The sequence below is a fragment of the Bradyrhizobium sp. USDA 336 genome (assembly GCF_044908355.1).
GTDB classification, from domain to species: domain Bacteria; phylum Pseudomonadota; class Alphaproteobacteria; order Rhizobiales; family Xanthobacteraceae; genus Bradyrhizobium; species Bradyrhizobium yuanmingense.
The window spans coordinates 6,320,803-6,376,265 of record NZ_JBIYDC010000002.1 but is presented as its reverse complement, the minus strand read 5'-3'; the positions used below and the strand labels follow the sequence as shown (position 1 = coordinate 6,376,265).

Below are 55,463 nucleotides of genomic sequence, written 5' to 3'. Positions count from 1 at the left end.
CGTGGCGGGGCTTGAAGGAAGAAGCGTGTCCGGCGAAGCCTCTTCTCTTGGCGAAGACCGACTGGTTCAGCAAACTCGAACTACGACCCGAGCGTTGCTGCGAGCACATCGGCCAGGCCACGCCCGGCGCTGCCGTCTTCATCCAGGCCCGGATTGTAGATAGTGATCTCCAGGCCGACCGCCTTGCCACTCGCCAAGCCAACCCGGAGCACGGTCGATAGCTCGTCCCACGACAACCCACCCGGCACGCGAAAATCGACAGCCGGCATGATGGCATCGTCGAGACAATCGGCGTCGAGATGGATGAAGAAGCCGTCCAGCTCGGCTCGCGTCAGGTGATCGACGGCTTCGCGCGCAGCGGCCTCGATGCCTCGCGCCCGCACAGCAGGAAGGTCAAGCACCTTGAGCTCTTCGGGAAGCGGCTGGCTTCCATATTCCGCCTGATCCTGGTGATCGCGATACCCAAACGCCACAATGTCTTCAGGGCGGACCAGAGGACCGCGACCTTCGATGTCGGCCAGGAGGGACGGGCCGTGGCCGGAAACGAAGGCGAGATCCATCGAGGCGCCCTCACCCTTGGGCTCCGCCTCGGGCTGGAAGAAATCGGCGTGGCCGTCGATGAACAACAGGCCGTAGCGGCCGCGCCGTCGAAACGCGAGCATCGAGCCCAGCAAGATCGTGCAATCGCCGCCCAGCACCACCGGAAACTCGCCCGCGACGAGCACCGCTTCCACCGCGTCGGCGAGTTTGGGCGACCACGCCGCAATTGCGCCGGCATTCAAGACGCCGGTCTCGGGATCCGGCGTCGGATCTTTCGAAGGCACCATCAGCCGCCCGGCGCGGCGCGCGCCGATGCGCTCCGCAAGACCAAGCTTCAGCAGCTGTTCGGGCAAGCGCTCCACGCCGTCAGTCGCAAGGCCGAGCGTCGAAGGAGCTTCGATAATTGCATAGGGCATGGTCGGCATGGCGCCTTCCCGCTCGCTGGCGACTATTGTGCCGAGTAGGTCACGGCCTCGATCTTGTGACCGTCTGGATCGCGGACAAACGCCCCATAATAGTTGAGGTCGTAACTCGGCCGCAGCCCGGGAGCGCCAGCGTCGCTGCCACCATGCTTCAATGCGGCAGCGTAGAAGCGATCGACCATCGCGCGGTTCTCGACGGCAAAGGCGATGTGGCTGCCGTTACCCACGGTCGCGGGCTTTCCGTCGATCGGAACTTGAACGCTGAAGTGAAACGTCCCGCTTCCGTAGCCCAATCCACCCTCGTCCTCGGCCATCGGCGTGATCCCGACGACCGGCAAGACCGCATCGTAGAAGCGCTTCGCACGCTGAACATCATTCGTTCCTACCGAGACATGGTGGATCACAACGACCTCCCGTTCCGATGTTGCTTCGTAACGGTAAGCTTCCGGTGGTTGTTCCGTCAGAGCCGCCTTCGGTTCTACCCACCACGACGCAGATGCCGGGAACCCCGCCCCGGAAGTTGCTTTATCTACAAAGGAAGCAAGACATGGACACACGCGTCAGACATTGCAGGGTCCGGATCGGATCCGTGGATACCTTCTACCGAGAAGCCGGTCCTGAACGCGCGCCCGTCGTTCTGCTGCCGCACGGCTATCCCTGCTCATCCTACGAATTCCGCAATCTGATGCCGCGACTGGCCGATAAATGGCGGCTGATTGCTCCCGATTATCCCGGGTTCGGCTATAGCGGGACACCTGATGACTTCGATTACAGCTTCGACGGCTATGCCGCGTGGCTCGACCAGTTCGTGAAGCAGCTGAAGATCGAACGCTTCGTGATCTACCTTCATGATTTCGGCTCACCGATCGGGGCCAGGCTGGCGATCATGCGGCCTGAGAGGGTGGTGGCCCAGATCATTCAAAACGGCGACATACCTTACGAAGATGCGCTTGGCCCGGCATACGCCGACATCGAGAAGTCCTGGTCACTGCCCGATCAGGAGATGCGTGCGGCGATGCGGGAAGCTGTCACTGAAGAGAATTTCCGCGACGAGTTCCTGAATGATGTGCGTGCGGACATGGCTGGACTTATCGCACCGGACCTTTGGCGATTGCACTGGTCGCTGATGACCGAGCGGCGGAAAGACGCCGCCGCAGACGTTCTGTTTGGCCTCAAGGCGAACCGCCAATGGTTTCCCGAGCACCGCCGATATCTTCAGCAGCACAAGCCCCCAACATTGATCCTGTGGGGGCCGCAGGACCATTACATGCCTGAGGAGTCAGGGCGGGGCCTATCTCCGCGACCTGCCGGATGCCGAACTGCATCTCCTGGATGGCGGCCATTGGCTGCTCGAAACCAACCTCGACGAGATTGTTTCGCTTACGCGATCATTTCTCGAACGGATCGAACCTTAACGGGCAACGACAGTGCTTTTGTCGCCAACCGGCACCGGCGCGGGCGGCAAGCTTCCCCGATCGCCCCGGGCGTTCGACTTCCCCCAGATATTCCTTATATCGTGCGGCAACGATCTTGACGCAGCGGACCGCTTCGATGGCCAGGAGACGCACGACGGACACGGACGACCTTCCCCGCTATTTCGTCTGGGTCCGGGGGCTCGAAGGGCCCGAGCCGCAGAAATGGACGGCGATGGATTTCGGCGTCGGCGATTGGAAGCGGCCGCTCGTGCTTGCCTATCTGGAGCTGCCGGAAGACGAACGGCCGCTGTCGCTATCGGTCCTGGCGCGGCGATATCCGCCGCCGCGGGTTGATCTTTCGTAAGCTGGATTGGCGGCGGCACTCCGTCGCGCGGCAACGTTGGGTCGGCACATGGCAGTCCCGTGACTGCCCCCATGATTATGGGTGTCACGGCCTTCGGGCTGCGGTTAGACTTGCCTCGCGCCGCGGGGGACACGCGGATCGCGGGACCATGATCATGACCGAACAAGGCGAGACGGGTGAAGCCATCACCATCCTCCTGGTCGAGGACGATGCGCCGACCTGCTGGCGCCTCCAGGATGCGCTGGTCAAGGCCGGTTACGAGGTGCGCAGCGCCGGTACGCTCGCAGAGGCGCGGCAGGCCCTCGCCGCCGGCGCGCCGCGCGTGCTGCTGACCGATCTGCGGCTGCCCGACGGCCACGGCGTCGAGCTGATCCGCGAGATGCGGCAGCGCTTCCCCGACACCGAAATCATGGTGATTTCCGCGCTCGGCGACGAGGAGAGCGTGATCTCCGCGATCACGGTCGGCGCCACCGGCTACCTGCTCAAGGACGCCTTCCCCACCGACATCGCCACCACCGTGCGCGATCTGGTCGCGGGACATTCGCCGATCTCGGCCTCGATCGCCCGCTTCATCGTGCGCAGGACGCAAGGTGCCGCGCAGAATTCGGCGGAGCCGCCGCCCGGCCCCGCGCTCAACACGGCAAGGCTCACCCCGCGCGAGATCGACATCCTGTGGGGCATCGCCAAAGGCTTCAGCTATGCCGAGATCGCGAGCCATCTCGGCCTGTCCAAGCAGACCGTCCCCGGCCATATCAAAAACATCTATCGCAAGCTCGAGGTGCATACGCGCAGCGAGGCAGTGTTCGAGGCGGTGCAGCAGGGCCTGATCAAGCTGTGAGCGAGATTGCGGCCAAAGCACCTACGAAGGCACCGACACGCCCGCGGCGCCGGCTGATCGCCTCGCGCCTCGTGCCCTATCTGCTGCTTCAGGCGCTGATCGTGATCGTCACGATCCTGGGGATTCGGCTGCTGCAGCCGAGCGATCCCGACGACTACGCGGTGGACGATTTCTCGGCGCGGGAGGACGGTCTGACGCGCCCGGTGACGCTGCCGCATTTCACCTCGTCACGCTATTCGCTGGCCGACCCGCCGATCTACGCCGGCACCTTCACATTCCGGGGCGGCGATGCGGCCGCGGGCTGGTCGGTGTTCCTGCCGCGCTTCAGCAACGCGGTGGAGGTCGCCGTCAACGGCGTCGTCGTGCTCGACTCCCGACGCGACACCAACGCCAACCGGCCCGACCGCAACACGCCGCAGATCGCCGTCATCCCCGCGTCGCTGCTGCACGAGGGCGGAAACGAGATCACGGTGCGGCTCTTCGTATGGGGCCCGCTCAAGGGCTTCCTCGACACCGTCTATGTCGGGCCTGATATCGCCTTGCGCCCGGCCTATGAGACACGCACGCTGCTGTTCGTCACCCTGCCGGTGGTGTTTTCCGCCTGGCAGGCGATCCTGGCCGTCATCCTCGCGATCATGTGGCTGATGCGGCGTCACGAGCCGGTCTATGGCGTACTGGCGACGGCGATGGTGCTCGGCGTGGTGCAGGCATTCGCGCCGCCGCCGGTGCCGCCGGCCACGGTATCGCACCTGGCCGCGGTGCTGCTGGCCTCCGCACCGATCGAGAGCGCGCTGATCGTCGTGTTCGGCGTGCTGTTCTTCGGCTGGCGCTGGCCGCGCTACGGCACGTTGCTGTTCGTGCCAGGCGTCCTCATATTCGTGGTCGGGCTGATCGGGGGCCCGCCGCTGCCGCGCATCCTGTTCCTGGTGCTCGGCATTCCCACCGTCGGGCTCTGCCTGTTCCTGATGGCCTGCGTCACCGCAACCGCGGTGGTGCGACGGCAGGACGCGGCGAGCTTCACGATCGGCTGCGCGGTGACCATCGTGCTGGTCTGCTGGGTTCAGGACATGCTCACGGTGCTCGATATCGTGAGCAACGATCGCATCTTCGTCTCGCGCCTGTCCTATTCGGCGATGCTGGTCGCGATCGGCGCCGGGCTGACCTGGCGCTTCGCCCGCGCCTTGAACCAGGTCGACAGCTTTGCCGGCCAGTTGGTGACGCGGGTGCGGGAGGCCGAGGAGCGGCTGAAGGCGAGCTTTGCCCGCGAGGAGAAGCGCGCCCGCGCGGCGGCGCTCGCCAACGAGCGCACGCGCCTGATGCGAGACCTGCACGACGGACTCGGCGGCCAGCTCGTGAGCATCGTCGCGCTGTCCGAACGCGGCAGCGCGGGCGCGAGCATCACGGACGCCGCACGCGCGGCGCTGAAGGATCTCCGTCTCGTCATCGATTCCATGGACGACATCGGCGGCGACCTGATGCTGGCGCTCGGCTCCTGGCGCGAGCGCGCCACGGCCCAATTGCGGCCGCACGACATCACGCTCGACTGGCGCGTGGCGACGCCGCAGGGCCTGCCGCTGCATCCCGAGCTCAGGCCATGGCACGTCGTCCAGATCGTGCGCATCCTCGACGAGGCCGTGACCAATGCGGTCAAGCACGCGCAGGCCCGCCGCATCGCGGTGACCATCGACACGTTCGACGCAGGCCAGGGACCCTACGGCGTGATAACCGTGACGGACGACGGAAACGGTTTTGCGCTGGCCGGCAATGGCGAGGCCGCGGGGGCCGGCCAGACCGCGCGCGGCCTGCGCAATATGAAAAGCCGCGCCGCGCGCTGCGGCGCGGTGCTCGACCTGACGTCTGATTCCTCCGGCACGCGCTTGCGGCTGAAATTGCCGCAACGTTTTCCCGACAGCGACATGGCCGCGGGTTGAAAGGGCCCCCTCCCCGAACGTGTGGGGCGCACGGAGAGAGGGGACGGGCCGGGTTAAAATTGCCCGCGGAGGACGGGGGGTCTTCGTCCGCGGGCCCCTTGGCCCGAAGCGATGCATCAATTCAATGGAGCGGAAATATCAGCGCACGCCGACGCGATTGACCGGGCCGCCCCGATTCATCGGCGTGCCGGCACGCACACCGACACCGGGTGCGCCGACACCGGGGGTCGCGACGGCAGCCCGCGCGACCGGCGCTCCCACCACCACGGCGCCGGTCGGCCGCACCACGCAGCCCTTGGGCACGCCGACGGTCTTGCAATAGACCACGGCCTGCGCCGGGCTCGTGCCCAGCGACACCATCGCCGCGCCCGCCAGCGCCATGACCGTCAGCCCTGCGCCCAGCGCTCCAGCTCTCTTCGACATCTTGCTCTCCTGGTTCCGTTCGGCGTCCCGACGCAATCACCGGGTCTCGCAGCCGAGGTGCAGCCTGAATGACAAAAGTCGGCGCGCGGATACATGCCATGAAGATGGGGGTACCGCGGGCGGGAGGACTGGCCGCTGCCATGAACATGGCATGGACCGGCGCCCGGCCTTTGCGGAATGGTCCGGCCCGATTGATCCCGGTCGGGACCAACGAGAATTCCAAAGAGGTGCTCTATGAAGATTTCGGTTCTTGCCGCGCTGCTGCTCGCAGCTGCCGCCCTGCCTGCTGCCGCGCAGTCCGGTCCATCTGTCCAGGAGCAAATGGCCTGCCGCGGCGACGCCAGCAAATTCTGCGCCGAGCATATCGGCAAGCCGCCGCAAATGAACGCCTGCCTGCGGGAGAACAAGTCGAAGCTGTCCGATTCCTGCCGCAAGGTGGTCGAATCGCGCGGAGGCTAAAGTGCGATGAAATGACGCTTGATCGCTGCAACGACGGAGGTGCGCTCCCTCTCCCGCTTGCGGGAGAGGGTTGGGGAGAGGGTGCTTCCGCAATGGGACAATCCCCAAGAGGAGAAAGCCCTCACCCGCGCCTTCGGCGCGACCTCTCCCGCAAGCGGGAGAGGTGAACAGACCGCGGCAGTCGAATCGACCGAGGATGGCAGCAGGGAACAGCCTTCAACTGAAGGCGCGCCGCTATTCCTGCATCATTTCGCCGCTTCCGCCGAACTCGGCGGGAAAATCCTTCAGCTTGGGCAGGCCATCGCGCATCGGCAGCACGGTCTCGGCATAGTTGACATGGACGCCGGGCGTGAACGCGAGGGTGGGGATGGTTGCGGTGAAGACGTCGACCAGACCGAGCGGCGGATGGTTGGTCATGAGATGGCCACCGCACTTCTTGCAGTATTTGCGCTGGCTGAGCGGCGTCTTGACGAAGGTCTCGACATTCTGAGCGCCTTCGGTGATGCGCACGGCTTCCGGCTTCCACAGGCTGAAGGCGTTGACCGGACCGCCCGACCACGAGCGGCAGGAGCGGCAATGGCAATAGCCCATCGCCTCCGGCGCGCCCGTGACCTCGACCGTGACCGCGCCGCAGAAGCAGTTTCCGACATGTTTCATTTGGACGTCTCCCTTTTTCTGATGGATCATTATCGCGCGTCGGCGCCCCGCGCGCCCTTGTTTCGATTGGATGCGCGGGGCTTGGCCTAGACTATACCGACCGGCGCCAGGGAATAAGCATGGAGACGCGTTGCTTGTATTGCCGGTACTCGTCGCCGAAGAGATCGACGAGATCGCTCTCCTCCAGCGCGATGCCGACGAAGATGTAGAGCGTGGTCACGACCGCGAACAGCAGATGACCCGCGGTCATGACCGGCGCCGCCCAGAACGCGATGATGAAACCGAGATAGATCGGATGGCGGACGAACTTGTAGAGCAGCGGCGTCTTGAAACGCGGCGGCTGCATCTCCTTGCCGACGAGATGATTCGTCACCTGATGCAGGCCGAACAGTTCGAAATGGTTGATGATGAAGGTCGAAGTGAACACCAGCACCCAGCCGGCGAAGGACAACGTGACCAGTGTCACGGCAAGATCGGGGTTCTCGACCTCCCATATGACCGCGGGTAGCGGACGCCACTGCCAGAACAGGAGGAGCAATGACAGGCTCGCGAACAACACGTAGGTCGAGCGCTCGACCGGCTTGGGGACGAACTGCGTCCACCAATCCTTGAATTGTTGGCGTGCCATCACGCTGTGTTGAACCGCGAACAGCGACATCAGCAGCAGATTGATGACGACCGCGCGAACGACGGGCGCTTCGGCACCGGTATCGATGGTCTTGGGCACCATCACCCCCATGACGAAGCCGATCGCATAGAGAATGGTGACGAAAAACACGAGATACGCCGCAATTCCGTACAGAAAGGCGATGAACCTGAAAATACGAGAGCCCGTAACCTCCGGGCCGAGAGAATGAACCTGGTGATCAATTTGGGTCATAAAACACTCCGTTGTGCCGAGGCATCGATACGGTTTGGTCTTCGCACCATGCCGGATCGGACGTCCCGCGGCTTTCGCGGACGATTGATTTTCGCCTTAGACGACTTTGATTTTTGCTTGAGACGACGAGAACGTGCGATTTCGCTTTGAAAACAACGTGCTGGACGGTGACCTTCGGGAGCTCACTTGCGACGGGGAAACCGTTCCGTTGCAGCCGCAAGTGTTCGATCTGCTGCTTTATCTGGTCACGCAACGGGCGCGTGTGGTCAGTAAGGATGACCTGATCAGCCAGATCTGGAACGACCGCATCGTTTCGGATTCCGGCCCTGAACAGCCGGATCAACGCCGCGCGCAAGGCGCTCGGCGACGATGGCGCGACCCAGCGCCTGATCAAGACCATTCCGCGCAAGGGGTTTCGCTTCATCGGCGAGGTCCGGGAAGAGGTGGCAGTATCGCTCGCGCGGACGGAAGCCAGGCCCGCTCCCCCGCGCGTTGCGGACCGCCCGGCGATCGCGGTGCTCGCCTTCGAGAACAAGAGCGGGGATCCCGAGCAGGACTATTTCGGCGACGGGATCAGCGAGGACATCCTCACCGCGCTATCGAAGCAGCGCTGGTTCATGGTGATCGCCCGCAACTCCTCCTTCACCTACAAGGGACGCGCGGTCCACATCAGGCAGATCGCCGAGGAGCTCGGCGTCCGCTACATCGTCGAAGGCAGCGTGCGCAAGGCGGACAAAAGGGTGCGCATCACCGCGCAGCTCAACGACGCCGTGTCGGGCGGTCATCTCTGGGCCGAGCGCTATGACCGCGAGCTCGTCGACGTCTTCGCCGTGCAGGACGAGATCACCAATGCGATCGCCGCCGCGATCGAGCCGCAGATCCACGCCGCCGAGAATTTCCGCAGCCGTCGTAAGCCGCCGGCGAGCCTCGACGCCTGGGACCTGTTGATGCGCGCGCTGTCGCATTATTGGCGCGTGACCCGGCAGGACCACGCGGCCGCGAAGGCGCTGCTCGCGCGCGCGATCGCGATCGATCCGGATTACGGCCAGGCGTTGTCGGTGCTGGCCGTGAATGACATGTTCGGCGTGCATCTCGGCTGGACCGAGCTGGCCGCGGTTGCGCCGTCCGCGGAAGCCGCCGCGCTCAAAGCGGTGCGCTGCGACCATGAGGATGCCTGGGCACATGCCGCGCTCGGCAGCGTCTGCTTCTCGACCCGCAGGCTCACCGACGCGCTGTCCGAGTTCGAGCAGGCGCTCGCGCTCAATCCGAACTTCTCGCTGGCGCAGGGCTATTACGCGCTGGCACTGTCCTATGCCGGACGGTCGAAGGACTCGTTCGAGGCTGCGCAAAAGGCGATCCGGCTGTCGCCGCGCGATCCGTCATTGGCGATCTATCACGGTATCGCCGCCTATGCGCGCTTCACCGAACGGCACTATGGCGAGGCCATCGCGCTGGCGCGCGAGGCGATCCGCCACCGCGGCGATCTTACCGGCGCATACCGCGTGCTCGCCGTCTCCGCCGGCATGACCGGCGATGGCGCGCTTGCGGAAATGGCACTCGGAGAGCTCCGCCGCACCCAGCCGGGCATCTCGCTGCACTGGATCGCGACGCAGCTGCCGTGGGCGAATGAGCGAGATCGCGAACACTATCTGGAGGGATTCCGCCGCGCCGGGTTGCGGTAAGGCGCAACGCTGCTCTTACCCTTCCCTGGAGGGGGCCGGGCCGAGCGAAGCTCGCCCGTGGTCGATCGCGCGCAGCGCGAGCGGGGTGGGGTGATCTCTCCACTCGGGCAGTGTCGGATGTGGAGACACCGTCACCCCACCCCGTCTCACATTTTCGCTGCGCTCAATGTGAGCCGACCCTCGCCCTCCAGGGGAGGAAGAGCGCACGGCTGCGCTAGGTTCGCTTCCGGCGTAAATGGACGACGACGTCGAGACGCGCGATCTCGTGGCCGGGAAGGGCCTCGGGTATCTTGGTGAAGGCGAGGCCATCGGCAACGTCGACCAGCACGTCCTCGCCTTCGAGATAGAAGTGCGGATGCAGGGACGTATCGGTGTCGAAGAACGACTTGATGCCGTCGGCCGCGATCCGGCGCAAGAGGCCCGCTTCGGTGAACTGGTTCAGCGTATTGTAGACGGTGGCGAGCGACAGGTATGCGTTCGCAGCCAGCGCTTCTGCGTAGAGACTTTCTGCGGTGACGTGACGATGGCCGCCCAGGAACAGCAGTCGGCCGAGCGCCAGGCGCTGGCGTGTCGGGCGCAGGCCGGCATTGCCGAGCAAAAGCAGGCAGTGCTGCACGCCCACGTCCGGCGCCGGCTCGAGACCGGCGACATCAGGCCCGCTGTCGTCATCCGCAGGGATAGTCGTGGCCTGAATGTCCATCCATCGTCTCACGGCTCATGCAAACGGGATGCGCAGGCGCGTCCCGCTACTTGCCATTCGATCGCAGAAGCGCCGGGCCGGCTTTGATCCGGATCAAATTTGGCGCCGACCGCCTCTGACCTGGCGCAAGGCGGTCCAGCTCGTTCTCGGCCAGAATGCGCGGGCATCGATGAGGTTCGTCCCGCTTCGAGGCGAAGCTCGACGGCAGCGGCATTGCGCTGGTGCTGCAACATCCTCGCGCGGCCGATGAACGCAAATCGGTGCATCTGCACATCAACTTCGGCCGGCTGGCCGGAATCCTGCGGGAGCTCGCCGGCAGCGTCGCCGCGCTTCCCAAGGACGACATCGCGCATCGCGAGCAACTCGCGGACGCGCTCGACGAATTGCGACGTGCGCTTGGCGGAAAATGACGCCCTGATGCTTTTGGTCGCAGGCGCGGACTTGTGCACCGCGCCGGCATGCTCTCATCACGGCTGAAGGCCGCCCGATCGCTCGAACCGGGCCGATCCATAGTGCCGTCGCGCGGTGGGAAAAACAGGACGAGCTGTACATTTTTTGTGCGAGCACTGTCGCGACTTTCATCTTGCCGCGCCGAACGGGACTGTGTGAGCCTCGATGGCGGATGGGGACTGGGATGGACCGACCGTCGCTTTGCGCGCGAGGGCGCGTGCGAAGCGTTTCCGGCTGGTCTCGCTTGAGAAAGATTACGACATGCCAAAACGAGTGTTGCTTGGTCTCCTCCTGGCTTGCGGCCTTGTGGCCCCTGCGCTGGCGCAAGAGCCGAAGACGGGGGGTGTGATCAATGCCGTGATCCAGCCTGAGCCGCCCGGCCTGATGCTTGCGCAGGTCCAGAACGGCCCGACCCAGATGGTCTCGGGCAACATCTTCGAAGGCCTCTTGCGTTACAGCCCCAAGCTCGATCCCCTGCCGGAGCTCGCCGAGAGCTGGAGCGTCAGCGAGGACGCGAAGACCTACACCTTCAAGCTGAAGAAGGGCGTGACCTGGCACGACGGCAAGCCCTTCACCGCCGCCGACGTGCTGTTCTCGATCGAGATGCTGAAGCAGACCCATGCGCGCGCCCGCACCAATTTGGCGCAGGTCGACAAGGTCGAGACGCCGGACGATCATACTGTGGTCTTCACGCTGAAGCAGCCGTTCGGCCCGTTCCTCGGCATCTTCGAGGTCGGCTCGATGCCGATGGTGCCGAAGCATCTCTATGCAGGCACCGACTGGAAGACCAACCCCTACAACAACGCACCCATCGGCACCGGCCCATTCATGTTCAAGGAATGGCAGAAGGGCTCGTTCATCCGCCTGGTCAAGAATCCGAACTACCACGAGAAGGGCAAGCCCTATCTCGACGAGATCTACTGGCAGATCATCCCGGACGCCGCCGCGCGCTCGGTGGCTTACGAGACCGGCAAGGTCGACGTGCTGCCCCGGCGGCTCGGTCGAGAATTTCGACGTGCCGCGGCTGTCCAAGCTGAAGGACACCTGCGTCACCGGCGCCGGCTGGGAATTCTTCTCGCCGCTGGCCTGGCTGTGGCTGAACAACCGCCAGGGTCCGCTCGCCGACAAGCGGGTGCGGCAGGCGATCATGTATGCGGTCGACCGCGACTTCGCCAAGGACGTGATCTGGAACGGGCTCGGCAAGGTTGCCACCGGCCCGTCGGCCTCGACCATCAAGTTCTATACCGATGACGTGAGGAAATACCCCTACGATCCGGCCAAGGCCAAGGCACTGCTGAAGGAAGCCGGCTACAAGGGCGAGAAGATCCGCCTGCTGCCGCTGGCCTATGGCGAGACCTGGCAGCGCTGGGGCGAAGCCGTCAAGCAGAACCTCCAGGATGTCGGCATGACCATCGAGACGATCGCCACCGACGTCGCCGGCGGCAACCAGAAGATCGCCGAGTGGGATTACGATATCGCCTTCACCTATCTCTACCAGTACGGCGACCCCGCGCTCGGAGTGGGGCGCAACTACGTCTCCAGCAACATCGCCAAGGGCCAGGTGTTCAACAACGTCGAGGGCTATTCCAACCCGGAGATCGACAAGCTGTTCGCCGAGGGCGCGGTTGCAACGCCGGATTCCAAGCGCAAGGAGATCTACGAGAAGGCGCAGAAGATCCTGGTCGAGGACGTGCCGGTGGCCTGGATGCTCGAGCTGCAATTTCCGACCATCATGCGCTGCAAGGTCAAGAACCTGATCACCACGGGGATCGGGGTCAATGACGGCTTCAAGGACGCATGGCTCGACAAGTGAGCGCATGCCTTTCTTCACCTCTCCCCGCTCGCGGGCAGAGGTCGAATGTGCGCGAAGCGCATACTCGGGTGAGGGGGTACAGGTCCGTCGGCGTTTCTCACACGCCGAGAGAGGCCCCTCACCCCAACCCTCTCCCCGCAAGAGCGGGGCGAGGGAGCGTACCGCCCCAGTGGCTAAAGCCTACGTCACCCTCTATGAACCTCCAGTAAGATGCTCTCCTTCGTTGCTCATCGTGTCCTGAAGGGCGTGATCGTCCTGCTCGCGATCGTGGTCCTCAACTTCTTCCTGATCCGCCTGGCGCCCGGCGATCCCGCGATCGTGATGGCGGGCGAGGCCGGGGCCAGCGATCAGGTCTTCGTCAAGCAGCTCCGGGAGAAGTTCGGGCTCGACAAGCCGCTGCCCGAGCAGCTCTTCATCTACGTCAAGGGCGTCGTCAGCCTCGACCTCGGCTTTTCCTTCCGCCAGCAGGCTCCGGTCGCAAAACTAATCGGCGAGCGGCTGCCGGCGACGCTGTTGTTGACACTGACCGCCTTCGCGATCTCGCTCACGCTCGGCATCCTGTTCGGCACCTTCGCCGCGCGCTTTGCCGGAACGTTTTTCGACACCGCCATCACCGTGTTCGCGCTGATCTTCTATGCCATGCCGATCTTCTGGGTGGCGCTGATGGGCATCCTCCTGTTCTCGGTCACGATGGATTGGCTGCCGAGCTTCGGTTACGAGACGGTCGGGGCCAACCTCACCGGCCTTGCCCATGCGGTCGACGTCGCAAAGCACCTGATCATGCCGGCGATGACGCTCGGCCTGTTCTTCATGGCGACCTACACCCGCATGACGCGCGCCTCGATGCTGGAGGTGAAACGCCTCGACTTCGTCAAGACGGCGCGCGCCAAGGGGCTCTCCGACGCCGTGATCCAGCGCCGCCACGTGCTGCGCAACGCGCTGCTGCCGGTGGTGACGCTCGCCGGCGTACATTCCGGCACGCTGATCGGCGGCGCGGTCATCACCGAGACCGTGTTCGCCTGGCCCGGCATCGGGCGGCTGATGTACGACGCGCTGCTGCAGCGGGACTACAATCTGCTGCTCGGCGTGTTCGTGATCTGCTCCGCCATGGTCCTCACCTTCAACCTCATCACCGACCTCGTCTATCGCCTGGTCGATCCGCGGATCGAATACGCCGCATGAAACAGTTCTGGAAATCGATGCTGAAGAGCCCGAGCGGCGTCATCGGGCTCGTCATCCTCCTGGTTGCAATCTCTGTCGCGGTGTTCGGACCGATGCTGTTCCCGAACTCGCCCTGGCGCATGGTGCAGCGGCCGTTCCTGCCGCCGTTCACGCTCGGGGCCGTGCCGCTCGGCACCGACGCGCTCGGCCGCGACATCTTCGCCGGCATGATCTTCGGCGCCCGCGTCTCGCTTCTGGTCGGTCTCGTCTCCACGCTGGCGGCGCTGATCGTGGGCGTGCCGATCGGTGCCATGGCCGGTTATTTCGGCGGCAAGGTCGACGACGCCCTGATGCGCTTCACCGAGTTCTTCCAGACCATTCCGAGCTTCGCGCTCGCGATCGTGCTGGTCGCCATCCTGCAGCCCTCGATCTATTCGATCGTCGCCTCGATCGCGGTGGTGAGCTGGCCGCCGGTCGCTCGCCTCGTGCGCGGCGAGGTGCTGTCGCTGCGTACTCGCGAATATGTCCAGGCCGCCGTGGTCACCGGCCAAAGCAACAGCTGGATCATCCTGCGCGAGATCCTGCCCAACGCGTTGTCGCCCGTGATCGTGCTGGCCTCGTTGATGGTGGCGACCGCGATCCTGCTTGAATCCTCGCTGTCCTTCCTCGGCCTCGGCGATCCCAATCTGATCTCCTGGGGCTACATGGTCGGCGCCGGCCGCACCGTGATCCGGCAGGCCTGGTGGATCACCGTGTTTCCCGGCATCGCCATCCTGATCTCGGTGCTCGGGCTGAACCTGATCGGCGAAGGCCTCAACGATGCGCTCAATCCGCGCCTGTCGCGCGAGGGCCGCTGACGATGACCGCCCCGCCCGCCGTCTCCATCAGGAACTTGCGGATCGCGCTGCCCAAGGGCGCCGAGCGCCCCTTCGCGGTCGACGGCGTCTCGCTCGATCTGCAGCCCGGCAAGATCGTCTGCGTCGTCGGCGAGTCCGGCTCCGGCAAGTCGATGTGCGCGCATGCGCTGATGGGCCTTTTGCCGGATACCGTGTCGGTCACCTCCGGTGAAATCCAGTTCGAGGGCCGGGACCTGCTCAAGCTCGCTGACGACGGCTGGCGCGATCTGCGCGGCCGTCGGCTGGCGATGATCTTCCAGGAGCCGATGACCGCGCTCAATCCGTTGATGCGGATCGGCGACCAGATGGCGGAGATGTTCGAGGCGCACGGCCTGCTCACGCCGAAGGAGCGGCGGGCCAAGGCGCTGGCGCTGGCAAGCGAGGTCGGCCTGCCCGACCCTGAGCGTATCGTGCGCGCCTATCCGCACCAGCTCTCCGGCGGCCAACGCCAGCGCGCCATGATCGCGATGGCGCTCGCGCTCGAGCCCGCGGTGCTGGTCGCGGACGAGCCGACCACCGCGCTCGACGTCACCACGCAGGCCCAGATTCTGAAGCTGATCCGGAACCTCCAGCAGAGCCGCAACATGGCGGTGATGTTCATCACGCATGATTTCGGCGTGGTCGCCGACATCGCCGACCAGGTCGTGGTGCTCCGCCACGGCAAGGTCGTGGAGGAAGGTCCGGCCACGGCCATCTTCAACGAGCCGCAGCACGACTACACCAAGGCATTGCTTGCCGCCGTGCCCTCGATGGATCCGCCGCCGCGAGAGCCATTGGACGATCGGGCCAAGGCCGTCGAGGTGATCGGGCTGGACAAGACCTACGTCACGTCGGGCGGCTGGTTCCGCCAGGCCCGCCGCGTCGATGCGGCGCGCGCGGTCAACTTCAACATCCTCAAGGGCGAGACGCTCGGCCTCGTCGGTGAATCCGGCTCGGGCAAGTCGTCGGTAGCGCGCCTGGTGATGCGGCTGATCGAAGCCGACCGCGGCACGGTGCGGATCGGCGAGACCGACCTGACCTCGCTTTCCGGCAAGGCGCTGCGCGGCGAGCGCCATCGCATCCAGATGATCTTCCAGGATCCGTTCGCCTCGCTCAATCCGCGCCGCAAGATCGGCCACATCATCGCCGACGGGCCGATCGCAGCCGGGACCGATCCGAAGGTGGCGTTCGACCGCGCGCGCGATCTCCTCAAGATGGTGGGCCTGGACGCGGGCGCGCTCGAACGCTATCCGCACGAATTCTCCGGCGGTCAGCGCCAGCGTATCGGCATTGCCCGCGCGCTCGCGCTCGAGCCGGAGATCATCGTCGCGGACGAGGCCGTCTCCGCGCTCGATGTCTCGGTGCAGGCGCAGGTGTTGAAGTTGCTGGAAGATCTCAAGGCGCGCCTTGGCTTGTCGATGCTGTTCATCACCCACGATCTGCGCGTCGCTGCCCAGATCTGCGACCGCATCGCGGTGATGCAGCGCGGCGCTATCGTCGAGCTGAAGCCGACTGCGCAACTCTTCGCCGCGCCCGAGCACGCCTATACGCGCGAATTGCTCGCAGCCGTGCCTGGACGGAAGGAGCACGCGCCGGCGGCCTGAGACGGTTCGTCCTCGTTCATTGATCTCCGTGATGGTTCCAAAACTTGCACGCCGAGCGAGGCGAAACATATTCGATTCAGCGGCATTTGCTTTCGTGAGACCATCCTTGCTCGTGTCGGCAAGGGGTGATTTGACGCCATAGTCGGTCGTCGCGGCTGGCGCCGTACAACGAACGTGATGTGATGGGCAGCTCAACAACCCAGCAAGCAAGACGCACCGGGATGCTGGGAACTGCGCGGCGCGGTCACGCGCTTTTTATCCGGTCGTGAACGGACCCGCCACTTCAAAGCTTAAGGGCATGACCATAGATGACGTTTGAATGATCGACGTCATCTCATGACGGACTCACACTGATATTCGGAGCCAACATGGGCGAAGTTATTCGATTTGTCTCGAAGTCCGAGCGCGAGCGAACGCGCCTCATCCAGGAAGCGCGGGCGATCTACGATAGCATCTTCCCGCCGGTCGATCCGACGGACGAGGGCCAGGGAAAGCCGGCGATCGGTCGCCCGTTCATCGGCCGCGACGGAGGTAACGTATCGTGATCAAGATCATCGCCGTGCTTTGCAGCCTCGCCTCTCCCTCCAATTGTCACGAGCAGATCGTCACCACGTCGGACTTTGCGCAAATCTCGGTGCAGGCCTGCCTGATGGGCGCGCCGCAGCTTGCCGAATGGATGAACCAGCATCCGGCCGAGCGCCTGGCGGCCTGGCGCTGCGTGATCGGAGACCAGGGGCGCCGGGGAATCTAGCGAGGCGGATTCTCCTCCGACAAATCAAGGCGGCCCACAAATCACGGAGTGACGCCAGTCCATTGCCGGTCTACCCTCCCTGTTCGAAAATGAGGGGGAAGCCGGATGGAGGTCGCCAGCCTCGTTCTTCCCGTATTCGCGATCATCGTTACCGGCTGGCTCGCCGGCGAGCTCGGCTATCTCTCGCGCGCGCTGGCCGATGCCCTGGTGCATTTCGCCTACAACGTGGCGATGCCGGCGCTGTTGATTGTCACGATCGCCCAGGAGCCGGCGCGCAATCTCCTGGAATGGCGTTTTCTGCTCGCCTTCGGCGGCGGCTCGCTGATCTGCTTCGCGCTCGTGTTCGTGCCGGTCCGCGCAGGCGGCAAACACGACCTCGCCAGCAGCACCATTCACGGGATGGCGGCGGCGATGACCAACACCGGGTTCGTCGCGCTGCCGATCCTGCATGCGATCTACGGCCAACCCGCCGTCCTGCCCGCGGCCGTCGCGACGGTGTTCGTGGCCGCGGTGATGTTTCCGATCACGGTGATCCTGCTGGAAAAGCGCGATGCACGCGGGGCCTCCGTGCGCTCTATGGGATTGGCAAAGCAGATCCTGCTCAATCCCATGGTGCTGTCGACGTTCATCGGCCTCACCTGGGCGGTGACGGGACTGCCGATTCCGGCACCGGTCGCGGCCTATCTCAACATGATCGCGGCCGCGCTCACGCCGTGCGCGCTGTTCGCCATCGGGCTCGGCCTGTCCATCGAGGGCTTGCGGTCCAACCTGAAAGCGTCGTTTGCGCTCGCGGCGGTGAAGCTGGTGGTCATGCCGCTCATCGTCTACGGGCTTTGCGTCGTGATCGGCCTCACCCCTCTCTACACGGTTGCGGCGGTCATCTGCGCGGCCGTGCCGACGGCGAAAACCGTCTACGTCCTCGCACATGAACACAAGGTCGAGGAGAAGCTGGTTGCGGCCACGGTCTCGATCACGACGATGCTGTCGGTCGCGACATTGCTCATCGCGCTTTATCTGCTCTCGGGATCGGCGAGCGGCATGCGTTGATCCGCCAGTGGCCTCCACCTTGCCGGAGCCCTCTATCTCGTGGTGTTGCTCCAGGTGGGAGCCGAGTTGGTCACGCCGACCGAGGGCCAATTGTATGATCCGATCGACGGCGCGGTGACAGTGCCGACCGTCTGTCCCGACGATCCGTAGGCCGCCCTCGGTTGCGCGGCCGGCGCTCCGGCTCCGCCATAGGTCGGAGCCACCACACCAGTGCTGTATTGCCGGCTGGACCGGACCTTTTTTGCCTCAGCCGCGAATGGTGCGGCAAGCAGTCCCGTCGTGATCAGCGCGGAAATGGCGAGTCTGATGGTTTTCATGGCTGATCCCTTCACCCGTTGCGCGCCCCGATGTGCCAAGTGTTCATGCATCGGCAAATTTCCATGGGTTCTCCCTTCATAACTCCGTGTGCGGACGAAGGTGCCGGAGCGCGGCGGACTCACACCGTCTTCGGATGGACCCGAATCAGCGCTAGTGCATTGCTTTCAGTGACTTCCCTGGACGCAAGCATGACCGGCGCCGAACTGAAGCAGCTTCGCAACGACCTCTCCGATGCCCTCGAGCGCAAGCTCAGCGCGGCCGACATGGCCAAGCTTTGCGGATTGCCGGAGAGAGGCGGCGCCGACACCATCCGGCGCTGGGAGGTCAGCGGCCCGACGCCGGAGGGGACCAGGATACTGCGCGTGCTCGCGATGGCGAGCGAGCGCTATCCGATCCTGGAGAAATTCGACATCTTCGATCGACACGACGTGCGTGAGGAAGACAGGCCGGCAAAGCGCGCCGCCTTTCGCGCGCAGATGCGCGACGAGGCACGGCGGCGTCTTGGTTAACGCAAGGCGCGCGCAAGTTACCGACAGAGTGCGCCGTTAAGCCTTCCTTCACCACTTCTTAAGTTGCCATTAAGCACGAAAATCATTTACGGCCCAACAAGTTACGTTGGCCGTCGCTGTGCCACGGATGTGACAGCATTTTCGTCAAAAGCGAGCTATCTGCAAAACCAACGCGGCGCAGAAAACGCGCCTGCCGGGACATTTACGTGTTGGAGTTCAAGACGATGAAGAAGATTCTGTTTGCGACCGTGGCGCTGCTCGTGGTGGGCGCGGCTGCGCCGGCCGTCGGCGCCGATCTCGGCAACCGCAATTATTACAAGACGCCCGCGCCGGCCTACGCCGCGCCGATCTACAATTGGACAGGCTTCTATCTCGGCGCCCATGTCGGCGGCGCGTTCTCCAGCGACAACAATTTCAATGGCCTCTCCACCGGCAACAACGGCAACGGCCGCTTCCTCGGCGGCGTGCAGGTCGGCGGGGACTGGCAGTTCCACCCGAACTTCGTGGTCGGCGTCGAGGGCCAGTATTCCTGGCTCTCCGGCAGCGTCGGCGCGGTGTTCCCTGGCGGCATCGCCTACACCAACGACCAGCGCGGCCTCGGCTCGATCACAGGCCGCGTCGGCTACACCTGGGGTCCCGGCCTGGTCTATGTGAAGGGCGGCTACGCCTATTCGGACAACAACGAGAAGGTCACCGTCGGCGGCGTGCCGACCGCCTTCGTCATCACCGGCGATCATCGCAACGGCTACACCGTCGGCGCCGGCCTCGAATACATGTTCGCCCCGAATTGGTCGGCCAAGGCCGAGTACCAGTATTACAATTTCGGCGACGCGAGCTTCACCGCCGGTCCGCTCGCCGGCACCGGCGCCTTCACCACCGACGACCATACCTTCAAGGCGGGCGTCAACTACCGCTTCAACTGGGCGAGCCCGGCCATGGCGCGCTACTGATCGGTTAGCAAAACATTATCGTGATGAGGGGCCGGCGACACTGCCGGCCCCTTCTTTTTTCGCTCTGCGGAACGCACGCAACCGATTGCAGCAATTGCGATTTTTTAACCGCCCTGGCCGATACTCCCCGCCACAAAATATAAAGCAAGGGCGTGGGGGAATTTCGATGGCGATCCGTTTCAGTCTCGGCCGTTTCAAGCCGCGTTTCAAAATGCCGAGATGGGGCGTGCGCGGCAGCCTGTTCGCAGCCTTCATCTTGATCGCGGGCATGGGCCTCGTGATCGCGACCGGCGCCGGCCTTGCGCTGCAGAATCTCGGCGGACGCATGACTGAACTGAGCGGACGGGACATTCCGCGCCTTTCCGCCAGCCTGCAATTGTCGGCGCTGAGTGCGAGCCTCGCGGCACAGGGACCGGCCCTGCTTGCGGCGCAGAGCGAGGACGCTCTGAACGAACGCACCAAGAAACTCAGGGAATTGCAGGAGCAGACGCAGCAGAAGCTCAACGAGATCATCGAGCTCGGCGGCGACAAGAGCGTCGTCTCCGGGCTCAGCGATACGATGAAGAGCATCAACGAGGCGGCTCAGAGCCTGACGAAAGCCGCCCGCGAACGGCTCGACATCGCGGCGCTGCACGACAAGCAATATGACGCGCTTCGCGCCGCGCAGGGCGCGTTCGTCGGCGCAGCGAGTCCGGCGATGCTGGACGCGCAGACTCGCGTCAATGCCATTCTCGGTTCAGCCGACCTGTCAGCCGCAGACGCGACCGACGCCGCGCAGACCGTCGGTCAGCTCGGCAACGTCGTCGCCAGCGGCAATCTCGCCGCCGCCAACATGAGCGCGGCGCTGTCGGCGAACACCAGCGACAAGCTCGACGACATCCAGAAGGAATTCAAGACCGCGCAGGGGCGCCTGCGGTCGAACCTCGATCTGTTGCCGGACAACCAGGGCAACAAGATGCTGCGCGACACCGCGGAAAAGCTGCTCGCGCTCGGCGCCGGTAAGACCGGCGTGTTCAATTTGCGCGAAAAGGAGCTCGACTCCATCGACTATGGTCAGACCATCCTGGACGAGACGCGCAAGCTCAATGTCGGCCTCGGCATCAGCGTGCAGCAGCTCGTCGACGGCGTGCAGAAAGAGACCAACGCCTCGACCCTCCAGGCGCGGCAGGAGATTTCGCTCGCGACGTCGGTCATGCTGGGCTTGGGCGCGCTGATGCTGGTCGGCTCGGCGCTGTTCGTATGGCTCTATGTCGGCCGCAACATCCTGCGCCGGATCGGCGCCTTGCAGCAGTCGATGCAGCTGCTCGCGAACGGGGATCTCGAAACCGAGATCTACCGCTCGAAGAACCACAACGACGAAATCTCCGTCATGGCGAACACGCTGCAGGTGTTCCGGGAGAGCATGATCGAGACCCGCGCGCTGACGAGCGAGCAGGACAAGGACCGTATCGCCAAGGCCGAGCGGGCCGCGCGCATGGAGGCGAAGATCGCCCAGTTCGAAAGCACGGTGCGCTCCGCGCTCGATAATCTGGCCCAATCGGCCAATTCGATGCAATCGACCGCGCAGAGCATGTCGAACACCGCCGACCAGTCCAACGCGCTGGTCAACGCGGTCGCCTCCGCCGCGGAGGAGACGTCGGTCAACGTGCAGACCGTCTCGGCCGGCACCGAGCAGCTGTCCTCCTCGATCCAGGAGATCAGCCGCCAGGTCGTGACCTCCGCCGAGATCGCCAAGAAGGCGGTCGACGAAGCGGGAGCGACCGACGCCACGGTGCAGAGCCTTGCCGACAGCGCGAGCCGCATCAGCGTCGTCGTCGACCTGATCCAGACCATCGCCTCGCAGACCAATCTGCTCGCGCTCAACGCCACCATCGAGGCGGCGCGCGCCGGCGAGGCCGGCCGCGGCTTCGCGGTGGTTGCCTCCGAGGTGAAGAGCCTGGCCAGCCAGACCGCCAAGGCGACCGACGAGATCCGCACCCAGATCGCCAGCATGCAGTCAGTCACGACCTCCGCGGTCGGCGCAATCCAGGGCATCGGCCGGATCATCGGCGAGATCAACGACGTCACCACCACGATCGCAGCCGCGGTCGAAGAGCAGGGCGCCGCGACGCGCGAAATCGCCCGCAACATCCAGCATGCCGCCGGCGGCACCAGCGAGGTCTCCAGCAACATCGTCGGCGTCTCCACCGCGTCCGCCGAAGCCGGCGCTGCGGCCACCGAGGTGCTGAGCGCCTCGGACGCGCTGCGGCGCGAGGCCGATATGCTGCGCGGGGAGATCGACGCCTTCCTCAACGACATGCGGGCGGCGTAAGAGCCCTGTCCTGTAGCCTGGATGAAGCGTAGCGCAATCCGGGTTACGGAAAACTGCCTCGGTATGACCGCCATGCTGTCGCCGCCCAGCATCCTTTTTCGGCTGGCGCCCTGCGCGCACTGGGTTTAAGCCGATAGCATGAGCTCGAAAACCGACACCCCGCAGTCCTCGGCCGAGGCCCTGCGCTACCCCTGGGAACAGCATCCCGGCCCCGAACAGGTGGTCGAGGTGCGGCCCGGCGTGTTGTGGGCGCGGCTGAAGCTGCCGTTCCGCCTCAACCACGTGAACATCTACCTGCTCGCCGATAGCGATGGCTATGCGATGATCGATGCCGGCTTCGGCAACGAGGAGACGATCGAGGCCTGGACGAAGCTGTTCGACGGACCGCTGAAAGGCGTCAACATCACGCGCCTGATCGTCACCCACTCCCACCCGGATCATGTCGGTCTCGCCGGTTGGATCGTCGAGCGGTTCGGCTGCCCGCTGGTGATGTCGCAGGTCGAATATCTGCAATCGGTCTATCACCAGAACCGCGGCACCGAGGAGCGGCGCGAGGCGCAGCGGCTGTTCTTCCGCCGCCATGGCATGGACGAGTCGCTCACCGAAAAGCTGCTCGGCCGCGGCCAGGACTATCTGAAGCGCGTCTCGGTGCTGCCGCCGTCCTATCGCCGCATCTCGCATGGCGACGACGTCGTGATCGGCACGCGCCGCTTCAAGGTCATCACCGGCGGCGGCCACGCCCTCGACCAAGTGATGCTGTATTGTGCCGACGACAAGCTGTTCCTCTCCGCCGACCAGGTGCTGAGCAAGATCTCGCCGAATGTCAGCGTCTGGGCGGTCGAGCCCGACCAGAATTCGCTCGGCGAATATCTGGCCTCGCTCGCCAGCCTGACCACGACGCTGCCCTATGACGTGCTGGTGCTGCCCGGCCATGGCGTGCCGTTCTACGGATTGAAGACCCGCATCAAGCAGCTCGCCGACCACCACGAAGAGCGCTGCCGATTGATCGCGGAAGCCTGCCGTGAGGTGCCGCAAACCTCGCGCGCCCTGGTGCCCGTGGTGTTCAACAAGCACGTGCTGGACGAGCACCAGATGGGCTTTGCCGCCGGCGAGCTCGTCGCCCACGTCAACTACATGATCGTCGAGGGCCGCCTCACGCCCGAGATGCAGGACGGCGTGCTGCAGTTTCGGACGACGTGAGCTCTTCGCCTCTCCCCGCCTGCGGGGAGAGGCCGACACGCGAAGCGTGGCGGGTGAGGGGGAATCTCCGCGAGTCCAACTCTCACCGTCCCCGCGGAGAGTCCCCCTCACCCCCGACCCTCTCCCCGCAAGCGGGGAGAGAGAGAAGACCTCACTTCATGTTCGCGATCGCGTGCAGCGCCGCGATGTAGCCGAACGGCCCGAGCCCGCAGATCACGCCGGTCGCCACGAACGAGATCTTGGAGTGCCGGTGATATTCGTCACGGGCGTGGATGTTGGAGATGTGCACCTCCAGCACCGGGCCCTCGAACGTCTTGATCGCGTCCATGATCGAGACCGAGGTGAAGGAGAGGCCGGCCGGATTGATGACGATGGCGTCGGCGTCCTGCCGCGCCGACTGGATCAGATCGACCAGCACGCCCTCGTGATTGGACTGGTGGAAGGCGAGCTTGAGGCCGAGCCTGGCGGCTGCCTCCTCGCAGCTCGCGTTGACCTCCGCGAGCATCGTCGTGCCGTAGATGTGCGGCTCGCGGATGCCGAGCATGTTGAGGTTGGGACCGTTGAGGATCATCACGCGCTTCATGGAAGGGTCCTTTCGAGAGCCTGGTTGAGCAAGGAAAGCGCGCGCCGGGCCGCGACGGAAGACCATAGGTTGGGGTTGAACCCTCGCCCCGGCAGATGGTGCAGAGCAGCATTACATGTCGCGCAGGATTGATCGGGATCAAACTGAGACGCACCGGATAGGGCATTTTGCCCAAATGCCCCACAGATCCAAATGTGGGATAGCGCATAGACATTGGAGCTGGAAAAGCTCTAAGTAGACGCGTCCCCTTGGTCAGGTTCCGTTGCAGGTTTGCCGATGGATTACGCCCAATTCTTCGATTCCGCCCTCGATCGTCTCCACACCGAGCGGCGTTATCGCGTGTTCGCCGACCTCGAACGCACGGCCGGCCGGTTCCCGCATGCGGTCTGGCACTCGCCCAAGGGCAAGCGCGACGTCGTGATCTGGTGCTCCAACGACTATCTCGGCATGGGCCAGCATCCGAAGGTGGTCGGCGCCATGGTCGAGACCGCCACCCGCGTCGGCACCGGCGCCGGCGGCACCCGCAACATCGCCGGCACGCACCATCCGCTGGTGCAGCTCGAAGCCGAGCTCGCCGATCTCCACGGCAAGGAAGCCGCGCTGCTGTTCACCTCGGGCTATGTCTCGAACCAGACTGGCATCCCGACCATCGCAAAGCTCATTCCGAACTGCCTGATCCTATCGGACGAGCTCAACCACAATTCGATGATCGAGGGCATCCGCCAGTCCGGCTGCGAGCGGATCGTGTTCCGCCACAACGACGTTGCGCATCTCGAAGAGCTGTTGAAGGCGGCCGGTCCCGATCGGCCGAAGCTGATCGTCTGCGAAAGTCTCTATTCCATGGACGGCGATGTCGCGCCGCTCGCCAGGATCTGCGATCTCGCCGAGAAATATGGCGCGATGACCTATGTCGACGAAGTCCACGCCGTCGGCATGTACGGCCCGCGCGGCGGCGGCATCGCCGAGCGCGACGGCGTGATGCATCGCATCGACATTCTCGAGGGCACGCTGGCCAAGGCGTTCGGCTGTCTCGGCGGCTACATCGCCGCCAACGGCCAGATCATCGACGCCGTGCGCTCCTATGCGCCGGGCTTCATCTTCACCACGGCGCTGCCGCCGGCGGTCTGCTCGGCCGCGACCGCCGCGATCAGGCACCTGAAGACGTCGAGCTGGGAGCGCGAACGCCACCAGGACCGTGCCGCCCGCGTCAAGGCGATCCTCAATGCCGCCGGCCTGCCGGTGATGTCGAGCGACACCCACATCGTACCGCTGTTCGTCGGCGATCCCGAGAAGTGCAAGCAGGCCTCCGACCTGCTACTCGAACAGCACGGGATCTACATCCAGCCGATCAACTATCCGACCGTCGCCAAGGGCACCGAGCGCCTGCGCATCACGCCCTCGCCCTATCACGACGACGGCCTGATCGATCAGCTCGCCGAAGCGTTGCTGCAAGTGTGGGACCGCCTCGGCCTGCCGCTGCGCGCCAAGTCGCTCGCGGCGGAATAGGGTCCTCTCTTACCCTCCCCTGAAGGGGGAGGGTCGGCTCACATAGAGCGCAGCGATATGTGAGACGGGGTGGGGTGACGGTCTTTCCGCAGCGAACAGTGCCCGTGGGGAGAGATCACCCTACCCCGCTCGCGCTGCGCGCGATCGACCCTACCCTCCAGAGGAGGGTAGGCGCCCGTGGGTGCACGCTCGCACCTTAACGACAACCCGTGTTCCTACCGCCGCACGGCATTTCGCTGTCGCTTGCGTCCGCTCAACGCGCTAGGTTTGCAGGGAAAATGAGCTCGGGCGCCGCCGGCGCCCAGGGAGAGAGCCCCCGACCCATGCTGCACGATTGGGGCGTGATCGCCGCCGCCTTCGGCTATATCGGCTTCCTGTTCCTGGTGGCGAGCCACGGCGACCGCCGCTCGCCGGCCGGGCGCGGCCGCGCCTCCGGGCTGATCTATCCGCTGTCGCTGGCGATCTACTGCACGTCCTGGACCTTCTTCGGGTCGGTCGGCTTCGCCACCCGCACCTCGACCGATTTCCTCGCGATCTATGTCGGCCCGATCCTGATGATCGGGTTAGGGGCCGGGGTGCTCCGACGCGTGATCCAGCTGGCGAAAGCCCACAACATCACCTCGATCGCCGACTTCATCGGGGCCCGCTACGGCAAGAGCCAGGCGGTGGCGGCGACCGTCGCCGCAATCGCGATCATCGGCTCGGTGCCCTATATCGCGCTCCAGCTCAAGGCGGTGGCTTCCTCGCTGGGCACAATCCTGAGCGAAGACCAGGCCTTCTCGCACATCCCGATCCTCGGCGACATGGCGCTGATGGTGACGCTGACGATGGCCGCCTTCGCTGTGCTGTTCGGCACGCGACAGACCGACGCGACCGAGCACCAGCACGGCCTGATGCTGGCGATCGCGACCGAATCCATCATCAAGCTGGTCGCCTTCCTCGCCGCCGGCATCTTCGTCACCTTCTGGATGTTCTCGCCGCATGAATTGATCGAGCGCGCGATGAGGACGCCGGAAGCGGTGCGCGCCATCAATTATTCGCCGTCGATCGGCAACTTCCTGACCATGACGTTGCTGTCGCTGTGCGCGATCATGCTGCTGCCGCGCCAGTTTCACGTCAGCGTGGTGGAGAATTCCTCGGATGCCGAGGTCGGCCGCGCGCGCTGGCTGTTTCCGCTCTACCTCGTCGCCATCAACCTGTTCGTGATCCCGATCGCGCTCGCCGGCCTCGTGACCTTCCCGTTCGGCACGGCCGACCCTGATATGTACGTGCTGGCCCTGCCGATCGAGAGCGGCGCGAACCTGCTCAGCGTCGCCGTCTTCGTCGGCGGGCTGTCGGCGGCGACCGCCATGGTGATCGTCGAATGCGTCGCGCTCTCCATCATGGTCTCGAACGACCTCGTGGTGCCGCTGGTGCTGAAACGTCGGCCGGAGGGGCGCGCCGGCGGGGCCGATTTCAGCAACTTCCTGCTGCGCTCGCGCCGGCTCGCGATCTTCGCCATCATGGTGATGGCCTATTTCTACTATCGCGCGCTCGGCAGCACCCAGCTCGCGGCGATCGGCCTGCTCTCTTTTGCCGCCATCGCCCAGCTCGCCCCGAGCTTCTTCGGCGGCCTGCTCTGGCGGCGCGCAACCGCGCGCGGGGCGATCGGCGGCATGCTGGTCGGGTTTGCGGTGTGGCTCTACACGCTGTTCATGCCGAGCTTCATGGATTCCTCGACATCAGGCATCCTGCTGCTGCAGCATGGCCCGTTCGGCATCGAGGCGCTGCGGCCGCAGGCACTGTTCGGCGCCGACCTGCCGCCCCTGATGCACGGCGTGATCTGGTCGCTGTCCCTCAACATCCTGACCTATGTGCTGCTGTCGCTGGCGCGCCGGCCGTCTTCCATCGAACTGCTGCAGGCCGATCTGTTCGTGCCCAATACGCTCGCACCGATCTCCCCGAGCTTCCGCCGCTGGCGCAGCACCGTCACCGTGCAGGACATCCAGACCACGGTGGCGCAGTATCTCGGGCCCGACCGCGCACGGCACTCCTTCGAGGCCTTCTCGGCGCGGCGCAACGTGCGGCTGGAGCCCGGTGCGCCCGCCGATTTCGAGCTGCTGCAACACGCCGAGCATCTGATTGCCTCCTCGATCGGCGCGGCCTCCTCCCGCCTCGTGATGTCGCTGCTGCTGCGCAAGCGGACGGTCTCCGCCAAGGCCGCGCTGAAGCTGCTCGACGATTCGCACGCCGCGCTGCATTTCAACCGCGAGATCCTGCAGACCGCGCTCAACCATGTGCGCCAGGGCATCGCCGTGTTCGACGCCGATCTGCAACTGATCTGCTCCAACCGGCAGTTCGGCGACCTCCTCAATGTGCCACTGCATTTGATCCAGTTCGGCACGCCCTTGCGCGAGATCCTGGAATTCATCGGCCTCGGCGATCCGAACGACCCGCTCGAGCGCGAGGCCCTGCTTGAACGGCGCCTTGCGGCCTACACCACCGACAGCGAGCCTTATCTCGAGCGCCTGCCTGAACGCCACATGGTGATCGAAGTGCTCACCAACCGCATGCCCGGCGGCGGCTTCGTCATCACCTTCACCGACGTCACGCCGAGCTTCGAAGCCGCCGAAGCGCTGGAGCGCGCCAATGCGACGCTGGAAAAGCGCGTGCGCGACCGCACCGAGGAGCTGACGCGGCTGAACTCCGAACTGGCCATCGCCAAGAGCGCGGCGGAGGACGCCAGCATCTCCAAGACGCGTTTCCTCGCCGCCGCCAGCCACGACATCCTGCAGCCGCTGAACGCGGCGCGGCTCTACGTCACCAGCCTCGTCGAGCGCCAGCACAATGGCGAGGAGACGCGGCTGGTCGAGAACATCGACGAATCGCTGCAGGCGATCGAAGAGATCCTCGGCGCGCTGCTCGACATCTCCAGGCTCGACGCTGGCGCGATGGCGACCTCGATCTCGAGCTTCAAGATGGCCGATCTGATGCGATCGCTGGAAATCGAGTTCGCGCCAATCGCGCGCGCCAAGGGCCTGGAGCTCGCCTTCGTGCCCTGCTCGCTGCCGGTCGAGTCGGATCGGCTCCTGCTGCGGCGCCTGCTCCAGAACCTGATCTCGAACGCGATCAAGTATACCCCGCGCGGCCGCGTGCTGGTCGGCTGCCGCCGCCGCGGCGCCTCGCTCAAGATTTGCGTCTACGACACCGGCGTCGGTATCCCCGCGGTCAAGCGCGGCGAGATCTTCAAGGAATTCCATCGCCTGGAGCAGGGGGCGCGGATCGCGCGCGGTCTGGGCCTTGGGCTCTCGATCGTGGAACGCCTGGCCCGCGTGCTCAAGCACGGCATCGCCATCGACGGCAATCGAAGCGGCGGCTCGGTGTTCTCGGTGACCGTGCCGACGGCGAAGGCGGTCACCCACACCGCGGCCGTGACCAGCGCGACGCCGCTGGCGCGCACACCGATCTCGGGCGCGCTGATCGTCTGCATCGAGAACGATGCGGCGATCCTCGACGGCATGCGCACGCTGCTCAAGGCCTGGGACGCCGAGGTAATCGCGGTCGCCGATCCCGAAGGCGCGATCGCTGCGATCGAAACCGCCGGCCGCCGCGTCACCGGCCTTCTGGTCGATTATCACCTCGATCGCGGCAACGGCATCGCCGCCATCCGCGAGATCCGCCGCCGTTTCGGCGATACCATCCCTGCGATCCTGATCACGGCCGATCGCAGCCCCGCCGTGCAGGTCGCCGCGCGCGACGAGAAGATCGCGGTGCTCAACAAGCCGGTGAAGCCGGCTTCGCTGCGTGCTCTGCTCGGGCAGTGGCGCACGCAGCAGATGGTGGCAGCGGAATAGGACGCCGTCAGGAGTCGGTCGATACGCTGAGCGCGCGCCATCTCTCCAGCTCGTCGAGACGCTGCCGGTCCGTCGCCGCGATGGCGTTGACGGCATCGCTGCCGAGCGCGATGCGCAGAGGCGGGTGATCCATGTTCGCGAGCTGCAATACCACGTCGGCCGCCTTGGCGGGATCACCGGGCTGACGGCCATCGTAGTCGCGCTGCATCCTGACGGCGGCACCGACCACCGCGTCGTACTCCGGACGTCCTTCGTCGGTCTCATGCGAGGTCTGGGCAAAGCCGGTCCGGAAGCCGCCGGGCTCAACGATGGTCACGTGCACGCCGATCAGCGCCATCTCGCGCGCCAGCGATTCCGAAAAGCCTTCGATACCCCATTTCGCCGCCGAATAGGGCGCGCGGGCCGGCGCGCCGATGCGGCCGCCGACCGACGAGACCTGCATGATGTGCCCGCGGCGCTGCTTGCGCAGCACCGGGATCGCCGCCTTGGTGACGATGATGGTGCCGATCAGATTGGCCTCGATCTGCTGCCGGAACGAGGCGAGGCTGGTGTCCTCGACCGAGCCGAGATCGCCATAGCCGGCATTGTTCACGACGACGTCGAGACCGCCGAAGGCTTCCACCGCGAGGTCGATCGCCGCTTGCGCTGCCGCTTCGTCGGTCACATCAAGCGTTGCCAGCCGCAGTCTTTCCCCGAAACGTTCGCGCAGCGGTTCGAGCGGGTCGAGCTTGCGAGCCGTGGCCACCACCCGGTCGCCCGCAACGAGTGCGGCTTCCGTGATGGCGCGCCCCAACCCGCGCGAACTGCCGCTGATGAACCAGGTCTTCATTCCAGTCTTCGAAAGGACTTAAGGCGCGAGCCGCGTGAACACGTAATCGTGGCTCTTGGCACGGGCTTCGTGACAGCCCCAGCAGGTGCGGTGCTGGGCCTCGTCAACCGGCTTGCCGTTGATGAAGCGGCCAAAGCCCCAGCCTCCAGTGGAGGCATATTTCTTGGAATCCTTGACCATCACCTGGACCGTCGTAGCAGCACCGGGGATCGTCGCGGATGCAAATTCAGGTGATTGCTTCCGCTTCCAAGCGCGCTTGACCAACACGGTCCCGTCCGGGAACGGAAGCTTGCCGGCCTGGTAGGCATCGATGGCAGCCTGGTTGCCGACGACAGCGCGCAGTTCGTCGAGCGGCGCAGCCTCCTCGGCCGGCGCGATCAGCTCCCACTGCTTGTAGCCGGCGGGGATCGTGACGCCGAAAATCGGCGAGGCGTTGGCGGCCGTGCTTTCAGCCGGCGTCTGCGCCGAGACGATCGTGGCGAGATACGGCACGCAGGTCAGCAGAATGACGACGAGAACCACGGCAAGAACGATCACCGTGGAGAATGCGAAGGTTTTCTTTTCGGGTTCGGGCGCGGTCATGATCTCTCAACAGGCTCGGAGCGACGGATATCCTCCGGTCCAGCCGGGCTGAACCGGAGGCGGACAATATCCTCAGGCGCCGCCGTCGGCGTCGATGATGGCCTTGGCGAAGGCTTGCGGCGCTTCCTGCGGCAGATTGTGGCCGACGCCGCCGGTGATCAGGCGAAACTCGTATCGGCCTGAGAACTTCTTGGCATAGGCGCTCGGCTCGGGATGGGGTGCGCCGTTGGCATCGCCCTCCATCGTGATCGTCGGCACCTCGATCTGCGGAGCTGCGGCCAGCTTCTTTTCGAGATGCTCGTATTTTGCCTCGCCCTGGGCGAGCCCGAGCCGCCAGCGGTAATTGTGGATCGTGATCGCGACATGATCCTTGTTGTCGAGCGACGCTGCGCTTCTGTTGAAGGTGGCGTCGTCGAACTTCCACTGCGGCGAGGCCAGCTTCCAGATCAGCTTGGCGAAATCATGCGTGTACTTCTCGTAGCCGGCCCGGCCGCGCTCGGTCGCGAAGTAGAACTGGTACCACCATTGCAGCTCGGCCGACGGCGGCAGCGGCATATTGCCCGCAGCCTGGCTGGAGATCAGATATCCGCTGACCGACACCAGCGCGCGGCACCGCTCCGGCCACAGCGCGGCGATGATGTCGGCGGTGCGTGCACCCCAGTCGAAGCCGGCGACGACGGCCTTCTTGATCTCGAGCTTGTCCATCAGCGCGATGATGTCGGACGCCATCGCGGCAGGCTCGCCATTGCGCGGCGTCTCGCTGGAGAGGAAGTGCGTCGAGCCGTAACCGCGCAGATGAGGGATGATGACGCGATAGCCGGCCTGCGCCAGGATCGGTGCGACCTCGATGAAGGCGTGAATGTCGTAGGGCCAGCCGTGCAGCAGGATCGCCACCGGACCGTTCGAGGGACCCGCCTCGGCATAGCCGACATTGAGGACGCCGGCTTCGATCTGCTTGATCGCGCCGAAGGACGCATTCGACCCTTGAGATCGCTGCGGTTCGGTCTCGGCACGAGCGAACGCGATCATGCCGATACCGGCGGCGGCAGCTCCGGTGGCGATGCCGAGAAACTGGCGGCGGTGCTGATCAATGATCCGTTTCATGATGGTGTTACCTTGTCGTGGTTGATGATGGTGCGTCAGATCAGCGCGACCGTGACGTCGATGTTGCCGCGGACGGCCTTGGAGTAGGGGCAGGTTTGATGCGCTTCATCGATGATGCCGCGTGCGATCTCGGGGTCGAGACCCGGCAGGCTGACATTGAGGCGCGCCCTCAGCGCGTAGGCGCCCTCGTCGAGCACGAGATCGATCTCCGTATCGATCGCGCTTTTCCTGGGAAGGGTCACCTTCTGCTTGCGCGCGGCGAGTTCCATGGCGCCTTCGAAGCAGGCCGACCAGCCGGCCGCAAACAATTGCTCGGGATTTGTGCCGATGCCGGCCCCGCCCGGCGGCGACAGCTTGACGTCGAGGCGACCGTCGGAACTGCGCGATATGCCGTCGTGCCGGCCGCCGCTGGTGTGGGTCCGGGCCGTGTAGAGCAGTTTTGCCGTGTGCGTCATGAAGAGCTCCTTGCCGTCGCGCAAACTGACTAGCAGCGACGCGCTCCGGAGACCCGTTTGGACTTGTGAGAAGTTGTGAGGCCGGCGCAGAAGGTGTTGCGAGGCCTGCAAACAAGGTCTGAGGCCGATGCAACGCAGGCCTTGCGGGATGGCTGCCCTCTGGCTATCCGGTTCGCAAATGAGCAAGATTTCGCGATGACCACGCCGACCGGGCCAAGACTCTCGTTCGGACCATTCACCGTGGCGCCACATGAAAGGCTCGTGACGCGCGACGGCGTCACAGTGCCGCTGGGTGCGAAGGCGTTCGACGCGCTGATCGCACTGATGTCGCGGCCGAACGAGGTCGTCAGCAAATGGGATCTGATGGCGCTGGTGTGGCCCGGCATCACCGTCGAAGAGGCCAATCTGCGCTTTCACATCGCCGCCCTCCGCAAGGCGCTCGGCGACGGCAAAGACGGCGCGCGATACATCACGACGCTCTCCGGGCGCGGCTATTGCTTCGTGGCACCGATCTCGCACACGCAGCTTCAGGCGGCGCGGCGCTCGTCCCCGCCGATGGAACTGCCGCCGGTCAAGCTGCCGAATCGGCTGCAACGGATGATCGGGCGCGACCAGGCGGTCGCCACCATCTCCGACAAGCTTCTCACCTCGCGCTTCGTCACGATCGTCGGTCCGGGCGGCGTGGGCAAGACTGCCGTCGCGGTGGCGATCGCCCACGACCTGCTCGCGACGTTCTCCGACGCCGCACATTTCGTCGACCTTGCCGCGCTCAGCGATCCCGATCTCGTGATCACCTCGATCCTGTTGATGCTCGGCTTACCGGCCGAGACCGACGATCCCCTGCCCGCGCTGCTCGCGCATGTCAGGGACAAGCGGATGCTGCTCATCCTCGACAATTGCGAGCATGTCATCGCCGCGGCGGCACCGCTGGCTTCGGCGATCTTCCACGCTGCGCCTGATGTGCACATCCTCGCCACCAGCCGCGAAGCCCTGCGCGTCGAGGGCGAGCAGGTCTATCGATTGGCACCGCTCGCCGTACCGCCTGATAGTGCCGGGCTGAGTGCGGCGGCTGCGCAGACCTATCCCGCGCTTCAGCTCTTCATTGAACGGGCGACCGCTGGCGGCGCGCAGATCGCGCTCGACGATACCAACGCCGCGACTATCGCGAGGATCTGCCGCAACCTTGACGGCATGGCCCTGGCGATCGAGCTCGCCGCAGGCCGGGTCGAAGCTTACGGCCTGGAGCAGACGGCCGCGCTGCTCGACGAGCGTCTCAATCTGCTCTGGCAGGGCCAGCGCACCGCGCCGCCGCGGCAGAAGACGTTGCGGGCGACGCTGGACTGGAGCTACGGGCTGCTGTCCGACATCGAGCGCCTCGTCCTCCGCAGGCTGGCGGTCTTCGCAGGTCACTTCACCATCGACGCCGCCCTCGAGGTCGTCCCGGATGAACGTGCCGACCGCTCCCATTTGTTCGATGCCATCGACAGTCTCGTCGCCAAATCGATGGTCGCGCCGCGGCCGGTCGGCGCCATGATGCGCTACCGTCTGCTCGATACCACGCGCGCCTATCTGCTCGAGATCGAGCCGAACGACGCCGCGCTCGCCGCCCGCCACGCGGCCTACTACCGGCGATGGCTGGAGCAGGCCGGCAGCACTTGGGCGGCAACGCCGAACGCCGACGAACGGGCGATCCACTTCTCCGCGCTCCACAACGTGCGCGCCGCGCTGGACTGGTGCTTTGGCACGGGCGGCGACGCCAGCGCCGGCATCACGCTCGCCGCCGCGGCAGCGCCGATCTTCCTCGCGATGTCTCTTCTGATCGAATGCCGGCGCTGGTCGGAACGGGCACTGCTTGCGATGACCCCGTCCGCACGCGGCAGCGCCGATGAAATGCACATCCAGGCCGCCCTCGGGCTGACCCTGATGTTCACGCGTGGCGGCAGCGAGGCGGCGCGCGTGGCTTTGAGTAGGAGCCTTGCGATCGCCGATGCGCGCGGCGACGCGCCGAACCAGCTGCAGCTGCTCGGCCGCATGCATATCTTTCACGAACGGATGGGGCAGTTCGACGCAGCGCTTGGTTATGCGCAGCAGAGCCTTGCGGTCGCGCAGCCGCTCGGCGATCCCGGCTCGATCGTCCTCGCCCATTCGCTGCTCGGGGTTTCGCTGCATCTGGCCGGCGAGCACCGCGACGCGCTGAAGATGCTCGAGGTCGCATGCCAAGGGCCGGGCGCGGAACGAACCAGCACCATTCATGGCTTCGATCACCGCAACCGGGCCGGCATCACGCTGGCGCGCGAACTCTGGTTGCAGGGCCGTCCCGCGGACGCGCGGCAGCTGGCGCAACAGACGGTGACTGAAGCCGCGCAAATGGAGCATCCGATCACGCTCTGCATCGCGTTGATCTGGGCGGTCTCGATCTCGCTCTGGGACGGCGATCTCGACGGCGCCGAGCAGAGCATCGACCAATTCATCGCGCATGCCGAATCTCGCTCGATGGGTCCCTATCTCGTGGTGGGCCGCGGCGTGAAAGGCGAACTGGCGATCCGTCGGGGAGACGCCGCGCAAGGCGTCGATACGATCTTCGCTTGCCTACGCGAGCTCCACGAGGCCGGCTACGAACTGCTCACCACGACCTTCAACATCGCGCTGGTTCAAGGCTTGTTGGCGCTTGGACAGATCGAGCAGAGTGCGCGCCTGATCGACGATGCGATCCGCCTCGTCGATCAGGGCGGCGATCATCTCTACATGCCCGAATTGCTGCGGATGAAAGGCAGAGTTCTGTTGTCGCTGCCCGAGCCCGACGCCGAGCAGGCACAAGCCCACCTCATGCAATCCCTGGATCTCAGTCGCCGGCAAGGCGCCACGGCCTGGGAGCTGCGCGCTGCGATCGATCTCGCCGGGCTGTTTGCCGGACGCGGGCGCCGCGACGAGGCGAAGCGATGGCTCCAATTGGCGCTCGAAGGCTTTGCCGAGGGCTCCGAAACGGCGGATACGAGAGCGGCCAGCGTGCTTCTGACCACGTTGTAGCGGATCACCCCGTCGGCGTGCCCTGCTTCCACTGGCCGCCGGCGATCTTCGCCGCGGCGATCACCGCTTGCGTCCGGCTCTCGACGCCGAGCTTCTGCAGGATCGCCGAGACAGGGGCCTTGATGGTGGCCTCGGAGACACCAAGCTCGTAGGCGATCTGCTTGTTGAGCAGTCCCTCCGACAGCATCATCAGGACGCGAACCTGCTGCGGCGTCAGCGTCACCAGGCGGTCGCGCAGGCGGGTCATGTCGGGATCGGCGGCGACGGACAGATCGGTATCGGCGGCAGCCCAGACGTCGCCCTCCATCACCTTGAGGATGGCGTCACGCAAGGTCTCGACCCCGAACCGCTTCGGGATGAAGCCGGACACGCCGAAATGCCTCGGTTGACGTCCCTCAGTTCTTGGGCTGCCCGAAATCGATCAATGGTGGCGGCAGCTCGACGTCCGGAATCTCGATCTTGATCTTCTCCAGATCCACCTTGGTCGGGGCGTCCAGCAACCCGGTGACAGTGATCGGGAATGCGATCACGACCGCAACCATGATCGCCTGCAGACCGATCCACGGCACCGCGCCCCAATAGATGTCTGAACTCTTGACTTCCTTCGGCGCCACGCCGCGCAAATAGAACAGCGCGAAGCCGAAGGGGGGATGCAGGAAGGAAGTCTGCATGTTCACGCACAGCATGATCCCAAACCAGATCAAGGCAGCATCCGCGCCGACGACAGGGGTGAGGAGCTTGAGGGCGGTCGGCGCGACCATGGGGACAATAATGAAGGCAATCTCGAAGAAGTCGAGGAAGAAGGCGACAAAGAAGATGAACAGATTGATGAAGATTAAGAAGCCCCACACACCGCCCGGCAACGATGTCAGCATATGTTCGAGCCAGACGCCCCCGTTGCAGCCGAGAAAGACAATCGAGAAACAGGTCGATCCAATGAGGATAAAAGTCACCATGCAGGTGATGCGCATGGTGGTCTCATAACCCTGCTTTACCAGCAAGCGCAGGTCGGGAATCCTGATTACCTCGAGACACAGCCAGGCCACTGCCAAATAGGCAGTCGCGAACGCAATCTTGAACGGCAGATTCGGCGTGAAGTAGATGCCGATGATGGTGCCGATTCCGGCAGCGGCGACGCCGACGAGCAAGACCTTGTGACCGGCCGAGCTGAAATCCTTGTGATGGATGACGGCGAGGACGATTGCGCCGACGGCGCCCATCGCGCCCGCTTCGGTCGGCGTGGCGAGGCCCAGCATCATCGTGCCGAGCACCACGAAGATCAGAACGGCGGATGGAATGATGCCTAGAAGGCATTTGCGCCAGAGCGCCCAGCCCTTGAGCGTCCTCGCTTCCTTGGGCACCGCCGGGACATGGCCCGGCTTGACGATGCTCAGAACGAAGGTGTAGCCCGCGAACAGCGCAATCTGGAGGATCGATGGCCCCCAGGCGCCCAGATACATGTCGCCCACTGACTTGCCGAGCTGGTCCGCGAGCACGATCAGAACCAGCGAAGGAGGCACCAGCTGCGTTATGGTGCCGGAGGCCGCGAGCACGCCGGTGATGTAGCGCACGTTATAGCCGTAGCGGATCATGACCGGCATCGAGATCAGCGCCATCGCGATCACCTGCGCGGCCACGGTGCCTGTGATGGCACCGAGGATGAAGCCGACGATGATCACGGAATAGCCGAGACCGCCGCGAACGGGGCCAAACAGCTGCCCCATCGAATCCAGCATGTCCTCTGCGAGGCCGCATCGTTCGAGGATCGCGCCCATGAACGTGAAGAATGGGATGGCCAGCAGCAGCTCGTTGGCCAGAACGCTGCCGTAGATGCGCTCCGGGATCGCCTGGAGGAAGCTGAACTCGAAAAATCCCAAGTGGATCGCGAGAAATCCGAACGAGAGCCCGAGGGCGGCCAGCGTGAAGGCGACCGGAAAGCCGATGAGCATCGCCAGAACAAGTCCGCCGAACATCAGCGGCGGCATCATCTCGATCGTGATCATTGGGTCGGCCGCTCGTATTTCGCATCGATGGTGACTTCACCGCGCAAGGCGGCGGCGCGCTTGATGACCTCCGAGATACCTTGCAAAGCCAGCATGAAGAATCCGGCCGGCAGCACAAATTTGATCGGCCAGCGCATGAGGCCGCCGGCATTGTTGGACATTTCGCCGATGACGAACGAGTTGTAGAACATCGCCCAAGACAGGTAGCTGAGGAGCAGGCAGGCCGGGACGAGGAAGACCAATGTCCCGATCAGGTCCAGCCACAGCTGGCCGCGTTCGGAGAGCATGAGATAAAGGATCTCGACGCGGACGTGCTCGTTGCGCTTGAAGGTGTAGGACGCGCCGAACATCACGACGACGGCGAACATGTACCACTGCGTTTCGAGCCAGCTGTTCGAGCTGTAGCTGAAGGCGTAGCGGATCATCGCATTCACAGCGCTGACCAGACAGGCCGCGAGCACCAGAATGTTGCAGACGCTGCCGACCTTTTCGTTCAGCCAGTCGATCGCCGTACTTATCGCCAACAATGGGCGCATTGCAGACTTTTCCCCGCTCGCTGAGTGATACCTCCAAGCAGGCAGGATCATGCCGACGCAATAGCTGTCGTCCACGCCCATGCGGAAGTTAGGTCACCCTCCCGACGCTTCCGCCCGTTCTTATTGTCGGTTTTTGACGAGCCATGGTTAGGTCTCGCCCGCCGCGTGAAGCAAGGCACCTTTACCGCCAGCCTATTCCGGGTCAACAGCAAAATGGACAGTTTACCGCGCCGGCATCTAAAATGGCGTCGCAGTGCTTAATTCGGTTGACCTGCAGGGCTGCGGACAACACGATCGTCGGAGGACCGCCTCCAACGAGCTACAGCGAGGGCAAATTTCGTGGTCGGCGCATTCCTGGTCGTTTTTTCAGTAGTCCTTCTCTGGTTCTTCCTGCCTCACAACGGACAGTCACATCAATGGATGGCGTTGCCGTTCTTTGACACAGGAATTCCTAAGGCGATCGTCATGTCCTACTCAGCTGGTCTGACGATGGTGATCGACCGCATCTGCTGACCTTTTGATCTTGTGTGGGTCGCAGAGGCGCGACTAGCCCTCGACATCGTACTGCTTGCAGAGGTGATCCCCAATCTGGACAAGCATGGCAACGCATTCAGGATAGCCCGGCCGATCAGAGGTCGCCTGATCAGCGCTGGCCCGAAACTCCCAGGATTTCCCGTCGCGGAGGACGGAAATCGTGATTCCATCGGGACAGTCGGCGTGGACCTTCAACTCGGCTCTCGCCATGGCGATCAGTTCGCTTTCAGATTTTACGGGCTTGCTCATTCGTTGGCCCCTAATCTGCTAGCGAACAACCCCAGCGGCATCATCGTCGCTCGGCATCACCCAATCGAGGGCGAGCAAGCAAGCTTCCAGCAGAACGAAAGCAACAAGGCCGCCAACCAGACCGAAAAAGACGATGGAAAAGGTCCCTAGTAAAAGCGCACAGAAGACATCTGCAAGCACCTTAGACGTGCGATCGGATTGGGTCTGGTTGGCTGCGAAGTACGGCATCTTCATCCTTCGGAGTTTGCCCCCAACTTAGCCACATCTACCATTGGCGGTCTATTCCAAACGACGGCTTAGTGGTCCAGCTAATCCATCGATCGAAATGCCCACAACGGGTCAAAACCGCCGAAGCTCTCATCGCACCGAATGATTGCGCTCTGCCGCGAGCCCGGACATCCACCAGTTAACGCGCAAACGCTACCCCGTCGGCGTGCCCTGCTTCCACTGGCTGCCGGCGATCTTCGCCGCGGCAATCACCGCTTGCGTCCGGCTCTCGACGCCGAGCTTCTGCAGGATCGCCGAAACGTGGGCCTTGATCGTGGCTTCGGAGACGCCGAGCTCGTAGGCGATCTGCTTGTTGAGAAGGCCCTCCGACAGCATCATCAGGACGCGAACCTGCTGCGGCGTCAGCGTCACCAGGCGGTCGCGGAGGCGGGTCATGTCGGGGTCGGCGGCGGCGGACAGGTCGGTATCGGCGGGAACCCAGACGTCGCCCTCCATCACCTTGAGGATGGCGTCACGCAAGGTCTCGACCCCGAATCGCTTCGGGATGAAGCCGGACGCGCCGAAATCGAGCGAGCGGCGGATCGTGGCGCTGTCGTCGGAGGCCGAGACGATCACGACCGGAATCGCCGGATATTGCGCGCGCAGATAGATCAGGCCGGAGAAGCCGGAGATCCCGGGCATGGAGAGGTCGAGCAGGACCAGATCGACCTCGGAGGTCTGCTCCAGAAGCTTGGTCAGATCCTCGAAGGTTCCGGCCTCGTCGATCCGGGCCGACGGGAGAACGCCCGCCACCGCCTGCCGCAGCGCATCGCGGAACAGGGGATGATCATCGGCGATGACGAGATTGGGTGTTTGCATTGGCTGTTGCAGTCATCTGTTCCGCAGGCCGACGAAAGATCGGGAAAGAAGTTCAACTCGTTGCTGATCAAGCAGCAATTGGCGATTGTTTACTGACTGGAGCCGTCTTGCAAGGCAACCTTCCGCCCGTAGTCGCAAGGCAGTTAATCACAGGGGCGAACCAATTGATGTTGCAGCGCAAAAAAGCCACTGACGGGTCTCATCAGTCCCTGAACAGCAGGTCCCGGGTCAACTCCTCGATCACAGCGACCGCTTGAAGCGCTGCCCTCAATCGCTCGCGATCACGGGCCGACAATGGCTTGACCAGCACCGCATTGGAGGGCGGCGTCCCCTGCGCCACATCCGCAATCTGTTGCGACACGATCAGCTCCAGAAAGATACCATGGGCCTCGTCGAGCGCATCGAGATCAGTCTCGCCACGGCCAACCAGGGCCTTCACGCCCGCGAGGCGTTGCGATGTCGATCGGCCCATCACATGGTAAAGGATCGCCATCGCACGCGCCGCAGCGACCAGGCCGAACAGCCCTGCCGCCTTGAGGTCGATGCGACCGCCGTCAGTGCGAATGCCGCCGAAGAATTTCAGGCTCGCAGGGACGCTGATCCCTTCGACCAGAAGCTTGGCGAACGCGACCTGCCCCTCGGCTGCCGCGAAAGCCGCCTGCCTGACCGCGACGGCAAGGCTGCCGTCGCCATGAACGCCCCGGAGATCGAAGAAGATATCGACCGACAGCAGATCCTTGGGACTGGAGCGGCAGACCCAGTGCTCGATGCGGTCCCGCCACGTTGCAACCGAGCCGCGCCAGGGTGGGTTTTTCGCCATGACGCCCCCCTTGCAATAGGGCACACCGGCCTCGTGCAGAATATCTGCAACGTGCACTGCGAACGTCTCAAACCAGCGATCCTCGTCGCCTCCCGGCTCGCCTTGCGCGAAGATCACGGCATTGTCCTGATCCATCGCCAGCAGGCTTTCGCCGCGCCCGGCAGACCCGAGCACGATCAGCGTGTATGGCCTTGGGGCCGCGCCCCGACCGCGATCCCGCATGATCCGCTCGGCGATCACAGCGGCCTGACGGGTGAGGGCGCAGAGCTCGCTGGAGATCACCTCCGCAATCTGACGCCCGGTCAATCCTTCCGCCAGGAGCACCTCCGCAACCCGCGGCAGCTTCGCCCAGGCCAGCGCCAATGCCTGCGTATCCGCGGCATCCTCGATCTCGTCGCCGAGCGATATGGCCTCCCCTGCCCGCAGACGCAGCAGGTCCCGCGCGGACAACGCACCGACCACCCGGCCGGCCTCATCGACGACGCCGAGATGGCGGGTCTTGAGGCGATTCATCCGGCCAATCGCGCGATAGACGAGCGCGTCCTCGGGAATCGCCGCCAGCGGCCTGCTCATGATGCGGTGCACCGGCAGCTCCAGCGCGGGGGCACCGAGCCGGGCGATCGCCCGCAGCACGTCACGCTCGGTAACGATCCCGGCCTCGACGGCCTTGATATCGTCGGCGGCCGCATCCGCCGCACCGACGTACACAGCCGATATTCTCTCGCTGGTCATTCGCGCCAGGGCGTCGCTCACCGAAACGTCCGGACCGACGAAAATGACGGGATACCGCATGATGTCGCGGTTGCGGTGGCGATAGGCGTAGGCGTCGAACCGCTTCAGCGTTTGCTCTGCATCGATACGGGCCGTCGCTTCGACCGGCTCGACCCAACCCATCCGCACCTGATCGTCGAGCACCGTGGTGAGCGCGCGACAGACCTGCTCGGCCTCCGCAACGGTCCGGATGCCGTGCTCGCGCAGCCTCGGCAGCAGCGCCAGGAAGATCCGTGCCGTCGTGATCGCATCGCCGAGAGCGGAGTGCCGGCCGGCCACGTCAATGCCAAGCCAGGCCGCAAGATTCTCCAGCTGGTATCCGCCGAGGTCCGGCGCAACGATCTCCGCAAGCAGTCTGGTATCGAGCGTTCGAGGCCGGGACCATGGCAATCCCGCCAGATCGCATTCGCGCTTCAGGACGGCCAGATCGAAACCGATCATGTGCCCGATGACGACCGCCCGGCCGAGGAATGCCTCGAAACGCGGCCACACATCCAGGAATAGCGGCGATTCAGCGACCATGGCATCATCGATGCCGTGAATGCGCGTCGTTTCGGCGGGGATCGGTTGGTCGGCCGGACGCAGCAATTGAACGAATGAACCGCCATCGACCAGCTTTCCGGCCGACAGACGCACGCCGGCAAGCTCGATCACCCGCGCCTTGCGCGGATCGAGCCCGGTCGTTTCGGCATCGATGACAACGGCGTCGAGCGACAAAAGCGGGGCAGCACCACTCGTCGTATCCATCGTCCTCCCTCGGAAGGCCCGGACCGTGCGATGCCGGCCGGCAAGCCGGGCATTGGCAGAGGCCGGGCGATCCTACGCCAGCAGCCTGGTCACGGCAGCTGCATCGATGCGATCGACCAATTCGTCATGGATGTTGCACAGGCTGACACGCAGGTAATTGCGGATCGTCTCGAAATCCCGTCCGCGCAGTTTTTCGTGGATCGGCATCATCGCAAAATAGGTTTCCGCCAGCGGCTCGGGAATGTCCATCACGCGCTTGGGCGCATGCCCGCCAACGAGGTCGAGCCTCTGCTCCAGCTCGCGCCGGGCCTCAAGCCAGGCGTCCTCGCCGAGCGACGGCGGCACGGGGTAACGGTCGAAAACCGAGAGGACGACGAGGATCATCTGGTCGAGAACCGCCCGGCGCTGCATGCCGGCATGTGGGCGCAATACCCCCTCGACCATCTCGCCGACCATCGCAAGCCCGAGCGGATAAGCCTGCCAGCGCGACCGTTCGACGGCTTGTGCAAAGCCTTCCTCGGCAAACAGCACCTTGGCGTAATGGCCAGCGCGGGCACGCGAATACTCGTAAATGCCCTTTTGCACGATGAATGCCGACTGCGCGTCGATGAAGTCGGCAAGCGCCTTGCGATCGCCAATCGGCGGCCGGGGACGAAAGAACCCTTCGAACAGCTTCATTTGCCTAACCTGCCAGATCGTCCGGTGCGTTCGGCAAGGGCAGCATCTGGAAACTCCATGTTTCAATGCAGCATCGCTATTAGCAGCTGCAACAAATTTTCCCGCCGAAAGTATAATAAGCCTTGGTAACCTGCAGTGTTAGCCTCAGCTCGCTTCCAATCGGCAAAAGATCGACGGAAGCGGCGGCGCGGGGGACGCCGCAGTTGTGGGATTGCAATCCCTCGACCGTTCAATTCCGGCGCATTGGCGAACCGGCTCTTGAGGGAGGATTGCAACCCATGATCGACTCAACAAATCTGAAAGAGAGAGAAGTAGCGCACTGGGCGAAGACCTCGCGCCTGATGTTCACGCATCTCGGCATCTGGTTCTTCTTCGGCTTCATCATCCATATGTTCGTGGATCCCCTCAACAAGATCGTCATCCCGATCCTCGGTTTTCCGCTCGGCTTCTATATGGCGGCGCAGGGGTCGCTTATCGTGTTCGTGGTGATGCTGTTCGTGTTTGCGAAACAGCAGGACAGGATCGATCGCGAATTTGATTTTGCTGAGGACGATTGAGGGGAGGAGACGGACCATGGCCACGGAAGCCACGACAAGCACTTCGGACTTCATCAAGAATCTGGGCAAGATGTACGGCACCTACACGGGTGGGTTCCTCGCATTCATCCTGTTGCTTGCATTTCTCGAGCAGGCCGGCGTTCCCAACAAGATCCTGGGCTACCTGTTCGTGTTCTTCACGCTTGCGGTCTACGCCATCATTGGCGTCATGACGCGAACCGCGCAGGTCTCGGAATACTACGTCGCCGGCCGGCGCGTCCCCGCTTTCTACAACGGCATGGCAACGGGCGCCGACTGGATGTCGGCGGCATCCTTCGTCGGCATGGCCGGCACCCTGTTCCTGCTTGGCTATGACGGCCTCGCCTGGGTGCTTGGATGGACTGGCGGATTTGTGCTGGTGTCGATCCTGATCGGACCGTATCTGCGCAAGTTCGGTGCCTATACGGTGCCCGACTTCCTGTCGTTCCGTTACGGCGGCAACTTTGCCCGAATTCTCGGTGTGATCGTGCTGGTTGCCTGCTCCTTCACCTATGTGACGGCGCAGATCTACGGCACCGGCCTTATCGCATCGCGATTCCTCGGCATGCAGTTCGAGCTTGCGGTGTTCGCGGGCCTGGTCGGCATCCTGCTTTGCGCCATGCTCGGCGGCATGCGCGCGGTGACGTGGACGCAGATCGCGCAGTACATCGTTCTCATTATCGCCTATCTGACGCCGATCGTGATCCTGTCCACCATGAAGTATGGAATTCCGCTTCCGCAGCTCACCTACGGACAGGCGATCGCCGACATCACCGCGCGAGAGCAGGGGATGCTGGCGTCGGGTCTGGCGACAGCCGCGGCGCTCAAGCCGCATATTCAGCCGTTCATCAACTATAGCCCGCTCAACTTTTTCGCAATCATCATGTGCATGATGGTCGGCACGGCTTCGCTGCCGCATATCCTGATGCGCTATTTCACCACGCCGTCAGTGCGTGAGGCGCGCCAGTCCGTGGCATGGTCGCTGCTGTTCATCTTCCTGCTGTACTTCTCGGCGCCGGCTTACGCGGCTTTCTCCAAGCTGGAGGTCTATACCAACATCATCGGCAGGGACCTGACGGCAATCCGCCCATGGTTATTCACCTGGGGTGAGCTTGGGCTGATCCAGATCTGCGGCAAGAACGCGGCCAGCATTGATGCTGTCGTTGCGGCCTGCAAGGCGATTGCCGGACATCCCGGCGTGGTGCGGCTGCAGGACTTCGTCATCAACACGGACGTGATCGTGCTATCGACGCCGGAAATCGCGGGCCTTCCGTATGTGATTTCGGGTCTCGTGGCGGCCGGCGGTCTCGCCGCCGCCTTGTCCACCGCTGACGGGCTGCTGCTCGCCATCGCGAACGCGTTGTCGCACGACATCTACTACAAGATGATCGACCCGAACGCGCCGACCATCCGCCGCCTCACGGTGGCGCGTGTTCTTCTCGTGGGCGTCGCCGTGGTCGCGGCTGCGACGGCAGCTACCAAGCCGGCGGACATCCTGGCCATGGTCGGCTGGGCATTCTCGCTTGCAATGGCGGGCAACTTCCCGGCCCTCGTGATGGGTGTCTGGTGGAAACGCACGACGGCGGCCGGTGCGGTCTGCGGCATCATCGCCGGCTTCGGGCTCTGCTTGTTCTACCTCGTGACCACGCGCTACTTCCCGGGTGCGGGCGTGAAGTACTTCGGCATGACGTCGCTGCTCAATCCGGCCACCGGTGCGCCGCTGGTCGATATCGCCAAGGCGATGGCGCTGCCCAACGCCATGGAGAGCTTCCCGACGCTCGCGCACCCGCTGGCCAACAAGGTCGGCTGGTTCAACCTTACCAACATCGCCTGCGGACTGCTCGGAGCCCCGCTCGGCTTCCTCGTCATCTATGTCGTCAGCCTGCTCGGCAGGGAGCCGTCGAGGGAAATGCAGGCCTATGTCGATGACATCAGGAGGCCGCGAGGCAGGACGGTGCTCGAGGAAAAGACTACCTGAGGCATCGCAGCGCCAAAGTCGCCAGACGGGGCCCCCCTTGGGCCCCGTCTTTGTCTTGTCTGAAATGCCAGTCTTGTCGGGACACAATGCCCTTGCCATTGTCGCACAAGATGCCGATTGAGGATTGAGCTGCCGGTCGCGAGGAGAAGCGTCCTTGGACACAACGTCACTAGCCGCATACTGGTACTTCCACTTGCCCAATTTCCTGCTGGCGGCATTGATGTACACCTTGCTTGGCCGCGTCCTGCTGGGTCTGATGGTCGATGCGGACTCGCCGAACTACATCTGGCGATTCTTTTGCCGAATCACCGATCCCGTCGTAGCGGCCGTCGCGGTCGTGACACCGAGGGTAACTCCTCCGGTCGTACTGTGGCTGTTCGGCTTCGTCTGGCTGTTCTGGCTGCGCGTCGCGTTTCACTACACATTGCTGTTGTTCAATCTCGCCCCTCGGCTCGGCGGAGCGGCCGGATGAGCCGCAACTACTATTTCGTAGCAATTGCGTTTTTCGGAATGATCAACGGCATATTCAACCAGCTGGCGCTGATCTTCACACTCCTTTACGTGCAGATGCTCGCCGGTCCGCTGCTGTTTGGAAATCTGTCCCTGACGCTGATGTTCGCCTCGCTGATGGTCTCGACCGCCACAGTCATTCTTGGCGGAATCCCGGCGGCGATCTATGAGCGGATCACCGGCACCGCCGAGTCGAACAATGTCTCGCTGTGGCTGTGGCTTGCCGGCACCGCGATCCTCGCGCTTCCGGCCGTCGGGAACTTTCTCCATATCGGACTGTAGCCGTTCATCGCATGGTTGAGCACCGCTTCTGCCGGCGCTAGGCTGGGCTCAGTTCCCTCAATCGATGTGGCTGATCAATTTCGATCGACGGAGTAGCGGCTCATGGAAGAGGTGCGCCGTATCGCCTATGCGATTGTGCTGCGCGCTTGCGGGTTCGCCTCGTTAGCCATCTTCTGCGTCATGATCGGCCTGTCCTTCCTCCCGCGTGCCGCGTTTCAGGCGGGAGGTTTTCTCAGCATGACAATGACGCTTGTGCTCGCGTTCAAGGCCCGCGAAGCCCGAACCAAGGATCACCGCCGGACCGAGATGTGGCTTTATCTTCCCAAGGAGCGCCGTCCGCCTCAAGCTCATGCGCAGCAAACGATCTCAGCAGTCATGCGGGAAACCTATCTTCTGTTCGCGTGCTGGACCGCGATCATTTCCATCGTGATGTGGACGATCGCGTTGGCCTTATCCTTCATTGGACTTTAGTCTAGACTTCAGAAGGCGCGAGCAACCATTTGCGCCAAAGATTGGCATTGGTGCCTATCCTGAAAGCGGGAGGCGCGGACCAGAAGACCACCACCGAAGCCGAGATGCGGCTGTGTCTTCCAAAGGAAGAACGCCGGCTCCAGTCGCATCCGCAAGAAACAATCTCGACACTGATGCGAGAGATCTATCCTGGCATTTGCGCGCCGACTACGCTGGTGTCCATGGTGATGTGGACCGTCGCACCGGCTTCCCGGTTTTTCTGCAGATCGGCGACGGTATTTCGCTCCTGCACCCTGTCGCTCTTTGCCAGGATAGCTTCGCGATCCTTCCGATCCCTGACAATTTTTTAGGCGCACTCGCTCCTTGCGTCTCATCCAAAAGTCGGTTCGAGCCGAAAGTACTATTGGGCCGGACGCGGCAAGCATGTAAGTGCTCACCTTGATTAATTGCGCGCCTTTATGGCGCGGATCAGTTTTGAATCCAAAAAAGCAAGCGGGAGCGAATCGGAATGACGACAATGGCTGTGTCTCAATCGAGCGCGCAGGGGATGACGAAGGACGAACGGTTCGTCATTCTCGCCTCCTCGCTCGGTACCGTCTTCGAGTGGTACGACTTCTATCTCTACGGCTCGCTGGCCGGCATCATCGGTGCGCAGTTCTTCTCGGCCTATCCGCCGGCAACCCGCGACATCTTCGCGCTGCTGGCGTTTGCCGCCGGCTTCCTGGTGCGCCCGTTCGGCGCGATCGTGTTCGGCCGTGTCGGCGACATCGTCGGCCGCAAGTACACCTTCCTCGTCACCATCCTCATCATGGGCCTGTCGACCTTCATCGTCGGCCTGTTGCCCAACGCAGCCACCATCGGCATCGCGGCCCCGATCATCCTGATCATCCTGCGTCTGGCCCAGGGCCTGGCGCTCGGCGGCGAATATGGCGGTGCGGCGACCTACGTCGCGGAGCACGCGCCGAACGGCAAGCGCGGCTTCTACACCTCCTTCATCCAGACCACGGCGACCCTCGGCCTATTCCTGTCGCTGCTGGTGATCCTGTTCACCCGCACCGCGCTCGGTGAGGCCGATTTCGCGGCGTGGGGCTGGCGCATTCCGTTCCTCGTCTCCGTGCTGCTGCTCGGCATCTCGGTCTGGATCCGGCTCCGCCTCAACGAATCGCCGATCTTCCAGAAGATGAAGGAAGAGGGGAAGAGTTCGAAGGCGCCGCTGACGGAAGCCTTCGGCAATTGGCAGAACGGAAAGCTCGTGCTGCTCGCCCTGCTCGGCGGCGTGATGGGCCAGGGCGTCGTCTGGTACACCGGCCAGTTCTACGCGCTGTTCTTCCTGCAATCGATCCTGAAGGTCGACGGCTACACCGCCAACCTCCTGATTGCGTGGTCGCTGCTGCTTGGCACCGGCTTCTTCATCGTGTTCGGTGCGCTCTCCGACAAGATCGGCCGCAAGCCGATCATCCTCGGCGGCTGTCTGATCGCGGCCCTCACATTCTTCCCGATCTTCAAGATGATCACGTCCAACGCCAACCCGGCGCTGGAAAAGGCCATCGAGTCGGTCAAGGTCGAGGTGGTGGCCGATCCCGCCGGCTGCGGCGATCTGTTCAACCCGGTCGGTACCCGCGTCTTCACCGCGCCTTGCGACACCGCACGCGCCTACCTGTCGCAATCGTCGGTCAGGTACACGACGAGTTCGGGTCCGGCCGGCTCGGGCGTGAAGGTCGTGGTCAACGGCAAGGACGTGCCCTACACCAACGCCAAGGACAGCAACCCGGCGGTTCTCGCCGCGGTGCAGGCGGCTGGCTATCCCAAGGCGGGTGACACCGGCATCGTGAAGATGTCGCATCCGTTCGACGTCTTCCGTCCGCAGCCGGCGGCGATCATCGGTCTGCTGTTCGTCCTGGTCCTGTTCGTGACCATGGTGTACGGCCCGATCGCGGCGATGCTGGTCGAATTGTTCCCGACCCGCATCCGCTACACCTCGATGTCGCTGCCCTACCACATCGGCAACGGCTGGTTCGGCGGCCTCCTGCCCGCCACCGCCTTCGCCATCGTGGCCTCGACCGGCGACATCTATGCCGGTCTGTGGTACCCGATCATCTTCGCCTCGATTACCGTGGTGATCGGCTTCCTGTTCCTGCCGGAAACCAAGGACGTCGACATCAAGGCGACCTGATCGCAGCAGCAATCGACGACACCAACCGGCCGCGGTCTCCGCGGCCGGTTTTGCTTTGTGTGGTTCTTGCTTGGACGCGTTTTCTTCACGCGAACCGGTACCCACTTCGCTCGAAAACGCTCTACCGGTTGCTGCCGATGAATTGCAGCACGATCTCACGGCGGTGCGGGCGGCTGCGATGCTCGATCAGATAGATCGCCTGCCAGGTGCCGAGCGCGAGCCTGCCGTTCAGGACCGGGACCTGGAGCGAAGTCTGCGTCAGCATGGTCTTGATGTGGGCCGGCATGTCGTCGGGTCCCTCGGTATCATGGGTCCACCCGGCGTTCTCCGGCGCGAGCCGCGACAGTGCCGTGGTGAGATCGACCAGCACGGAGGGATCGGCGTTCTCCTGGATCGTCAGCGAGGCCGAGGTGTGGCGGATGAACAGCGTCAACGCGCCCTCACCCGCGTGCGCCTCGGCGATGAATCTCGCGGCCTCGCTGGTCAGATCAGTGAAGCCGCGGCCAGGCGTCTGCACGGTGAGCAGTGTCGATGTGACGGTGGTTGCCTGCTCGGACGATGGTGCGGAGCGGGTGACGGATCTGGCTGATGTCATGGAGGGGCCCGCATCAGATCTTCCCCGACACGTCTTTCTGCACGCGGTTGGCCATGTCGATCAGCCGCCGCCAGGCCTTTTCCAGGAACGTCATCATGCGGTCGACGTCCTGCTCGCTCGGCAGCGGGATCTCGATCTTGCGCTCGCCCTCGGCGACCTTGGGCTCGGGTTTCCTGAGTGGATCGGATTTCGGCAGCGCCTCGTCGATCTTGCCCGATACCGTCGGCCCCGCCGCGAGCTGTGCCTTCAGCCGCTCGACCTCGGCCTGGAGCCTGCCGATCTCGGTGTCGAGCGCAGTCCGCTCGTCGGGCACCGCATAGCAGGCCCAACCGGCGCCGTTCCTGGTGCAGGTCGACACCGTGCCGGTGCGCGTGTCGAGCCGCAGCACGCCCTCGGGGATGGGCGTCATGCTGTAGCGGCCATTTTCGCCGTCGGGCGCAGATTGCGCGGCCACGAGGCCGCCGCTGACCACCATCACCGCGGCCGCCGCCGCGAGCCATGATGTCGTGGATGACGTCGCAGGTCTCATCATTGTCTCCGCCCCGGCACCGCTGCGGCTGCAATTGTACACCCCCAGCCGGCAATCCGCCGCCAAAAAGCCGCCCCCGAAATCAACGAACACGGCGGCTTCTTTGATCCCGCGAGCGCGGCGAAAGCACGGCTGCGTCCGCCGTTCGCAAGCAGACCTGCTGCGGTGCGGCGTCACGCTGTGTGCAGCGCTGCTGTGCGCGTCAATATCATCAAGTAAATCAAATACATAATCGGAAGCGACGCAATCGTGACTTGGCTTGACTTGATTATGGGCCATCAGTATGGTCCGCGCGGCTTTTGAGGGTGACGGGCGCAATTTCCATTCAGCCGCAGCGTTTCGGGTCTTCGTTGCATGACACAGGGCACGGGACACGGCGAGGATGGAGATCGCGATAGATCGCCCGAGGAAGCCGCGCTTTCCGATCGGCTCGGAAATCTTGATCAGCGGTTGTCCGAATTTCGCGACCGCCGGGCCAAGACCGAGCAACCCGCAGGTGACGATGGAGACAAAGCGGCCAGAGCCTCGGCGATGGCGCTTGGTTTCCGACTATCCTCGGAGTTGATCGCCGGCGTCGCTGTCGGAGCGGGGATTGGCTGGGGGTTCGACCACTTGCTGTCGACGTCGCCTTTCGGATTCATCGCGTTCCTGCTGCTGGGCTTCATCGCCGGCGTGGTGAATGTGGTGAGAACGGCAGGCGCGGGTCCGAACAGGCGCGGTGGTTCGTAATTGGCCTAGCCGGGTTAACTGTCGTGCCGCTCGCCGGCACAGCCGGCCGACCAATCTTCACTGGTCGGCTTGTCCAGCAGACGAGAGATGCCGCGCGGATGAAAATCGACCCGATCCATCAGTTCAACGTCGAACCGCTCTTCACGATCGGCCGTATCGGCGATCACACGATCGCCTTCACCAATGCCTCTCTCTACATGTTCGTCGCGGTGGGGATCATTGCGCTGCTTCTGCTCACCAGCGGCAAGCAGCTGGTTCCGGGGCGTCTGCAGTCGGTGGCCGAGCTCTCCTATGAGTTCGTGGCCAGCATGATCCGCAGCACTGCCGGAGCGGATGGCATGCGGTTCTTCCCGCTGATCTTCTCGCTGTTCATGTTCATCTGCGTCTCGAACCTCGTAGGCATCGTTCCGTACACGTTCACCGTGACGAGCCATCTCATCGTCACTGCGGCGCTGGCGCTGCTGGTGTTCTTCACGGTCCTGATCTACGGCCTCTACAAGAACGGCCTGAAGTTCCTGAAAGTGTTCGTCCCCTCGGGCGTTCCGGGCTACATCCTGCCGCTGGTCATGGCGATTGAGGTGCTGTCGTTCTTCCTGCGGCCGGTCTCGCACAGCGTTCGACTGTTCGCGAACATGCTCGCCGGCCACATCGCGCTGAAGGTGTTCGCCGGCTTCGTTGCCATGCTCGGCGCGTCTCTTGGCGTGGTCGGCTGGATCGGCGGGATCATGCCGCTGGCGCTCGCCGTCGCGCTCACCGCGCTCGAACTGCTGGTCGCGTTCCTGCAAGCCTATGTGTTTGCGATCTTGACCTGTATCTACCTCAACGACGCCATTCACCCTGGACACTGAGTGATCCGGGTGCTTTTCCACCCACACCTGTCTTTCTTCCAAGGAGTCAAAAATGGATCCGCAAGCAGCTAAGTTTCTCGGCGCGGGCATCGCGTGCATCGGCATGGGCGGCGCCGGCATCGGCGTGGCCTTCATCTTCGGCAACTATCTGTCCGCAGCCATGCGCAACCCGGCAGCTGCTCAGGGCCAGTTCGGCAACCTGATCTTCGGCTTCGCCGTGACCGAAGCGCTCGGCATCTTCTCGCTGCTGATCGCTCTGCTGCTGCTGTTCGTCCCGCTCTGAACGCGTTTCGCGCCGCTTCCTGGTGGGAGGCGGCGCGTCTGACAGCAACAGGAGAACTCCATGGCTGAAAGTCATGGCGGCGCCAAAGGTACCGGCGCTCACACGGAGGCCGATGGCGGTCACCACGGCGGTGGCTTTCCGCCTTTCGAGAGCAGCACCTTTGCTTCGCAACTGGTGTCGCTCGCGATCGCCTTCGTCGCGCTGTATCTGATCGTCTCCCGGTTCGCGCTGCCGCGTGTCGGGGGTGCGATCGAGGCGCGTCAGAACAAGATCGAGGGCGATCTCGCCGAAGCGCAGAAGCTGAAGGACCAGTCCGAGGCGGCGCTCAAGGCCTATGAAGGCGAGCTCGCGTCGGCGCGCGCACGTGCACAGGCGATCGGCAACGAATCCCGCGAGAAGGCGAATGCGCAGGCGGAAGCCGAACGCAAGGCGCTGGAAGAGCAACTGTCCGCCAAGCTCACCGAGGCGGAGAAGACCATTGCCTCGACCCGCGCGACCGCCATGAGCAACGTCCGCGGCATCGCGGCCGATGCAGCCGGCACCATCGTTCAACAGCTCACGGGCGTCGTTCCGGATGCAGCGTCGGTCAATGCCGCCGTTGACGCGACCTTGAAGGGTTAGTCTCGATGTTCTTCACACCTGAGTTTTGGGTCGCCGTCGCCTTCGTGATCCTGATGGTGATCTTCGCCTATGTGGGGGTGTTCAAGACGGCGATGTCGGCGCTCGATCATCGCGCCGCTCGTATCAAGGCCGAGCTGGACGAGGCGGCGCGCCTCAAGCAGGAGGCCACCAAGGTGCTCGCCGACTACAAGGCGCGCACTGCCGGTGCCGAGCGCGAGGCCGCCGACATCATCGCCAACGCGAACGCCGAAGCGGAGCGCATCGCAGCAGAGGCCAAGGCGAAATTGGAAGATTTCGTCACCCGCCGCACCAAGACCGCCGAGGGCAAGATCGCACTCGCCGAGGCTCAGGCTCTAGCGGACGTCCGGGCAGCCGCCGCGGAAGCCGCCGTGCAGGCTGCCTCCACGATCCTGTCGCAGTCAGTCAAGGGCCAGATCGCCGACGACCTGCTCGCCAAGGGCATCAACGAAGTCAGGCAGAAGCTGAACTGAGGGATTTGCCTTACCCAATCAAAAAGCCGGCGCGACGAGCGCCGGCTTTTTTGTTTGTGCTGGTCTCTCGTGTCCCGGACGCGGTGCAGCGTGCAACGCTGCTCCGCAGAGCCGGGACCCAGCATGCCGCGGCGTGGGCCCCGGCTCTGCGTCGCACCGCACCGGACGATACGCTTCACATCGCCGGGAGCGCTGCGCCGCGTCCGGGGCACGAGACCTTGAACTGAAGCTACTTCTTCCTCGGCTTAGCCTTCTCCGGCGAGAGCGCCTGCGGGTCGAAGCCGACATAGAAGATGTAGGTATCGGCAACCGCGGGCGCCGGCACCGGATAGGCCAGATCCTCGGCGACGAAGGTGAAGGGCACGCTGCCGCCTTCCGACATCGCCACCGTGGTCCGGTAGGCCTTCGAGGCGATCACCTTCTCGCCGACGCCGCCCTGCACGACGGCGATGCGCAGCGGCACCTCGACGGAGGCAGGCGCCCCGGCGGGGCCGGCGATGACACGGCCCTGGATGCCGATCCGGGCCGTGATGCCGGCACTGCTGCGCAAGCATTCGCGCGCCATCTTGGTGATCGAGGCCTGGAAGCGGATGTCATTGCCGACCGCCGGCTTGCCGCTGGCGCCGACCGCGTAGGTCGAGGCGCCCGCGCGCACCGTGACCTGCGGGCAATCGAGGTCGTCTTCGGCCGGCTGCCCGGGCGCAGGCGCCGGCTTCGGCTCCGCCGGCTCGTCGGACTTGCCGCCGAACAGGCTCTTGAAGCGGTCGGTCAACGACTGCGCCGCCACCGGCGAGACGGAGGCGAGCCCGACCGATAATGCCAGCACGACCGCTGCGCCCCGCCGCAACCTCGTCCGCGATGACCGAAGCTCCTGCACCATCAACACCCGTACTCCATGACAATGTTCCGGCCGGGTTATATCGCCAATATCGGCGAACCCAAGGCGGCAAAAAGGGATTAGGCCGCATCCATCAGGCTGCTCAGCCGCGGAAGTCCTCGTGCAGCAGGCCGAACAGCAGGTGATCCTGCCAGACCCCGTTGATGCAGAGATAGCGGCGCGCCAGGCCCTCGCGCGAGAAGCCGCACTTCTCCAGCACCCGGATCGACGGCGCATTGGTCGGGATGCAGGCGGCCTCGACCCGGTGCAGATTGAGCTCGCCGAACAGCGTCGGCAGCAGCACCCGCAGTGCGGCCGTCATGTAGCCGCGGTGGGCATAGGGCTGGCCGACCCAATAGCCGATGGTCCCGGCCTGCACGATGCCACGCCGGACATTGGCGAGCGTGATGCCGCCGACCAGGGCGCTGTCGAGCTCACGGAAGATCAGAAAGGGATAGGAGCGGTCCGCGGCGATATCTTCGGCATAGCGGCGCAGGCGGCGGCGGAAGCCGGAGCGGGTGAGATCGTCGGACGGCCAGATCGGCTCCCAAGGCGTCAGATAGTCGCGGCTGGTCTCGCGCAAATGAGCCCATTGCAGGAAGTCGGTCATTTGCGGCGCGCGCAGGAGCAGCCCGTTGCCGCGCGGCGCCAGGGCGGCGGGTCCACTGGTTGGCAGGCGAAAGAGGGCCATGGTGATGCTTCCCGGGGCGAGGCCCGCGCGCGGCTCCTAATGCAGCCGCGCCTTGGCGCGCGCCCGTGTCAATCCTTCCGCAAAAGACACCGCCGTGTCCAGACCCCTGCCGCTGCCCAATGCGACGACCGCAGGCCGGCTGCGCGACAGCAGCGCACGGGCCGCGTCCCGGGTCGATTCGATGCTGACGGCGTCGATCCGGGCGACCAGTTCCTGCACTGTCTGCGGGCGCCCATAGGCCAGCACATGCCGGGCGAGCTGCTCGGCGCGGGAGGAGCAGCTCTCCAGCGCCATCAGCAGACCCGCCTTCATCTGTGCCTTGGCCCGGGCGATCTCGGCGTCGGTCAGCGTCTCCACCGATTCGTTCATGATGTCGACCACGACCTCCATCATCTCCGGTGCGTCGGCGGGATCGGTGCCGGTATAGAGGCCGAAAAAGCCGGTATCGGTGTAGGGCGCGTGGAAGGTGTAGATGGAGTAGCAGAGGCCGCGCTTCTCGCGCACCTCCTGGAACAGGCGCGACGACATTCCGCCGCCGAGGACATTGGTGAAGACCTGCAGCGAGAACAGCGAAGGATCGGTCTGCGGCACCCCCTCGAGCGCCAGCGTCAGATGCGCCTGCTCAAGCTCGCGATGCACCACCTTGGCGCCGCCCTGGCCGAACCGAGCGGCCTGCGGCTTCGGCCCGGGCGTCCCCTCGAAGCTCGCAAAACGCTTTTCGACCTCCGCGACGACTTGGCCGTGATCGACCGCCCCGGCCGCGGCCACCACCATGTCGGGCCCGCGATAATGCGTCGACAGATAGCCGCGCAGCATGTCGCGGTTGAAGGCGCGCAGCGTCTTGGCGGTACCGAGCAGCGAACGGCCCATCGGCTGGTCGGGATAGCAGAGTTCGTTCAGATGCTCGAACACGACGTCATCGGGCGTGTCCTGCGCGGCACCGATCTCCTGCACGATGACGTTCTTCTCGCGCTCCAGCTCGTCGGGCTCGAAGGCGGGGTTGGCAAGGATGTCGGCGAGCACGTCGAGCGCGAGCGGCACGTCGGCCTTCAGCACCCGCGCGTAATAGGACGTGGTCTCGGTCGAGGTGCCGGCATTGAGGTCGCCGCCGACCGCCTCGATCTCCTCGACGATCTCGCGCGAGGAGCGCCTGGTCGTGCCCTTGAA

Annotated in this window: 54 protein-coding genes and 4 pseudogenes (1 of these 58 running past the window's edge); 33 read left to right on the top strand and 25 right to left on the bottom strand. The window is 64.3% G+C overall.

What is annotated here, in order from left to right:
• Positions 1 to 80: 80 nt before the first annotated feature.
• Complete coding sequence (locus ABIA45_RS30870; protein WP_404654689.1) at positions 81 to 965, bottom strand: arginase family protein; 885 nt, start codon at positions 963 to 965, stop codon at positions 81 to 83.
• Positions 966 to 988: 23 nt separating this feature from the next.
• On the bottom strand, positions 989 to 1,366 hold the full coding sequence (locus ABIA45_RS30865; RefSeq protein ID WP_271546172.1) for a VOC family protein: 378 nt from the start codon (positions 1,364 to 1,366) through the stop codon (positions 989 to 991).
• 143 nt (positions 1,367 to 1,509) lie between these two features.
• Here ABIA45_RS30865 and ABIA45_RS30860 point away from each other — a divergent pair.
• From ABIA45_RS30860 to ABIA45_RS30845, 4 genes and pseudogenes are all read left to right on the top strand, one after another.
• Positions 1,510 to 2,377 (top strand): annotated as a pseudogene (locus ABIA45_RS30860) (alpha/beta fold hydrolase).
• Between the two features lie 136 nt (positions 2,378 to 2,513).
• Positions 2,514 to 2,741 (top strand): hypothetical protein, encoded by a 228-nt coding sequence (locus ABIA45_RS30855; RefSeq protein ID WP_036020661.1) that lies wholly within the window; start codon positions 2,514 to 2,516, stop codon positions 2,739 to 2,741.
• Between the two features lie 154 nt (positions 2,742 to 2,895).
• A complete protein-coding gene (locus ABIA45_RS30850; protein ID WP_035996793.1) occupies positions 2,896 to 3,579 on the top strand; it encodes a response regulator transcription factor in 684 nt (227 codons plus the stop codon).
• On the top strand, positions 3,576 to 5,510 hold the full coding sequence (locus tag ABIA45_RS30845; protein WP_404654688.1) for a sensor histidine kinase: 1,935 nt from the start codon (positions 3,576 to 3,578) through the stop codon (positions 5,508 to 5,510). Before ABIA45_RS30850 ends, ABIA45_RS30845 begins: the two co-directional genes overlap by 4 nt.
• 138 nt (positions 5,511 to 5,648) lie before the next feature.
• Here ABIA45_RS30845 and ABIA45_RS30840 read toward each other — a convergent pair whose 3' ends face one another.
• Complete coding sequence (locus ABIA45_RS30840) at positions 5,649 to 5,933, bottom strand: hypothetical protein (protein ID WP_035996722.1); 285 nt, start codon at positions 5,931 to 5,933, stop codon at positions 5,649 to 5,651.
• A 234-nt stretch (positions 5,934 to 6,167) separates the two neighbouring features.
• Here ABIA45_RS30840 and ABIA45_RS30835 point away from each other — a divergent pair, with 234 nt between their 5' ends.
• A complete protein-coding gene (locus ABIA45_RS30835) occupies positions 6,168 to 6,392 on the top strand; it encodes a hypothetical protein (RefSeq protein ID WP_036020653.1) in 225 nt (74 codons plus the stop codon).
• Positions 6,393 to 6,626: 234 nt separating this feature from the next.
• On the opposite strand, the gene ABIA45_RS30830 is transcribed toward ABIA45_RS30835, so the two are convergent.
• Both ABIA45_RS30830 and mddA read right to left on the bottom strand, forming a co-directional pair.
• A complete protein-coding gene (locus tag ABIA45_RS30830) occupies positions 6,627 to 7,049 on the bottom strand; it encodes a GFA family protein (protein WP_404654687.1) in 423 nt (140 codons plus the stop codon).
• Between the two features lie 91 nt (positions 7,050 to 7,140).
• Positions 7,141 to 7,929: a methanethiol S-methyltransferase gene (gene mddA / locus ABIA45_RS30825; protein WP_157285631.1), complete on the bottom strand. Its 789-nt coding sequence runs from the start codon at positions 7,927 to 7,929 to the stop codon at positions 7,141 to 7,143.
• 133 nt (positions 7,930 to 8,062) lie between these two features.
• Here mddA and ABIA45_RS30820 point away from each other — a divergent pair.
• Positions 8,063 to 9,611 (top strand): annotated as a pseudogene (locus ABIA45_RS30820) (winged helix-turn-helix domain-containing tetratricopeptide repeat protein).
• 214 nt (positions 9,612 to 9,825) lie between these two features.
• Here ABIA45_RS30820 and irr read toward each other — a convergent pair.
• Entirely contained in the window at positions 9,826 to 10,311 is a 486-nt protein-coding gene (gene irr, locus ABIA45_RS30815; RefSeq protein WP_404654686.1) for a Fur family transcriptional regulator Irr, read from the bottom strand.
• 260 nt (positions 10,312 to 10,571) lie between these two features.
• Here irr and ABIA45_RS30810 point away from each other — a divergent pair, with 260 nt between their 5' ends.
• From ABIA45_RS30810 to ABIA45_RS30775, 8 genes and pseudogenes are all read left to right on the top strand, one after another.
• Entirely contained in the window at positions 10,572 to 10,721 is a 150-nt protein-coding gene (locus tag ABIA45_RS30810) for a hypothetical protein (RefSeq protein WP_404654685.1), read from the top strand.
• Between the two features lie 301 nt (positions 10,722 to 11,022).
• Positions 11,023 to 12,574, top strand: a pseudogene (locus tag ABIA45_RS30805) (ABC transporter substrate-binding protein).
• Positions 12,575 to 12,784: 210 nt separating this feature from the next.
• Positions 12,785 to 13,756: an ABC transporter permease gene (locus tag ABIA45_RS30800; protein WP_404654684.1), complete on the top strand. Its 972-nt coding sequence runs from the start codon at positions 12,785 to 12,787 to the stop codon at positions 13,754 to 13,756.
• A complete protein-coding gene (locus ABIA45_RS30795; RefSeq protein WP_035996700.1) occupies positions 13,753 to 14,592 on the top strand; it encodes an ABC transporter permease in 840 nt (279 codons plus the stop codon). Before ABIA45_RS30800 ends, ABIA45_RS30795 begins: the two co-directional genes overlap by 4 nt.
• Before the next feature lie 2 nt (positions 14,593 to 14,594).
• Positions 14,595 to 16,214: an ABC transporter ATP-binding protein gene (locus ABIA45_RS30790; protein ID WP_275510857.1), complete on the top strand. Its 1,620-nt coding sequence runs from the start codon at positions 14,595 to 14,597 to the stop codon at positions 16,212 to 16,214.
• A gap of 368 nt (positions 16,215 to 16,582) precedes the next feature.
• Positions 16,583 to 16,759: a hypothetical protein gene (locus tag ABIA45_RS30785; RefSeq protein WP_197424428.1), complete on the top strand. Its 177-nt coding sequence runs from the start codon at positions 16,583 to 16,585 to the stop codon at positions 16,757 to 16,759.
• Positions 16,756 to 16,965 (top strand): hypothetical protein, encoded by a 210-nt coding sequence (locus ABIA45_RS30780; RefSeq protein WP_035996696.1) that lies wholly within the window; start codon positions 16,756 to 16,758, stop codon positions 16,963 to 16,965. Before ABIA45_RS30785 ends, ABIA45_RS30780 begins: the two co-directional genes overlap by 4 nt.
• A gap of 105 nt (positions 16,966 to 17,070) precedes the next feature.
• Positions 17,071 to 18,012, top strand: a complete 942-nt coding sequence (locus ABIA45_RS30775) for an AEC family transporter (RefSeq protein ID WP_157285637.1) — start codon at positions 17,071 to 17,073, stop codon at positions 18,010 to 18,012.
• A 32-nt stretch (positions 18,013 to 18,044) separates the two neighbouring features.
• Here ABIA45_RS30775 and ABIA45_RS30770 read toward each other — a convergent pair whose 3' ends face one another.
• Positions 18,045 to 18,329, bottom strand: a complete 285-nt coding sequence (locus ABIA45_RS30770) for a hypothetical protein (protein WP_035996692.1) — start codon at positions 18,327 to 18,329, stop codon at positions 18,045 to 18,047.
• 189 nt (positions 18,330 to 18,518) lie between these two features.
• On the opposite strand from ABIA45_RS30770, the gene ABIA45_RS30765 reads away from it, so the two are divergent.
• The 4 genes from ABIA45_RS30765 to ABIA45_RS30750 all read left to right on the top strand — a co-directional run bounded on the left by ABIA45_RS30765 (position 18,519) and on the right by ABIA45_RS30750 (position 23,300).
• Positions 18,519 to 18,839: a hypothetical protein gene (locus tag ABIA45_RS30765; protein ID WP_035996689.1), complete on the top strand. Its 321-nt coding sequence runs from the start codon at positions 18,519 to 18,521 to the stop codon at positions 18,837 to 18,839.
• Positions 18,840 to 19,063: 224 nt separating this feature from the next.
• Positions 19,064 to 19,789 carry an outer membrane protein gene (locus ABIA45_RS30760; RefSeq protein WP_157285638.1) on the top strand — a complete coding sequence of 242 codons (726 nt, stop codon included), beginning with the start codon at positions 19,064 to 19,066 and terminating at the stop codon, positions 19,787 to 19,789.
• 166 nt (positions 19,790 to 19,955) lie between these two features.
• The gene (locus ABIA45_RS30755; protein WP_404654683.1) at positions 19,956 to 22,100 is read left to right on the top strand and encodes a methyl-accepting chemotaxis protein; all 2,145 of its coding nucleotides are present in this window, start codon (positions 19,956 to 19,958) and stop codon (positions 22,098 to 22,100) included.
• Between the two features lie 138 nt (positions 22,101 to 22,238).
• Complete coding sequence (locus ABIA45_RS30750; RefSeq protein WP_404654682.1) at positions 22,239 to 23,300, top strand: MBL fold metallo-hydrolase; 1,062 nt, start codon at positions 22,239 to 22,241, stop codon at positions 23,298 to 23,300.
• A gap of 151 nt (positions 23,301 to 23,451) precedes the next feature.
• Here the strand turns inward: ABIA45_RS30750 and aroQ are convergent, their stop codons facing one another.
• The gene (aroQ, locus tag ABIA45_RS30745) at positions 23,452 to 23,883 is read right to left on the bottom strand and encodes a type II 3-dehydroquinate dehydratase (protein WP_404654681.1); all 432 of its coding nucleotides are present in this window, start codon (positions 23,881 to 23,883) and stop codon (positions 23,452 to 23,454) included.
• A gap of 276 nt (positions 23,884 to 24,159) precedes the next feature.
• Here aroQ and hemA point away from each other — a divergent pair, with 276 nt between their 5' ends.
• Together hemA and ABIA45_RS30735 are read left to right on the top strand one after the other, a co-directional pair.
• Positions 24,160 to 25,389, top strand: a complete 1,230-nt coding sequence (gene hemA, locus ABIA45_RS30740) for a 5-aminolevulinate synthase (protein ID WP_035996665.1) — start codon at positions 24,160 to 24,162, stop codon at positions 25,387 to 25,389.
• A gap of 323 nt (positions 25,390 to 25,712) precedes the next feature.
• Entirely contained in the window at positions 25,713 to 29,222 is a 3,510-nt protein-coding gene (locus ABIA45_RS30735) for a PAS domain-containing hybrid sensor histidine kinase/response regulator (protein ID WP_109145597.1), read from the top strand.
• A 7-nt stretch (positions 29,223 to 29,229) separates the two neighbouring features.
• Here the strand turns inward: ABIA45_RS30735 and ABIA45_RS30730 are convergent, their stop codons facing one another.
• The 4 genes from ABIA45_RS30730 to ABIA45_RS30715 all read right to left on the bottom strand — a co-directional run bounded on the left by ABIA45_RS30730 (position 29,230) and on the right by ABIA45_RS30715 (position 32,192).
• A complete protein-coding gene (locus ABIA45_RS30730) occupies positions 29,230 to 30,051 on the bottom strand; it encodes an SDR family NAD(P)-dependent oxidoreductase (protein WP_404654680.1) in 822 nt (273 codons plus the stop codon).
• An 18-nt stretch (positions 30,052 to 30,069) separates the two neighbouring features.
• On the bottom strand, positions 30,070 to 30,633 hold the full coding sequence (locus tag ABIA45_RS30725) for a cytochrome P460 family protein (protein WP_404654679.1): 564 nt from the start codon (positions 30,631 to 30,633) through the stop codon (positions 30,070 to 30,072).
• A gap of 72 nt (positions 30,634 to 30,705) precedes the next feature.
• Entirely contained in the window at positions 30,706 to 31,737 is a 1,032-nt protein-coding gene (locus ABIA45_RS30720; RefSeq protein WP_404654678.1) for an alpha/beta fold hydrolase, read from the bottom strand.
• A 35-nt stretch (positions 31,738 to 31,772) separates the two neighbouring features.
• Positions 31,773 to 32,192 carry an organic hydroperoxide resistance protein gene (locus ABIA45_RS30715; protein WP_404654677.1) on the bottom strand — a complete coding sequence of 140 codons (420 nt, stop codon included), beginning with the start codon at positions 32,190 to 32,192 and terminating at the stop codon, positions 31,773 to 31,775.
• Positions 32,193 to 32,387: 195 nt separating this feature from the next.
• On the opposite strand from ABIA45_RS30715, the gene ABIA45_RS30710 reads away from it, so the two are divergent.
• Positions 32,388 to 35,219, top strand: coding sequence for an ATP-binding protein (locus tag ABIA45_RS30710; protein ID WP_404654676.1), 2,832 nt, complete (start codon positions 32,388 to 32,390; stop codon positions 35,217 to 35,219).
• A gap of 4 nt (positions 35,220 to 35,223) precedes the next feature.
• Here ABIA45_RS30710 and ABIA45_RS30705 read toward each other — a convergent pair.
• The 3 genes and pseudogenes from ABIA45_RS30705 to ABIA45_RS30695 all read right to left on the bottom strand — a co-directional run.
• Positions 35,224 to 35,595: pseudogene (locus ABIA45_RS30705) on the bottom strand (LuxR C-terminal-related transcriptional regulator); the annotation flags it as partial.
• Positions 35,596 to 35,614: 19 nt separating this feature from the next.
• The gene (locus ABIA45_RS30700; protein WP_157285649.1) at positions 35,615 to 37,222 is read right to left on the bottom strand and encodes a TRAP transporter large permease subunit; all 1,608 of its coding nucleotides are present in this window, start codon (positions 37,220 to 37,222) and stop codon (positions 35,615 to 35,617) included.
• Positions 37,219 to 37,758, bottom strand: coding sequence for a TRAP transporter small permease subunit (locus ABIA45_RS30695; protein ID WP_157285650.1), 540 nt, complete (start codon positions 37,756 to 37,758; stop codon positions 37,219 to 37,221). Before ABIA45_RS30695 ends, ABIA45_RS30700 begins: the two co-directional genes overlap by 4 nt.
• A gap of 339 nt (positions 37,759 to 38,097) precedes the next feature.
• Between ABIA45_RS30695 and ABIA45_RS30690 the strand changes: the two genes are divergently transcribed.
• Complete coding sequence (locus ABIA45_RS30690) at positions 38,098 to 38,271, top strand: hypothetical protein (protein ID WP_404654675.1); 174 nt, start codon at positions 38,098 to 38,100, stop codon at positions 38,269 to 38,271.
• A gap of 33 nt (positions 38,272 to 38,304) precedes the next feature.
• On the opposite strand, the gene ABIA45_RS30685 is transcribed toward ABIA45_RS30690, so the two are convergent.
• The 5 genes from ABIA45_RS30685 to ABIA45_RS30665 form a co-directional block, all read right to left on the bottom strand.
• A complete protein-coding gene (locus ABIA45_RS30685) occupies positions 38,305 to 38,541 on the bottom strand; it encodes a hypothetical protein (RefSeq protein ID WP_271546222.1) in 237 nt (78 codons plus the stop codon).
• Between the two features lie 18 nt (positions 38,542 to 38,559).
• Entirely contained in the window at positions 38,560 to 38,769 is a 210-nt protein-coding gene (locus ABIA45_RS30680) for a hypothetical protein (protein ID WP_157285652.1), read from the bottom strand.
• A 192-nt stretch (positions 38,770 to 38,961) separates the two neighbouring features.
• Positions 38,962 to 39,627: a response regulator transcription factor gene (locus tag ABIA45_RS30675; protein ID WP_157285653.1), complete on the bottom strand. Its 666-nt coding sequence runs from the start codon at positions 39,625 to 39,627 to the stop codon at positions 38,962 to 38,964.
• 202 nt (positions 39,628 to 39,829) lie between these two features.
• Entirely contained in the window at positions 39,830 to 41,965 is a 2,136-nt protein-coding gene (locus ABIA45_RS30670; RefSeq protein WP_404654674.1) for a DUF294 nucleotidyltransferase-like domain-containing protein, read from the bottom strand.
• A 72-nt stretch (positions 41,966 to 42,037) separates the two neighbouring features.
• On the bottom strand, positions 42,038 to 42,643 hold the full coding sequence (locus ABIA45_RS30665) for a hypothetical protein (RefSeq protein ID WP_404654673.1): 606 nt from the start codon (positions 42,641 to 42,643) through the stop codon (positions 42,038 to 42,040).
• 278 nt (positions 42,644 to 42,921) lie between these two features.
• Between ABIA45_RS30665 and ABIA45_RS30660 the strand changes: the two genes are divergently transcribed.
• The 6 genes from ABIA45_RS30660 (at position 42,922) to ABIA45_RS30635 (ending at position 48,632) form a co-directional block, all read left to right on the top strand.
• Positions 42,922 to 43,200 (top strand): DUF4212 domain-containing protein, encoded by a 279-nt coding sequence (locus ABIA45_RS30660; protein ID WP_404545470.1) that lies wholly within the window; start codon positions 42,922 to 42,924, stop codon positions 43,198 to 43,200.
• A gap of 16 nt (positions 43,201 to 43,216) precedes the next feature.
• Positions 43,217 to 45,196 carry a sodium:solute symporter family protein gene (locus ABIA45_RS30655; RefSeq protein WP_157285657.1) on the top strand — a complete coding sequence of 660 codons (1,980 nt, stop codon included), beginning with the start codon at positions 43,217 to 43,219 and terminating at the stop codon, positions 45,194 to 45,196.
• 154 nt (positions 45,197 to 45,350) lie between these two features.
• Complete coding sequence (locus tag ABIA45_RS30650; RefSeq protein ID WP_157285658.1) at positions 45,351 to 45,668, top strand: YggT family protein; 318 nt, start codon at positions 45,351 to 45,353, stop codon at positions 45,666 to 45,668.
• The gene (locus tag ABIA45_RS30645; RefSeq protein ID WP_404654672.1) at positions 45,665 to 45,988 is read left to right on the top strand and encodes a hypothetical protein; all 324 of its coding nucleotides are present in this window, start codon (positions 45,665 to 45,667) and stop codon (positions 45,986 to 45,988) included. Before ABIA45_RS30650 ends, ABIA45_RS30645 begins: the two co-directional genes overlap by 4 nt.
• A 102-nt stretch (positions 45,989 to 46,090) precedes the next feature.
• Entirely contained in the window at positions 46,091 to 46,459 is a 369-nt protein-coding gene (locus ABIA45_RS30640) for a hypothetical protein (RefSeq protein ID WP_157285660.1), read from the top strand.
• Between the two features lie 547 nt (positions 46,460 to 47,006).
• Complete coding sequence (locus tag ABIA45_RS30635) at positions 47,007 to 48,632, top strand: MFS transporter (RefSeq protein ID WP_275501471.1); 1,626 nt, start codon at positions 47,007 to 47,009, stop codon at positions 48,630 to 48,632.
• Positions 48,633 to 48,753: 121 nt separating this feature from the next.
• On the opposite strand, the gene ABIA45_RS30630 is transcribed toward ABIA45_RS30635, so the two are convergent.
• Both ABIA45_RS30630 and ABIA45_RS30625 read right to left on the bottom strand, forming a co-directional pair.
• Positions 48,754 to 49,227, bottom strand: coding sequence for a secondary thiamine-phosphate synthase enzyme YjbQ (locus ABIA45_RS30630; RefSeq protein WP_404654671.1), 474 nt, complete (start codon positions 49,225 to 49,227; stop codon positions 48,754 to 48,756).
• A gap of 13 nt (positions 49,228 to 49,240) precedes the next feature.
• Positions 49,241 to 49,756, bottom strand: coding sequence for a hypothetical protein (locus tag ABIA45_RS30625; protein ID WP_275501304.1), 516 nt, complete (start codon positions 49,754 to 49,756; stop codon positions 49,241 to 49,243).
• A gap of 354 nt (positions 49,757 to 50,110) precedes the next feature.
• Between ABIA45_RS30625 and ABIA45_RS30620 the strand changes: the two genes are divergently transcribed.
• The 5 genes from ABIA45_RS30620 to ABIA45_RS30600 all read left to right on the top strand — a co-directional run bounded on the left by ABIA45_RS30620 (position 50,111) and on the right by ABIA45_RS30600 (position 52,728).
• A complete protein-coding gene (locus tag ABIA45_RS30620) occupies positions 50,111 to 50,485 on the top strand; it encodes an AtpZ/AtpI family protein (protein ID WP_035996624.1) in 375 nt (124 codons plus the stop codon).
• A 98-nt stretch (positions 50,486 to 50,583) separates the two neighbouring features.
• On the top strand, positions 50,584 to 51,333 hold the full coding sequence (locus ABIA45_RS30615) for a F0F1 ATP synthase subunit A (protein ID WP_404654670.1): 750 nt from the start codon (positions 50,584 to 50,586) through the stop codon (positions 51,331 to 51,333).
• Positions 51,334 to 51,385: 52 nt separating this feature from the next.
• Positions 51,386 to 51,616: a F0F1 ATP synthase subunit C gene (locus ABIA45_RS30610; RefSeq protein WP_008541273.1), complete on the top strand. Its 231-nt coding sequence runs from the start codon at positions 51,386 to 51,388 to the stop codon at positions 51,614 to 51,616.
• 60 nt (positions 51,617 to 51,676) lie between these two features.
• Positions 51,677 to 52,237, top strand: coding sequence for a F0F1 ATP synthase subunit B (locus tag ABIA45_RS30605; protein WP_404545466.1), 561 nt, complete (start codon positions 51,677 to 51,679; stop codon positions 52,235 to 52,237).
• 5 nt (positions 52,238 to 52,242) lie between these two features.
• On the top strand, positions 52,243 to 52,728 hold the full coding sequence (locus ABIA45_RS30600) for an ATP F0F1 synthase subunit B (protein ID WP_035996616.1): 486 nt from the start codon (positions 52,243 to 52,245) through the stop codon (positions 52,726 to 52,728).
• Positions 52,729 to 52,957: 229 nt separating this feature from the next.
• Here ABIA45_RS30600 and ABIA45_RS30595 read toward each other — a convergent pair whose 3' ends face one another.
• From ABIA45_RS30595 to ABIA45_RS30585, 3 genes are all read right to left on the bottom strand, one after another.
• Complete coding sequence (locus ABIA45_RS30595) at positions 52,958 to 53,608, bottom strand: hypothetical protein (protein ID WP_260347528.1); 651 nt, start codon at positions 53,606 to 53,608, stop codon at positions 52,958 to 52,960.
• A gap of 100 nt (positions 53,609 to 53,708) precedes the next feature.
• On the bottom strand, positions 53,709 to 54,296 hold the full coding sequence (locus ABIA45_RS30590; RefSeq protein WP_404654669.1) for a GNAT family N-acetyltransferase: 588 nt from the start codon (positions 54,294 to 54,296) through the stop codon (positions 53,709 to 53,711).
• Between the two features lie 36 nt (positions 54,297 to 54,332).
• Positions 54,333 to 55,463: the 3' portion of a pitrilysin family protein gene (locus ABIA45_RS30585; RefSeq protein WP_036040217.1), read on the bottom strand. 159 nt of this gene lie beyond the right edge of the window; the window shows 1,131 of its 1,290 coding nt (coding positions 160-1,290); the start codon falls outside the window, past its right edge; the stop codon is at positions 54,333 to 54,335.

Bases quoted from the DNA above. Each gene is read 5' to 3' on its own strand.
- ABIA45_RS30685 (WP_271546222.1), bottom strand. From the start codon at position 38,541: ATGAGCAAGCCCGTAAAATCTGAAAGCGAACTGATCGCCATGGCGAGA.
- aroQ (WP_404654681.1), bottom strand. From the start codon at position 23,883: ATGAAGCGCGTGATGATCCTCAACGGTCCCAACCTCAACATGCTCGGC.
- ABIA45_RS30600 (WP_035996616.1), top strand. From the start codon at position 52,243: ATGTTCTTCACACCTGAGTTTTGGGTCGCCGTCGCCTTCGTGATCCTG.
- ABIA45_RS30620 (WP_035996624.1), top strand. From the start codon at position 50,111: ATGACACAGGGCACGGGACACGGCGAGGATGGAGATCGCGATAGATCG.
- ABIA45_RS30615 (WP_404654670.1), top strand. From the start codon at position 50,584: ATGAAAATCGACCCGATCCATCAGTTCAACGTCGAACCGCTCTTCACG.
- ABIA45_RS30590 (WP_404654669.1), bottom strand. From the start codon at position 54,296: ATGGCCCTCTTTCGCCTGCCAACCAGTGGACCCGCCGCCCTGGCGCCG.
- ABIA45_RS30655 (WP_157285657.1), top strand. From the start codon at position 43,217: ATGGCCACGGAAGCCACGACAAGCACTTCGGACTTCATCAAGAATCTG.
- ABIA45_RS30830 (WP_404654687.1), bottom strand. From the start codon at position 7,049: ATGAAACATGTCGGAAACTGCTTCTGCGGCGCGGTCACGGTCGAGGTC.
- ABIA45_RS30775 (WP_157285637.1), top strand. From the start codon at position 17,071: ATGGAGGTCGCCAGCCTCGTTCTTCCCGTATTCGCGATCATCGTTACC.
- ABIA45_RS30765 (WP_035996689.1), top strand. From the start codon at position 18,519: ATGACCGGCGCCGAACTGAAGCAGCTTCGCAACGACCTCTCCGATGCC.
- ABIA45_RS30750 (WP_404654682.1), top strand. From the start codon at position 22,239: ATGAGCTCGAAAACCGACACCCCGCAGTCCTCGGCCGAGGCCCTGCGC.
- ABIA45_RS30625 (WP_275501304.1), bottom strand. From the start codon at position 49,756: ATGAGACCTGCGACGTCATCCACGACATCATGGCTCGCGGCGGCGGCC.
- ABIA45_RS30660 (WP_404545470.1), top strand. From the start codon at position 42,922: ATGATCGACTCAACAAATCTGAAAGAGAGAGAAGTAGCGCACTGGGCG.
- ABIA45_RS30770 (WP_035996692.1), bottom strand. From the start codon at position 18,329: ATGAAAACCATCAGACTCGCCATTTCCGCGCTGATCACGACGGGACTG.
- ABIA45_RS30595 (WP_260347528.1), bottom strand. From the start codon at position 53,608: ATGGTGCAGGAGCTTCGGTCATCGCGGACGAGGTTGCGGCGGGGCGCA.
- ABIA45_RS30725 (WP_404654679.1), bottom strand. From the start codon at position 30,633: ATGACCGCGCCCGAACCCGAAAAGAAAACCTTCGCATTCTCCACGGTG.
- ABIA45_RS30800 (WP_404654684.1), top strand. From the start codon at position 12,785: ATGCTCTCCTTCGTTGCTCATCGTGTCCTGAAGGGCGTGATCGTCCTG.
- ABIA45_RS30670 (WP_404654674.1), bottom strand. From the start codon at position 41,965: ATGGATACGACGAGTGGTGCTGCCCCGCTTTTGTCGCTCGACGCCGTT.
- ABIA45_RS30840 (WP_035996722.1), bottom strand. From the start codon at position 5,933: ATGTCGAAGAGAGCTGGAGCGCTGGGCGCAGGGCTGACGGTCATGGCG.
- ABIA45_RS30665 (WP_404654673.1), bottom strand. From the start codon at position 42,643: ATGAAGCTGTTCGAAGGGTTCTTTCGTCCCCGGCCGCCGATTGGCGAT.
- ABIA45_RS30835 (WP_036020653.1), top strand. From the start codon at position 6,168: ATGAAGATTTCGGTTCTTGCCGCGCTGCTGCTCGCAGCTGCCGCCCTG.
- ABIA45_RS30645 (WP_404654672.1), top strand. From the start codon at position 45,665: ATGAGCCGCAACTACTATTTCGTAGCAATTGCGTTTTTCGGAATGATC.
- ABIA45_RS30850 (WP_035996793.1), top strand. From the start codon at position 2,896: ATGACCGAACAAGGCGAGACGGGTGAAGCCATCACCATCCTCCTGGTC.
- ABIA45_RS30680 (WP_157285652.1), bottom strand. From the start codon at position 38,769: ATGCCGTACTTCGCAGCCAACCAGACCCAATCCGATCGCACGTCTAAG.
- ABIA45_RS30855 (WP_036020661.1), top strand. From the start codon at position 2,514: ATGGCCAGGAGACGCACGACGGACACGGACGACCTTCCCCGCTATTTC.
- ABIA45_RS30635 (WP_275501471.1), top strand. From the start codon at position 47,007: ATGACGAAGGACGAACGGTTCGTCATTCTCGCCTCCTCGCTCGGTACC.
- ABIA45_RS30610 (WP_008541273.1), top strand. From the start codon at position 51,386: ATGGATCCGCAAGCAGCTAAGTTTCTCGGCGCGGGCATCGCGTGCATC.
- ABIA45_RS30785 (WP_197424428.1), top strand. From the start codon at position 16,583: ATGGGCGAAGTTATTCGATTTGTCTCGAAGTCCGAGCGCGAGCGAACG.
- ABIA45_RS30790 (WP_275510857.1), top strand. From the start codon at position 14,595: ATGACCGCCCCGCCCGCCGTCTCCATCAGGAACTTGCGGATCGCGCTG.
- hemA (WP_035996665.1), top strand. From the start codon at position 24,160: ATGGATTACGCCCAATTCTTCGATTCCGCCCTCGATCGTCTCCACACC.
- ABIA45_RS30695 (WP_157285650.1), bottom strand. From the start codon at position 37,758: ATGCGCCCATTGTTGGCGATAAGTACGGCGATCGACTGGCTGAACGAA.
- ABIA45_RS30700 (WP_157285649.1), bottom strand. From the start codon at position 37,222: ATGATCACGATCGAGATGATGCCGCCGCTGATGTTCGGCGGACTTGTT.
- ABIA45_RS30605 (WP_404545466.1), top strand. From the start codon at position 51,677: ATGGCTGAAAGTCATGGCGGCGCCAAAGGTACCGGCGCTCACACGGAG.
- ABIA45_RS30630 (WP_404654671.1), bottom strand. From the start codon at position 49,227: ATGACATCAGCCAGATCCGTCACCCGCTCCGCACCATCGTCCGAGCAG.
- ABIA45_RS30760 (WP_157285638.1), top strand. From the start codon at position 19,064: ATGAAGAAGATTCTGTTTGCGACCGTGGCGCTGCTCGTGGTGGGCGCG.
- ABIA45_RS30730 (WP_404654680.1), bottom strand. From the start codon at position 30,051: ATGAAGACCTGGTTCATCAGCGGCAGTTCGCGCGGGTTGGGGCGCGCC.
- ABIA45_RS30755 (WP_404654683.1), top strand. From the start codon at position 19,956: ATGGCGATCCGTTTCAGTCTCGGCCGTTTCAAGCCGCGTTTCAAAATG.
- ABIA45_RS30715 (WP_404654677.1), bottom strand. From the start codon at position 32,192: ATGACGCACACGGCAAAACTGCTCTACACGGCCCGGACCCACACCAGC.
- ABIA45_RS30795 (WP_035996700.1), top strand. From the start codon at position 13,753: ATGAAACAGTTCTGGAAATCGATGCTGAAGAGCCCGAGCGGCGTCATC.
- ABIA45_RS30640 (WP_157285660.1), top strand. From the start codon at position 46,091: ATGGAAGAGGTGCGCCGTATCGCCTATGCGATTGTGCTGCGCGCTTGC.
- ABIA45_RS30735 (WP_109145597.1), top strand. From the start codon at position 25,713: ATGCTGCACGATTGGGGCGTGATCGCCGCCGCCTTCGGCTATATCGGC.
- mddA (WP_157285631.1), bottom strand. From the start codon at position 7,929: ATGACCCAAATTGATCACCAGGTTCATTCTCTCGGCCCGGAGGTTACG.
- irr (WP_404654686.1), bottom strand. From the start codon at position 10,311: ATGGACATTCAGGCCACGACTATCCCTGCGGATGACGACAGCGGGCCT.
- ABIA45_RS30675 (WP_157285653.1), bottom strand. From the start codon at position 39,627: ATGCAAACACCCAATCTCGTCATCGCCGATGATCATCCCCTGTTCCGC.
- ABIA45_RS30720 (WP_404654678.1), bottom strand. From the start codon at position 31,737: ATGAAACGGATCATTGATCAGCACCGCCGCCAGTTTCTCGGCATCGCC.
- ABIA45_RS30870 (WP_404654689.1), bottom strand. From the start codon at position 965: ATGCCGACCATGCCCTATGCAATTATCGAAGCTCCTTCGACGCTCGGC.
- ABIA45_RS30710 (WP_404654676.1), top strand. From the start codon at position 32,388: ATGACCACGCCGACCGGGCCAAGACTCTCGTTCGGACCATTCACCGTG.